48 protein-coding genes and 1 CRISPR repeat array (1 of these 49 running past the window's edge) are annotated in these 57671 nt (G+C 56.4%); of the genes, 28 read left to right on the top strand and 20 right to left on the bottom strand.

What is annotated here, in order from left to right; genetic code table 11:
* The first annotated feature begins 16 nt into the window (after positions 1–16).
* Positions 17–791: a CRISPR direct-repeat array (repeat unit 37 nt; unit sequence GTTTCAAACCCCTGTCGGGAATTCATCGCGTTGCAAC).
* 194 nt (positions 792–985) lie between these two features.
* Positions 986–2746 carry a WYL domain-containing protein gene (locus HY868_25315; GenBank protein ID MBI5305473.1) on the top strand — a complete coding sequence of 587 codons (1761 nt, stop codon included), beginning with the start codon at positions 986–988 and terminating at the stop codon, positions 2744–2746.
* 365 nt (positions 2747–3111) lie between these two features.
* Here HY868_25315 and HY868_25320 read toward each other — a convergent pair whose 3' ends face one another.
* Positions 3112–3552 (bottom strand): hypothetical protein, encoded by a 441-nt coding sequence (locus tag HY868_25320; protein ID MBI5305474.1) that lies wholly within the window; start codon positions 3550–3552, stop codon positions 3112–3114.
* Positions 3553–3831: 279 nt separating this feature from the next.
* Between HY868_25320 and HY868_25325 the strand changes: the two genes are divergently transcribed.
* A complete protein-coding gene (locus HY868_25325; protein MBI5305475.1) occupies positions 3832–6186 on the top strand; it encodes a hypothetical protein in 2355 nt (784 codons plus the stop codon).
* Positions 6187–6205: 19 nt separating this feature from the next.
* Entirely contained in the window at positions 6206–6988 is a 783-nt protein-coding gene (locus HY868_25330; GenBank protein ID MBI5305476.1) for a hypothetical protein, read from the top strand.
* 150 nt (positions 6989–7138) lie between these two features.
* On the opposite strand, the gene cas6 is transcribed toward HY868_25330, so the two are convergent.
* The 13 genes from cas6 to HY868_25395 all read right to left on the bottom strand — a co-directional run bounded on the left by cas6 (position 7139) and on the right by HY868_25395 (position 31183).
* Positions 7139–7888 (bottom strand): CRISPR-associated endoribonuclease Cas6, encoded by a 750-nt coding sequence (gene cas6 / locus HY868_25335; GenBank protein ID MBI5305477.1) that lies wholly within the window; start codon positions 7886–7888, stop codon positions 7139–7141.
* On the bottom strand, positions 7888–8700 hold the full coding sequence (cmr6, locus tag HY868_25340; protein MBI5305478.1) for a type III-B CRISPR module RAMP protein Cmr6: 813 nt from the start codon (positions 8698–8700) through the stop codon (positions 7888–7890). The genes cas6 and cmr6 overlap by 1 nt, the downstream gene beginning before the upstream one ends.
* A complete protein-coding gene (gene cmr5, locus HY868_25345) occupies positions 8697–9071 on the bottom strand; it encodes a type III-B CRISPR module-associated protein Cmr5 (protein MBI5305479.1) in 375 nt (124 codons plus the stop codon). Before cmr5 ends, cmr6 begins: the two co-directional genes overlap by 4 nt.
* Positions 9046–10023 carry a type III-B CRISPR module RAMP protein Cmr4 gene (cmr4, locus tag HY868_25350; GenBank protein ID MBI5305480.1) on the bottom strand — a complete coding sequence of 326 codons (978 nt, stop codon included), beginning with the start codon at positions 10021–10023 and terminating at the stop codon, positions 9046–9048. The genes cmr5 and cmr4 overlap by 26 nt, the downstream gene beginning before the upstream one ends.
* Positions 10016–11116, bottom strand: a complete 1101-nt coding sequence (locus HY868_25355; protein MBI5305481.1) for a hypothetical protein — start codon at positions 11114–11116, stop codon at positions 10016–10018. The genes cmr4 and HY868_25355 overlap by 8 nt, the downstream gene beginning before the upstream one ends.
* Positions 11116–14094 carry a type III-B CRISPR-associated protein Cas10/Cmr2 gene (gene cas10, locus HY868_25360; GenBank protein ID MBI5305482.1) on the bottom strand — a complete coding sequence of 993 codons (2979 nt, stop codon included), beginning with the start codon at positions 14092–14094 and terminating at the stop codon, positions 11116–11118. The genes HY868_25355 and cas10 overlap by 1 nt, the downstream gene beginning before the upstream one ends.
* On the bottom strand, positions 14091–15374 hold the full coding sequence (gene cmr1, locus HY868_25365) for a type III-B CRISPR module RAMP protein Cmr1 (GenBank protein ID MBI5305483.1): 1284 nt from the start codon (positions 15372–15374) through the stop codon (positions 14091–14093). Before cmr1 ends, cas10 begins: the two co-directional genes overlap by 4 nt.
* Positions 15352–16485, bottom strand: a complete 1134-nt coding sequence (locus tag HY868_25370; protein MBI5305484.1) for a DUF4062 domain-containing protein — start codon at positions 16483–16485, stop codon at positions 15352–15354. Before HY868_25370 ends, cmr1 begins: the two co-directional genes overlap by 23 nt.
* Positions 16486–16499: 14 nt before the next feature.
* Positions 16500–17624, bottom strand: coding sequence for a hypothetical protein (locus tag HY868_25375; GenBank protein MBI5305485.1), 1125 nt, complete (start codon positions 17622–17624; stop codon positions 16500–16502).
* Between the two features lie 188 nt (positions 17625–17812).
* Positions 17813–19360, bottom strand: coding sequence for a hypothetical protein (locus tag HY868_25380; protein ID MBI5305486.1), 1548 nt, complete (start codon positions 19358–19360; stop codon positions 17813–17815).
* Between the two features lie 421 nt (positions 19361–19781).
* Complete coding sequence (locus HY868_25385) at positions 19782–21557, bottom strand: fibronectin type III domain-containing protein (GenBank protein ID MBI5305487.1); 1776 nt, start codon at positions 21555–21557, stop codon at positions 19782–19784.
* Between the two features lie 66 nt (positions 21558–21623).
* Positions 21624–30395, bottom strand: a complete 8772-nt coding sequence (locus HY868_25390; protein ID MBI5305488.1) for a fibronectin type III domain-containing protein — start codon at positions 30393–30395, stop codon at positions 21624–21626.
* Between the two features lie 83 nt (positions 30396–30478).
* Positions 30479–31183 (bottom strand): response regulator transcription factor, encoded by a 705-nt coding sequence (locus HY868_25395; GenBank protein ID MBI5305489.1) that lies wholly within the window; start codon positions 31181–31183, stop codon positions 30479–30481.
* Positions 31184–31724: 541 nt separating this feature from the next.
* Here HY868_25395 and HY868_25400 point away from each other — a divergent pair.
* From HY868_25400 to HY868_25425, 6 genes are all read left to right on the top strand, one after another.
* Positions 31725–34526: an SUMF1/EgtB/PvdO family nonheme iron enzyme gene (locus HY868_25400; GenBank protein MBI5305490.1), complete on the top strand. Its 2802-nt coding sequence runs from the start codon at positions 31725–31727 to the stop codon at positions 34524–34526.
* A gap of 103 nt (positions 34527–34629) precedes the next feature.
* Positions 34630–35157, top strand: coding sequence for a hypothetical protein (locus HY868_25405; GenBank protein MBI5305491.1), 528 nt, complete (start codon positions 34630–34632; stop codon positions 35155–35157).
* 83 nt (positions 35158–35240) lie between these two features.
* Entirely contained in the window at positions 35241–38051 is a 2811-nt protein-coding gene (locus HY868_25410) for an SUMF1/EgtB/PvdO family nonheme iron enzyme (protein ID MBI5305492.1), read from the top strand.
* A 133-nt stretch (positions 38052–38184) separates the two neighbouring features.
* A complete protein-coding gene (locus HY868_25415; protein ID MBI5305493.1) occupies positions 38185–39255 on the top strand; it encodes a group II intron reverse transcriptase domain-containing protein in 1071 nt (356 codons plus the stop codon).
* Entirely contained in the window at positions 39252–39590 is a 339-nt protein-coding gene (gene avd, locus HY868_25420) for a diversity-generating retroelement protein Avd (GenBank protein MBI5305494.1), read from the top strand. Before HY868_25415 ends, avd begins: the two co-directional genes overlap by 4 nt.
* Positions 39591–39946: 356 nt before the next feature.
* Complete coding sequence (locus HY868_25425) at positions 39947–42583, top strand: SUMF1/EgtB/PvdO family nonheme iron enzyme (GenBank protein MBI5305495.1); 2637 nt, start codon at positions 39947–39949, stop codon at positions 42581–42583.
* Positions 42584–42786: 203 nt separating this feature from the next.
* Here the strand turns inward: HY868_25425 and HY868_25430 are convergent, their stop codons facing one another.
* Together HY868_25430 and HY868_25435 are read right to left on the bottom strand one after the other, a co-directional pair.
* The gene (locus tag HY868_25430; GenBank protein MBI5305496.1) at positions 42787–43089 is read right to left on the bottom strand and encodes a hypothetical protein; all 303 of its coding nucleotides are present in this window, start codon (positions 43087–43089) and stop codon (positions 42787–42789) included.
* Positions 43067–43366: a BrnT family toxin gene (locus tag HY868_25435; GenBank protein MBI5305497.1), complete on the bottom strand. Its 300-nt coding sequence runs from the start codon at positions 43364–43366 to the stop codon at positions 43067–43069. Before HY868_25435 ends, HY868_25430 begins: the two co-directional genes overlap by 23 nt.
* Positions 43367–43911: 545 nt before the next feature.
* On the opposite strand from HY868_25435, the gene HY868_25440 reads away from it, so the two are divergent.
* Positions 43912–44109: a hypothetical protein gene (locus HY868_25440; GenBank protein MBI5305498.1), complete on the top strand. Its 198-nt coding sequence runs from the start codon at positions 43912–43914 to the stop codon at positions 44107–44109.
* A 114-nt stretch (positions 44110–44223) separates the two neighbouring features.
* On the opposite strand, the gene HY868_25445 is transcribed toward HY868_25440, so the two are convergent.
* The 3 genes from HY868_25445 to HY868_25455 all read right to left on the bottom strand — a co-directional run bounded on the left by HY868_25445 (position 44224) and on the right by HY868_25455 (position 45707).
* A complete protein-coding gene (locus HY868_25445; protein MBI5305499.1) occupies positions 44224–44598 on the bottom strand; it encodes a hypothetical protein in 375 nt (124 codons plus the stop codon).
* A gap of 156 nt (positions 44599–44754) precedes the next feature.
* Positions 44755–45486 carry a hypothetical protein gene (locus HY868_25450; GenBank protein ID MBI5305500.1) on the bottom strand — a complete coding sequence of 244 codons (732 nt, stop codon included), beginning with the start codon at positions 45484–45486 and terminating at the stop codon, positions 44755–44757.
* On the bottom strand, positions 45483–45707 hold the full coding sequence (locus HY868_25455; GenBank protein ID MBI5305501.1) for a hypothetical protein: 225 nt from the start codon (positions 45705–45707) through the stop codon (positions 45483–45485). Before HY868_25455 ends, HY868_25450 begins: the two co-directional genes overlap by 4 nt.
* A 102-nt stretch (positions 45708–45809) precedes the next feature.
* Between HY868_25455 and HY868_25460 the strand changes: the two genes are divergently transcribed.
* The 5 genes from HY868_25460 to HY868_25480 all read left to right on the top strand — a co-directional run bounded on the left by HY868_25460 (position 45810) and on the right by HY868_25480 (position 49179).
* Positions 45810–48038 carry a hypothetical protein gene (locus HY868_25460; protein ID MBI5305502.1) on the top strand — a complete coding sequence of 743 codons (2229 nt, stop codon included), beginning with the start codon at positions 45810–45812 and terminating at the stop codon, positions 48036–48038.
* A 20-nt stretch (positions 48039–48058) separates the two neighbouring features.
* Positions 48059–48367, top strand: coding sequence for a hypothetical protein (locus tag HY868_25465; GenBank protein MBI5305503.1), 309 nt, complete (start codon positions 48059–48061; stop codon positions 48365–48367).
* Between the two features lie 7 nt (positions 48368–48374).
* Complete coding sequence (locus HY868_25470) at positions 48375–48524, top strand: hypothetical protein (GenBank protein MBI5305504.1); 150 nt, start codon at positions 48375–48377, stop codon at positions 48522–48524.
* Between the two features lie 81 nt (positions 48525–48605).
* Positions 48606–48905: a BrnT family toxin gene (locus tag HY868_25475; protein MBI5305505.1), complete on the top strand. Its 300-nt coding sequence runs from the start codon at positions 48606–48608 to the stop codon at positions 48903–48905.
* Entirely contained in the window at positions 48898–49179 is a 282-nt protein-coding gene (locus tag HY868_25480) for a hypothetical protein (GenBank protein MBI5305506.1), read from the top strand. The genes HY868_25475 and HY868_25480 overlap by 8 nt, the downstream gene beginning before the upstream one ends.
* Before the next feature lie 20 nt (positions 49180–49199).
* Here HY868_25480 and HY868_25485 read toward each other — a convergent pair whose 3' ends face one another.
* A complete protein-coding gene (locus HY868_25485) occupies positions 49200–49346 on the bottom strand; it encodes a hypothetical protein (protein MBI5305507.1) in 147 nt (48 codons plus the stop codon).
* A gap of 204 nt (positions 49347–49550) precedes the next feature.
* On the opposite strand from HY868_25485, the gene HY868_25490 reads away from it, so the two are divergent.
* The 13 genes in view from HY868_25490 to HY868_25550 are tightly spaced (at most 33 nt apart) and all read left to right on the top strand, a layout consistent with a single transcriptional unit that may run on beyond the window.
* Positions 49551–49880 carry a hypothetical protein gene (locus tag HY868_25490; GenBank protein MBI5305508.1) on the top strand — a complete coding sequence of 110 codons (330 nt, stop codon included), beginning with the start codon at positions 49551–49553 and terminating at the stop codon, positions 49878–49880.
* Between the two features lie 8 nt (positions 49881–49888).
* Complete coding sequence (locus tag HY868_25495; protein ID MBI5305509.1) at positions 49889–50974, top strand: hypothetical protein; 1086 nt, start codon at positions 49889–49891, stop codon at positions 50972–50974.
* Between the two features lie 22 nt (positions 50975–50996).
* Positions 50997–51452 (top strand): hypothetical protein, encoded by a 456-nt coding sequence (locus HY868_25500; protein ID MBI5305510.1) that lies wholly within the window; start codon positions 50997–50999, stop codon positions 51450–51452.
* Between the two features lie 11 nt (positions 51453–51463).
* The gene (locus HY868_25505) at positions 51464–52414 is read left to right on the top strand and encodes a hypothetical protein (GenBank protein ID MBI5305511.1); all 951 of its coding nucleotides are present in this window, start codon (positions 51464–51466) and stop codon (positions 52412–52414) included.
* A gap of 33 nt (positions 52415–52447) precedes the next feature.
* A complete protein-coding gene (locus tag HY868_25510; GenBank protein ID MBI5305512.1) occupies positions 52448–52993 on the top strand; it encodes a hypothetical protein in 546 nt (181 codons plus the stop codon).
* On the top strand, positions 52993–53817 hold the full coding sequence (locus HY868_25515) for a hypothetical protein (GenBank protein MBI5305513.1): 825 nt from the start codon (positions 52993–52995) through the stop codon (positions 53815–53817). The genes HY868_25510 and HY868_25515 overlap by 1 nt, the downstream gene beginning before the upstream one ends.
* Positions 53814–54557, top strand: a complete 744-nt coding sequence (locus HY868_25520; GenBank protein ID MBI5305514.1) for a site-specific DNA-methyltransferase — start codon at positions 53814–53816, stop codon at positions 54555–54557. Before HY868_25515 ends, HY868_25520 begins: the two co-directional genes overlap by 4 nt.
* Positions 54550–55014 carry a hypothetical protein gene (locus HY868_25525; protein MBI5305515.1) on the top strand — a complete coding sequence of 155 codons (465 nt, stop codon included), beginning with the start codon at positions 54550–54552 and terminating at the stop codon, positions 55012–55014. The genes HY868_25520 and HY868_25525 overlap by 8 nt, the downstream gene beginning before the upstream one ends.
* On the top strand, positions 54980–55258 hold the full coding sequence (locus HY868_25530; protein MBI5305516.1) for a hypothetical protein: 279 nt from the start codon (positions 54980–54982) through the stop codon (positions 55256–55258). The genes HY868_25525 and HY868_25530 overlap by 35 nt, the downstream gene beginning before the upstream one ends.
* Positions 55201–56367, top strand: a complete 1167-nt coding sequence (locus HY868_25535) for a hypothetical protein (protein ID MBI5305517.1) — start codon at positions 55201–55203, stop codon at positions 56365–56367. The genes HY868_25530 and HY868_25535 overlap by 58 nt, the downstream gene beginning before the upstream one ends.
* A 5-nt stretch (positions 56368–56372) precedes the next feature.
* Entirely contained in the window at positions 56373–56654 is a 282-nt protein-coding gene (locus HY868_25540) for a hypothetical protein (protein MBI5305518.1), read from the top strand.
* A gap of 4 nt (positions 56655–56658) precedes the next feature.
* Positions 56659–57168, top strand: coding sequence for a hypothetical protein (locus tag HY868_25545; protein MBI5305519.1), 510 nt, complete (start codon positions 56659–56661; stop codon positions 57166–57168).
* A 5-nt stretch (positions 57169–57173) separates the two neighbouring features.
* Positions 57174–57671, top strand: the start of a protein-coding gene (locus HY868_25550; GenBank protein MBI5305520.1) for a hypothetical protein. 507 nt of this gene lie beyond the right edge of the window; 498 of the gene's 1005 nt are visible here — the first part of the coding sequence; the start codon lies at positions 57174–57176; its stop codon lies off the right edge, out of view.

A 57671-nucleotide genomic window follows, 5' to 3' on the forward strand; every position in this document is an offset into this window, starting at 1 on the left:
CTGTTCCGGTGGGTGAGATTCAAACCCCTGTCGGGAATTCATCGCGTTGCAACTTTGATAGGCCTTATTGCCAAATAACCGACGCTGATGAGTTTCAAACCCCTGTCGGGAATTCATCGCGTTGCAACAAACCCAAAAGGAACTCACGTCGAAGACGATGCAATCGTTTCAAACCCCTGTCGGGAATTCATCGCGTTGCAACGCCATGGACACCGCTGGTAGGAAAGCCGCAATCAAGTTTCAAACCCCTGTCGGGAATTCATCGCGTTGCAACACGTCGCACACATCTCGAAGAGCAACGACTTGAAAAAGTTTCAAACCCCTGTCGGGAATTCATCGCGTTGCAACCCGGCGAAAGGTGGCTGTTTGTGCCGTGCAACTCACGTTTCAAACCCCTGTCGGGAATTCATCGCGTTGCAACGCGCCTCTGGGTGCGCTAGGAGATCAAGATGAAACGTTTCAAACCCCTGTCGGGAATTCATCGCGTTGCAACTAACCTAGGTTGCAGATCCTAGAAGCAGTAAAATAGTTTCAAACCCCTGTCGGGAATTCATCGCGTTGCAACTCGAGAAGACAGAACCGGCTGGAATCACGGTCACGGTGAGTTTCAAACCCCTGTCGGGAATTCATCGCGTTGCAACTTTCGATCGCATTGGTGCCCAACGCGTCCGCGCAGGGTCGTTTCAAACCCCTGTCGGGAATTCATCGCGTTGCAACTTGGATCACAATTCCGGTGGTACATCCAACCTCAGAAGTTTCAAACCCCTGTCGGGAATTCATCGCGTTGCAACTCCACCTCTCATAATCCACTTTTCGCTCTGTTTTTCTCGGACTTTTTTGTCGCCTTTTGCCTCTTTTCGCAAACCTCCGGCACGTATGGTGAAAAACCGACCACTTGCCATATTCGGCAAGCCGTTTTATGATGTCTGCATCTTATCACGAACCCTCTCGGAATTCAAGACCTAATTTTTCGCACGGAGGTCGAATGTCTCAACTGGCTTTTTTGATCCAAGATGTCTTTACCTTGCTCGCTTTTCTCTCTGCGAATGCCATTCACCCCATCGGCTCGCGTTATCTTCCCCCTTCTGCGCTAGCCAAGCTCAATCTGCTGCTCGTCGTTCCAGATGATCTCAACCTCAAGCGTCCTCACAATGCGGATGGACGTTGGCGCGCTGGGGTACGTGTCCACACCAGCGAGCGATACGCCGAACGAATCCGCTTTATCCACTACCTCGCCGAATCCGCACATCTCGTCGCGCGCACCAACACCTTGCTCAAGCCAACTCCACGTGTCGCGGTATGGCTCAACGCCTCACCCGCACAACGCGCCCAGGTGTTATTCCGTCCCGCCTTTCCAATCCAACCTACCCAGGAAGACGCCGAACGCTGGCGCGCCTTTGGCTTACCTGGCAAACACTTGCTCTCACCCTTGTCTGCTCTGGGGCAGTTGATCGCAATCCTGGCTCAAGTTCCCAATGGCGAACGGATCACGTGCAAAGCATTACTCAAATTGCTCGCCTTGCCCTCCGATGACGATGGTGTGCCGGAGGATCAACCTGTCCAAATCCTCGGCGCGTGGCTCGAACTCTTGCGCTGGTTCGAGATCGTCACCAGCGGACAGGGCGAAACGACTCAAGTGACCAAACCTGGCGGCGCAATCATCGGGCAAACTGACCCCAAGCGAGTGGAAACCAATCACAAGACCCAGCCCCTTGCATGGTCCAAGTCGCGCGGCACAACGCTTCCCAATCTCATCGCTCCACTCGAAGCCGACTTTGCCATCCTTTTCGAATTAGGCGATTACGCGACGCATCTTGCGACACTCCGCGAAGCGTCCGCGCACCAAACCCGTCGGCTCTATCAACTCGATGCCGCACGCGTGCGCTGCGCCATGGATCATGGCAAGACCATTACCCAGGTTCAGTCCTTCCTCGAACGTGCCACCGATGATGCGCTACCGCGCATCGTCACCGATTGGTTGGATCAAATCAGTCTCGATTACGGATGTGTCACAGTCCGTTCCGTGACTCTCCTTGAAGTACGGGACCCTAACCTGCTCGTTGAACTCACGCGCCGTAAATCTATTCGCCAATGTTTGCGCCGCACCCTGTCATCACGCGCCGTCGTCGTCCAACCGAGCCAGCTCAATGCCCTGGCGCGTCGTCTCGAACGTCACGGTTATCCTCCACGTCTGGAAATGCTCGATCACCCTGCCGCCCAAGCGCCAGGTCATCCACTCGCACAATTCGATCAGCCCACGCTCGCGCACCTTTACGTCTCAACCCGTCTCGCGCATCAATTCAGCGACCGTATCCCGACATCTTATCGCCCGCCCGCTTCGATTCTGCTCGATCTCGAACACCAACTCACCGCGCATGATCGTGCGATTGCCGAAGAACTGATCCGTGAAGGGATCCAAGCGACGACCGACCGCCGACCGCCAACCGCCGAAATCAGCCCACTCGATTTTTCTGCTCACGGTGAACTGCAGTCCACCCTCCAACTCATCGAACGCGCACTCACAGACCAGGCACTTCTCGAAATCGTCTATCATTCCCCATACAACGACGAAACGACCACGCGGCTGGTTGAACCTTTGCGGTTGGAATATCGCGACCAGATTCCGTACCTCATCGCGTATTGCCATCGTGCTGGTGACGAGCGCACCTTTCGCGTGGCGCGCATTCAGCAACTCGCACTCGCTTCGACGCACAGGGCGCGCCAACGCGCCAGCCGCCGAAATTGAAAAGGGTGACCGATATCGGTCGCCCCTCCAATTTTCTGGTGCGCCTCGCATTCCTTTGCGGCAATGATTTATCCAATCATCCCCCACTCCCGCGCCCGTCTCACTCCCGGCGCGCCAATCGCTTCAATTTTTTTCACCGCGTCCTCGTCCAAAAAGTATACTGGGCACGGTCATTAATTGCGCTTTTTGGTTGTCACCCTGAGCGAAGCGAAGGGTAACGCAATTCGCTAGTCGCGAGATGCTTTGCTTCGCTCAGCATGACAAATTGGGTGGATATAAAACCGCAGTTTGTGCCCGTTGGCAGTATAGAACCGCACACCCCTTCGGTTATGTGGGACGCACCATGTTGTGCGTCCCACAACTTTTCAACCGAACAATCCGCCCAGAAACCTACCGATGCCACGGAGAATCGAAATCCCAATTCCCCCCAACACCGTCCACACCAGCACAATTGCGCCCAGTGCCGCGTGCGTGCCATCATCGCCATCGTCCACCATCACGGTAGTTACCGCATGGGTCAGCTCGCCGACACCGGCGAGAACGCCCGTGAGACCTGTTGCGATCTTGAGGAGGGCATCCGATTTAGGTGCCGTTTGATCCAAGGGCGGTGCTGGTGCGCCGGCGCTGCGAGACCCACTGGGCGGCGTGATTGTTGGTTTGGGTGTGGCTGTGCGCGTTGGTGTACGTGCCGCAGTCGGTCCAGTGCTCGATGCCGGTGGTGTAGCGGTTGTGGTCTGCTCCGTTGACTGGTCTAATTGACTCGCTACGAAAACGACGATGAGTACGATGAGCAACAGACGAATCATGGTACACCTCCCAGTGATGGAATGGACTCCCATCACTCTCTCTGCGATCTATTCCGATTTCCAACTGCATTATAGGAAAATGAGGGAATCGAAAGTAGAGGCGCGGCAATGGCACATTAGGTGATTTTCGCATTCGATACACGGGAGTGAGGGTGGAAACAATCCCTTGAGACATGCCTCATCTATGGCTAGCGCAAGGGATAAATTTACCTTGCGTCAAGGGTTGACAGGCAGTCTGACCTGGGTTACTCTGGTAAAAGCATCGGGAAGGAATCGCTAATGAACATAGACCAAGATTTCACAGCCGCATTTTTCTCCAGCTCGAATCAACGTAAAAGCCCGCGTGCGCGCTGGCTGGCATTTACCAAAAGGTATTTTGACCCAGTTGCCATTGCGTTCAGCGCCCTGCCGATCCTGATTGTTGCCTTTCCCTCACACCCTATCGCTTCCTCGGCAAGCGCCTTAGGGATTCTCGTGTTCGCGCTGATTGGTTTTAGTATCGAACGCAGTACTCTGCCGGGTCTGGTCGAGCGCTTGCCGCGTTTGCGATGGTTATGGTCGTTCTTCGGCTTGGGCGCAGTCCTCGTGATCTATTTTCTCCTCTTACGCGGTTCACCCCTCGCCGTTGCCATGTCTCTCTGGCCGCTGTTAATCTCTGCGATGTACTTTACCTTGCGTTTGGTTAATCGGATCGCCTTTATTCCGTATATAGTCATACTTGCGGGAATCTTTCCACTCTACTCGTTAGGCGTTTCGCTGGCTGCACCCGCGCAAATTGATGTTGGACTCAGTATTGCCAATGCCTTGTGGCTGCTCATCGTATTAGCAGGCATTGTAGCGCACGTCCGTACTTGGGATCACTATGCGACGCGCTTTGAAACGTTCCGCGAGCTGGTTCGCTGGGCAGGCAGTTTAGACGCGCGGATCGAAGATGTGCAGGGTAGACTGAACATGCTAGGACAGAGTTTGCGGTTGGAGCGCCTGACTGTTTTACGGATCATGCGTCCCGCCGCACCGCCCGGTCAAGTGAAGCCAAGTGTCTATGGTCTGACACTTCCTGAAGGAGCGGATCCCCATGCGTTCCGCGTGCCCAAGCATGTTGAAATCATTGCCAAATATATTCCGGGAGACAAGCACGCGCACGCGATCAAACCTTGGCCCCTGGCGCACGGCTTGTTAGCCAAAGCGTACCGCGACCGGCAAGCCGTGACGTGCCCAGATACACATACTCCTCTGTGGCGAGAATTTTTCTACAATCCACCCGACGCGGAAGCATACCAGGACACGCGCGCTGAATTCGTTCAACCGATCTTTGAAAGTCCAGATGGTGAGATCATTGGCTTTATTGATCTCCAGAGCCGCACTCCACACAGCATTCATCGTGAAGAAGGCGATTACCTTGCCGCGCTGGCTGGTGCGATTGCGCCTTTGTTGACCGCCGAACGGTTAGGCAATCTACTGAGCGCGATTCAACACCTGCGCGATTCACTAAACAAGCGAGATAACGAACGCGAAGTGTTTGACTGCATCGCGCGATTTGCCATTGACATTTTGGATGTGGATGTTGTCACGTACTTTCGGCTTGGCTTTGGGAACGGCTGGCCTCTTACGCCGACTTGGCACATGGGCGCATGGTTTCCGGATTGGCTCACCACCGATTTATTTCGGCATCCCAACCCACCCCCCCTTTTCTATATTTCACAATGGGAATCGGTCTTTGAGCGCGAGTCCTTCAAAAACTATCATCTACTCCCGCCTGACTATCGTGCGCCTCCCAAGGAATATTTCGTTACCCGCGAACAAATCGCTTCGACCGTATTCTTGCCCATTGGCACGCGCACGCGTCGGATTGGCGCGCTCTTCCTGAATTATCGCAATCCACAATCGTTTAGCCCGGCAACGCGGCTCGCGCTAGAGATTTTTCGACAGACCATCTCGCCCCATCTGGAAAATACGCGTCAATTGGATCAGGCGCACGACGGGTTCGGACAGGTGAACCTGGTTTTACACGATTTGGTACGCGATTCGATCGCGACGCACACGGCGATCAGTCCCCATTTGAGTCGGCTGGGCGAAGCCATCGAAGGCGAAGACTGTTATGCCGCGCGCGTGCATTTCCACAAGCTAGCGGAGCCGCTGCAAATGCACACCGATTACGTTAAAACGGCATCACTCAAGTTCAACCTTGCCGCCGGTAAGCTGCTCCGCAATGGAATGGAACTGGCACTGGCGACCGCCAACGGCGTGATGGAACAACGCTACGCTGGACGTGGGATGCGCGTGCATGTTGATCCAGCGGTGGAACTATTGCCTGCCGATCTGCATCTCGCTCTGTTTAGCAATGTGACCGAGGCAGCCCACAACGCGGTGCAGTCGGGGCGTGCCAGTTTTGTGAACATTGGTATATATTGCCAACCGAAGTGGGTGGAGGCGCAGATCACCAGTGATGGCGACGCCTGGAATCCCGAGGCTCCTTCCAAGCCCTATTCGCGCCATGGCATTCACTCGCGCTTGAAACTCGCCGAAGCATTTATGCGCGCCGAATATGCGTGGACGCAAGAGGGGCGGCAGCTTACGCTACGGATTCCCATTCTGCCGCACGTCAATGGAAAGGATGTCTATGGTGGAGCATGATGGGCGCGCTAGGCGACGTGTGTTTGTAGTGGAAGATTCACCTCTGCAGAAAGTTGGCTTGGTGGATATTTTGCGTGAGCATGATTATGATGTTGTCGCTGAATGTGGCGATGCCGCCGGCGCGTTGGAATTTCTGACGCGCGATCATGCCTTTAGCTTAATTATGGTGGATAAGCAAATCCCAGAGGAAGCTGACGAGCGCCCAGCTGAAGGTGTCGGCACGAATTTACTGTTGACTATCGGCAAGACCTATCCATTCATCGGTCCACTTGTGTTGTATACCGCGCTCAATTCACCAAATCTTGGGGATATTCAACGCGTGTATCAAGCCGGCGCGTCGGCGCTGGCGATCCCACCCGGCGCGCTCATCGAAGAGTTTATCAAGGCACTCGAGTTAGTGACGACTGGGCATCAAGTGTTATCACCCTTGTTCAAACGGCTAGGCGTCGGTGCAGTGAATCCGCGCAATCAAAATCCGCTCGACCCGGTTGAGTACTATTGTGCGCGGCTCATTAGCGAACATCGGGGTAAGGAAGGCAGTGCCGACAAATGGGGTGCCGGGATGTCTGTCCACATCATTGACGAGATACTGGAGGATATTTACGAAAAATTGGGAATGTGTATCAAGGGATTTGCGGAGCTGCCCAAGGACAAGAAACAACTGATGCTCGCGCGGTGGTACCACGACCGGGCGGTAGAGTCATTCGGTACGGCTACACGCGTCGACTATGCACCGCGAAAAGCGCGCCGTCAAAAATGGCCGCTGGTGATCTTGGATGAAGATGAGATGACCACGTTATGATAGCTCGCGTACTCTGATCGCGACACAGAAAAAACCTGTCGAGTGAATAACCACTCGGCAGGTTTTGTGATGGAAGAGCCAAGCAAGCGAACGAGAACGGAATCCCCGAAAGTTGTTCTCGTTCGTGATTTGTTTGACTTGCTTCCCTTCCTAGGTAAACAAGCGTTTCGTTTGTCCCATCCCCTGCGTCGTCTTGTGTCCCGTCCCGCAAAACTCGGCATAGGACGCGAGCGCATTCAGTGGTGCAATACCTTCGCGATCCGGCTGATGCCGCATCACGCTGTACTGGACCGTACCGACAAATCCGATTTGCACAAAATCCTTAAACTGGACCGCGTGCGTCTCGCCCGCAAACCGCGTCACCGCGACCGATTGCTGCAGCCATTCCATCCAATCGTCCGCGATGTGGAGCGGCTCCGGCGCGAAGGCATTCCAGCGCGCGAGATAACTGGCAAACACCATCACCGGGTCGGGCAAGGGATAGTGCATCTCGTGTGAGCGAAAACTCGTCGGTGAATCGAAACGCAAGATGATGTTGGGCGTCTCGTCGGCATCTCGCGCAATCTGTGCGTACGATTTCTGGGTCACGCGCGGCGCACCCGCCAACGCAAGTGTTGCCCACGCGATTCGCACCTGTTGCACTTGGTCAATCCCAGTCTGCAACGCGGGCAACAACGCGTCATCTAACAGCGTGATACGAAAGTGCGCGGTCTGCGCGTCGTCGAGCATCAAGGGCGAGACCGTGTAGGGTTTAGGATCGTACTCATCGTGCACGCGCTTGGCAAGCGCCGTATCCCCGCGCTCTAGCCACTGGAAGAACGTAGCGTGGAGCGCGGGCGTGCAGTTTTCCGGGAGGGTTTGAGCGCGCGGGGCGAGGGTGAACATGATCGAGCAGGGCATTACGCTTGTACCTCGTTCACAAAACCGTACCCCGCGCTCGTCTTTGCGCCGACGCCCAGTTCACGAAGTGCGCGCCCAAGCCAATCGCGCGCCAATCCAGCGCACGCTTGATCGTCGGGATGCTCGCGTCGGCGCGGCGCGACCGCGAATAAAAAGCGGCTGTTTTTTTCAAGCGTCAAAAAATAAACCGGGACGGGACGATGCCAATCTGCGGGCGGCGTGCGCCCGGTTTTGTCGAGATAGTACTCGCCGTAATGCGGGTTCATCACATCGAGTTTGATCTGCGGCGGCGCGAGCGGAATCGCGTCGAAAAAAATCACCGCGCCCGATTCGTCTTGCTTGCCAAACACACGCGCGCGTTCGGTCGCATCTTTGTCATTGATCTCCGCCCAACTGCTCGTCAGTCCTTTGAGCGCGCTCCCGGGAATGATCGGAAAGCCGTAAAGCCGATGCAATGCCAAGCCGGTCTCGCGCACGCTCGCGCCGCCCAACCCGACCGCCATTCGCCATTCGGGTTCTGCAGTAAATTCGAGCGCGTCGTGTTCTTCTAAAATTTTTGCCCAGCGCAAGTTGAATTGTTCCAACGCGGCGCGATAATTGGGCGATTGCCAATTCACATCCGCGCGTTTTTTCGCGCTAAGATCCATTTCCCATTTTGGACCGCGCATGGTGTATGCCGCGAATTTGTCAAGCCATAAACCCGGATTCGCACAATCGTTCGCGCCTTCACGCGCCCGCGCCATTCGTTTTGTGTCGCTGGGCAGTGGCAAGATGACGGGGGCGGAATTTAATCGCCGACCTTGACGATTCATTCTTCCTCCACGCCGAACTCGGCTTCGGCAAAGCGTTTGAGCCAGGTCAAGTACGCCAGCGTCTCGACCATCGCGCGGCGATACATTGCGCTGTCCGTTCTGCCGATCCATTCGCGCGCGTCGAATTGCGCGTCCGCGATTTTCAAACGCGTCTTGAGCCACGACTCGAGATGCCGATACAACGTTTTTTCCGCGTCGCTCTTGGCGCTTAGAAACGCGAGCGTCTGCCCCAATCCATTCGTGAGAATGTATGACGGTGCTGTGCGCGCGATCGCAGAATATTTCTTCTGCTCGTTCGTCCTCACCTCTTTGATCGCCTGCCAAGCCGCGTGCGCGCGTTGTTGCTCAAGCGTTTGTTGATGGGTTGGCATCATTTCCTCCATTATAGCGCAAGCGCACCAAGCCGCGCCCGACCGTTTCATCGCCACCCAACTGCACGCGCGGCACGGCGTTGCACAGTGTCTTGACAAAACCGAGCACGTCCAAATTCTCACATCCAGCGCGCCGCGCCCGGCTCGCGAACAACGGCGCGTACAACACCGTATCGCTTGGCAAATGCTCTTCACTCCACAGCGCGCCCGATTCGACGGTTTTCGTTTCGCGCTTGAGTTTGATTCGATTGATCACTTCGGTTGCGTACTCGGTGAAATCGCGGAACGCATTGTCCGGCAAAACGACCAAACTCGTGGCGGCTTTGCCGCGCCAGAATTTGTATTCGTCGTTTTCATCCACAAACGGAAACGCATTGCCCGCGAACCACTTGCCCAATTCTTTTACCGCGTCGAGTAGACGCGCGGTAAAGGTAAACTCCTCGAGCGTAACCTGGTTGTCCGCGCTGACATCGTTGCCGGTCGCGACGAACGCTTCGTCCTCCTTTAAATCGCCGGGCAACAACGCGAACTGCGTTTTGAATTTTTCAAACCCGCCCGCAAGTTTGGGATTGAGCGACGCGGCAGTTTGCAGATCGCGCTGAAAACGCGCGAGCGCAGTGCGCGAGGTCGTCCACGCAAACACGCCGAGAAGCGAACGCACCGGGAAAAGTAAAATCCGCGCGTCGCCCGGCGAAAACGCGCCGGCGTGCTCCGCCGCGCCGTTCGTTTCGGGACCGAACACGGCGAGCACTTGTTCTTTTTCCGCGTCGGTGGTCGCACGCGCCATTGCTTCGGCGCGCAGTTTGCCTTTCAAGCCGCTTGCCTGCATCATCGGATAACCGGTGATGCGTTCGCGTTGCACCGGCAAATCTACCACGCCCAACCCGCTTCCACTGCCGGGGTGAAACGGCGTCTCCACATACAGATACAACAACGCCGATGATTTAAACATAGTCCCATCCTCCGAGAAATGTGATTCCGAATCCGAGCGCGCCGAGTGCGTCGTCCGTGATCGGCGCACGTTGTTTGATTTGGTCGCGCGTGCCGCGCGCGAGTTTGCAGTACAGCACACTGCCGGCGGGAATGAAATTGCGAAGCGGCTTTTGCGTATTGTGTGCGACATCCCAGCCGCCGAGCGGTTGGGCGCGCGCAATCGCCGCGGCGATCAGTTCGATCTGCGCGCCGTGGAAAAAATTGTACGTTTTCCACGCGTTCAAATCCACCAACGCCGGCGTCGCGCAGTACACTTTGAAGCGCGGATCGAACGGCGCGTCGAGAGGCGCGAACGCGGGCGCGAGCGTTTCGTACCGCGCGCTTTTCAATTCGCCGCCGAGCGCGAGCGCGCCGGGCGCAGACACATCCGCCCCCGCGATTTCGACCGCGAGTCCCACATTTTCGCGCGCGCGCACCCACTCGATTTGAAACAAATGCCCGCCGCCGTCGCCCTCACGCGGACATTTGCGGTCGCTGTCAATCCCGACGTGAAACCGGCTTTCGCGTTCGAACAGAAATTCGTCCGGCGTCGCGCGAAACGTTTCGCCGCGCAAGTAACGTCGCAATTCCGCTTCCGCCAACCAACCGGTCGCGGGTTTGCTCGCGCGCATCTCTTTTATCCAGAGTAACGGGTGATCATTATCGGACGTGAATTGCACTTGCGTTTTGAGCGGTGCGGCGACGCGCAGAGCATCGCCCACTTGCATCACATCGGCAGGTATTGGAAAATAGCGCGTGATGTTTCCATCGCGCGCGTCGCGGCGCGCGACGGACAACGCGGTGAGCGCGAACGCGCCCAGGTCGCCGCCGTCGCCGTTCGCATCCGGCGGCTTGCCGATTTTCGCTTGCAACTCTTTCGCCTGGTCGGTCTGTCCCGCGAGGTACTCGGCGCGCGAAATGCCGGCGGCGGCAAAGTGAACTGCGCGCAACGCGCCGGCGACCGTGTGCGGACTCGGCGGAAAAAGCGTGCGCGCGCGATGATCCGCGCCAGCGGTGAACGGTCGTCCATCGCGAAACAACCACACGTCGGTCGGCTCGATAAACAGTCGCATTATTCTTCGCCTCCTCCCTGCGCGAGGAATCGCGCAAGCAGTAGCCATTTGGCGAGTTCGACGATGCCGGACGCTGGCTCATTCGCCGCGTCCGGCGCGCGCGCGCGCCATTGTTCGAATAGCCAGCTCTGCCGCGGTGCATCGAGCGCGACCGCGAGCCGCGCGAGTTGCGGAGCGAGTGTGTTCGCTTGTTTGACGGCTTGCTCCGGTTCGAGCTGATCACCTTTGTGTCGTTTGAGCGCGCGCCGCAAGATCGCCTCCACCGCGTCCACCGGTTGATCGGTCAGCCCGCGCGCGAGATCGTAAACATCGTGCGCGATCTTGGCAGATAAATGATCGTCCGCGATGCGCGCGCGCAGACCGTCTATCCATTGCAAGGTGTCGAGCGGCGGTTGCTGTGGCTCATCGCCGCGTCCGTAGAAAAACTTCGCGCCGATGCGGAGTTCTTCGCCGGAACGTCGCAGAAAACGCACCGCGATCGCGTTGCGCCCGTACTCTTCTTTTGCCGATGCGAGCGCGTGGCGCGCGGCATCGAGCGCGGCATCGAGCGGTTGTAAATGGTGCGCGATCGCGATGCCGATGCTCGCGCTCGCCGTGGGTCCCATCGTCATCAACCAGGAATTTTTCCAGCGCACAAAGCCGGTGCGGTCCGGATCGGCAAACGTAACGGTCAGTTTGTCGTCCGCGCGCAATGCTTCGCCGCTAAAGAGTGCGCGCAGTTCGCGCGCCGTCGCGAGCGCGTGATCCACCGGCACGAACGCGAGCAGATCATCGCCGCCCGCGTACACGACGCGACCAGGATGAATCTCTTCGATCACCCACCGCACACATTCGAGCGCGAAATCCGCGAGCGCGTGACTGATTGAAGTGTGCAATGCCGGGCTGAGGACGCGTTGCTGGGTCAACCACTGCGCCCACGCCGCGTCATTTTTCACGAACGGTGCGAGGCGTTCGACCGCGAGGGGATGCAAGGTTTGCGCGAATCGCGGTGCGAGTTGTCCGCTGATCCATTTGCCCATCGCGTCGCCGTCGAGCGCGAGGATCGCGTAATACTTGGCGGGGCGCGCGATGCGCGCGTCATCGGCGGCGGCGGCGGCGGCGAGCAACGCGTTCAATTTCTCGCGCAGAGAATTGATCGTCGCGTCGGGTAATTGGATCGCGTAATCTTCCTCGACACGTTTTTGGGTGTACGATTCGCCAAACAACCAATCGCCGTCGTACTTGATCAGTTTTTCGGCGACGGCTTTTGAGCGCCCGAGTTCGCGCGCGCGTTTGGAGTTGAGCGGAATTGCGTTCGGCGCGGCAGTGCGCGGTATGTTTGCGCCGTCCAGCGCGGCGACAAAATTTTGCAACGCGTGATCAAGCGTGTCGTTCGTATCGAGTTGTGCGAACAGTTGATCGCGGAACGACGCGGTCGCGACCATGCTCGTCGAAGGAAAACCGGTGCGTTGCAAATCGTACTGATCGCGGAAGATGATCGAGTAAGCGAAACGTTTCGTCGCGCAGACGCCGCACAAGCGTTCGTGTCCATCCGGTTTGATCGTCGCGTAATTGCTTCGCAGAGGATGCTGTTGGTTGTCGTCCAATGCGCGCAACTTATCCGCGACGGTTTTCCAAAATTCTTTTTCGCCGAGCGCGTCCGAACGAATCGCCGCGCGAATCCCGCACACGGTGCACTTGGGTCCTTTTTCTTCGATAGGCGCAACCGCGCGGCGCAGTTTGCGCGCGTCCAAGCCGCGTTGCGCGAGCAGATGCAGATGTCCGTACACCGTGCCGAGATTGATCATATTCGGCGCGGTCGCGCGATACGTTTCGAGAATCGCGTTGAATGCCCAGCCCGGCGGCGGATCGAGCAGATCGCGCACTTGCGCCTTTGATTTTTCAACCGTGTCGTGCCACGCGTGCGCGCTCCAATACACTTGCGGAAATTGCGCGGCGTGATTGTCCCACAAGTTGATCCATTCCTGGTTCACATTCGCGCCAACGAGTTGCGCGAGCGCGTCGCGCACGCGGTCAACCAAACTGGTCCACGCGGCGACGATTTCTTTTTGCACCTGCTCGCCGATGGCTTGAGCGTCGCCGGCAGGCACGAGCGCGACGAATTTGTTCGGCAGGGTCGCCATTGTCAGATTGCCGGGCGTAATGCCGGGAATCTGCTTGTCGTTGGCAAGCCAGTGATCTACGAGCGGTTGCCCGCGCAATGCCGGGTAAAGGATTGCGTCGGGACCGTACGTTTCCGCGAGCACGCGCATCCCGCGCCACGCGAGGTACGCGAGAATGTAACTGCCCATCCACAAATCCTGGGTGCGTCGCGCGGTCGCGATAAATTCCTGCGCGCCGGCGAGGTTGAAGACGAGGAGCGCGGGATGCGGCAACGCGCTCGCGACCGCCGCCGTCGCATCGAGGTGTTGCGCGAGCGGATGATCGCAGATGCGTGTGTCCGCCGGCAGAAGTAGCCATTCGCGTTTCAATTCGTCCGGCAACTGATTGGCGATGGTCTGGTGCAAATTGCGCCACGTCCAGAGATAGCGCGTGTGTTCATCGGGAGATGGCGGCGCGGCGTTCACTGCGTTTTGCATCGCGGTTGGAATGATGTGATGCGCGTCCGTCGCGCGCAGTTCGTTCAAAAACAGCAATCGCCCGGAGAGGGGATGACGCACGAATGGCGCGGCGTGATATTCTGTCGGCTCGACGCGCACCTCGCGCGCAAACGCGGCGCGATCCATTGCGGTTGCAATCTGATCGGCTGATTTAACCAGTTGCCATTCGTTGATCTGGTCAAGTGCGCGTCTAAATTGGTTGCTTGATAGCCCTGCCAATGTCGCCGCGTCGTTTTGGAAAATTTCGCGAAAGCGCGCATCTCCCAACAGAACGTTGAGGAATTGCATCGTGCGTTGTTCGTGGTGTTGCAAACCCAAGACTTTATCCGGCGGATCGTGCAACAGCGCGATGATTTTGGTTGCCCAAGCGGTGTTCATCGAAAATCCACCTCCGTGGTATTGCCGAGCGACGCGATGAAATCATCAATCAAGTTGAGTGATGGCGTGTTGGCAAAAACCGCATTGCCCTCGCGACGCAATTTTAATTTTTCGGGGCGGCTTCTGCCTTCACGTTCAAGCATACCCAGCAAACGCGCTTTGAAATAAACCAGGACAATGACGAACTGTCCATTCGCCAAACGCGTCAATCGAAAACTCAATGGCGAAGCGCGGCGTTCGTGTGTTTCGCCTTCGAGCGTGCCGGTCGCTTCTTTGCGCGCTTGACGATTGGCTTTGCGGGACGCCTCTTGCTCACTCATTCCTTCTTTCAAAAATTGTTGGTACAAATGCGCTTGGTATTCCTGTTGGAGTGACCGATAATAAAATACGATCGGCAGACCGAACGCGGCGCGTTGAACTGGGTCAAGCGAATCGCTCTGCATGTCCACTGCGGCTTTGACCGTTGCATAATCAGATTCAGGTTTGCGACTGCGAAAATTTTTAAACGCTTGCCCGATCGCTTCGAGCGCGGTTTGCCAATTTGGAAACGGCGCGCGATTCCACACGCGAATCGAACAGGTTTGCGGATGCAAAATATCGAACGCGGGCAGAGCGGCGATTTCGTTTTGATCGCACCACGCATTGCAGCGCAGTGCGGCGCGACACTGGTGGATGCCATCGGCGAGTTCGCGTTGCAATTCCGCCGCGGTGTGTGCGCGCGTTTCCCACGCCGGCAAGCCGCTTGGTATTTGCGTGGGATCGGTGGGATGAAGCGCGAGGTTGCCGCCGCCGCGACGCGCGCGCGCGCCCAGTCCGCCCAGGTGCGTCAACAACCACAGTGCCGCGAGCGATGCGCGCATCATCGTTTCATCATCGGTTTGATTTTGCCTTGGCACGCGACGCGTTTGTAGTTCAAGTGAAAAGGTTTTTCCGTTCGGCAAAAACGCCTGACGCTTTTGCCGCAAGACCGACCAGAACATGTACGCCGCGCCGCCGGGATCGCCTTCACGCGCGGGTGGTGTGACCGGCGGCGATTCGGCGGTCAAATTACCGGCGAGTTTGACGAGGATGCGCGACGCGGCGGTTGTGTCGCCAAACAGATCGCCTTCGGCGTGTTGCAGAGCGCGCACGTCGTCGCCATGAATGCCGGCGTAGAGCGCGCGATACCAAAAGCGCAGTGCGCCGCGCACCGACGCCGGGCGCAGTTCAACATCTTGATCTTGATCCGCGCCGCCGAGAAAAAGCGGGGTCAAAGTTTCAAGTGTGAAGTTCAGATGCATGTTGCCTCCGTCTAACTTGTACCAATTTGAGTATTTTTACAATTTGTTCCGCTTGGTCGCTCAATCCAATTTCTTCTGAGTATTCTTTGGCACGATTCAAATTTTCTCTTTCGATTTCGTATCCTTCTATCACTATTTCTTCCACATCCTCATCGGCAATTGTCTCTGAACCCCCATCTGTTGCCAAAGGTTTATCCTTTTCTGATGTCTCGTTGGAATCCGGATCAGATTCTTCAGTGACATACTTTTCGCGTGTAACTATTTTGGAGGAAAGGTAGTCGAAATAATAACGAACGAAGCGCTCCAGTTTTTCACGGCGAGTTTTCCCACGCAGGGTTTCTTGCACTAGAGATACTAAAGAATCTCTTACACACACCCGGGTATCATCGGTATCATCGTATTGGATCCAATCTGATGTCACAAGAGTCGTCAACGGCCTGTAAATTTCATTTTTGTTTGTACACCCAGATACAACAACAAGCGCATCAAAAGATGCGTTTGGTTCAAACAGCACGATGGACTGAAGCAAATTCTTCGCGCGCAATTCCAACGTCTGTAGATCTTGATAGGATTTGGTGGGGGTTTGGGTTCGCGGATATCGCTTTTCGACGAACTTCGCCAAGTCTTGAACAACAAGTTGTTCAAGTTGCTCTGGCGTAGTGAACCGGGCATTGGTGTGGTTAGCATCCAATAGCCGCTTGAAATCTGATAACTTTTTATATTTGTCCGGATCTCGGTCAACAATAATATCCAGTGCCATGTCTTTCATATACACATGGATTTCGTCGACTTGATTGAACGCGGATCGATACTCCAACTCAGTCATTCCATAACCGGTGATTGTATCAATACTTCCATAGCGTTCCGCGATAATTCCGATGTAATAGTTACAACGACGCAACTCAGCGAGCATTACTTCTCTGGGAGGTGGGGTTTGACTACCAAAAAATTCCATCCCGGTAAAATCAAAAGGTATTCCCAAAGCCAGAAACATTGGCTTTTCAATATGCAAAGCATGAATCACGGTTGCACGTTCTTTTCTTAGATCTTCCCAGGTTGAACTAAGAAAAATCCGCAATGGCTGGGGAGACACGATTAGGTGAATTGTCATAGTACCCCTGTTTATCAAGCGCGTTTCAGCATCGGGTCGCCGAAATACAGGCGCACCTGATCAATCGCATCCAACGCATCGGCATCCGTCATCTGCCGGCGCGCGCTCCACGATTGATATGCCGCATCCGTTTTGCCGTACAATCGTCCGGCGAGTCCCGCGCCTTTTTTCGCGAGTTGATCCATCGCCACGGGCATCACTTGATTCGCTTCAATTATGGCGGCGGCGTGACGCATCAAGCCCATCACCATTTCAGTTTGCAGAGACAGGAGCGCAAGATTGCGATGATAGCACGACAGTTTGTGCGTGCGCTTTTTCGCGAGGCCGAACAAACCCGGAAACCACAATGCGCGTCCGCGCGCCAAGCCGTAGAGCAGATGTCCGTCCGCCGTGTAGCGCGTCTTGAGTTTGGCTTCATCTAAATTGTGCAGAGCATCGGTTTGCCAGGTCGCGTGCCAACTGCACAACCCTTCGAGCGCGCGATGCACCGCGCCATTGGGTGAATTCGCGATGGAAGCGTCTCCACCATCGCCTTTGATGATCGTTACCAGTGTAAATGGTTTGCCGGGACGCGTGCCTTGCACCGCGCCTGCGCCTAACGCCATCTCGCGCAAACGATCCAGCGCGTGCGCGGCGATCACATCGAGCGGCGCGCTCATCGCCGAACCGTCGCGCCAGGTCACATTATAAATTCCGGTCGCGCGCGCATCTTGCGCCGTATCCACCGCGAGATCCAGGGTTGCATCCTCCTGGGTGAGCGAGACGGTAACCAGGAACGCGATGCCGTGCGCGAAGAAAAATCCTTCTGCGCTCGCGCGTCCGTTCAGCCAATCGGCGCGGATTTTTGCAATGTTGGTGTGGAACGGCGCGAGATAATCCCACGCGAGATTGCCTTTGACGTTTGCCGGTTCGACATTGCCGAAATAGTGGTACCAAAAGTGATGGCGTCCCTTGCCTTTTTGCAAAGGCCATGGCGGTTCCCACGCACTCGCACCTTCAATCGCCTTTTCAAACTCAGCCGCGTATTTTGTTTTCTGTCCCAGAAAAGCCATCGGCGCGGTTGCACCGGCAGGAGTCAAGAGAGTCGGATATGTTTCCGTCCAAATCAACGCGACGCGAATTTCGTTCAAAGTGACCATTGACGCCAACCTTCCTTTTGGTTATACTATGGGCGACTTTGTAAGAAGCATCTGCCCATCGGCGGAGTGTACCGACAGGTACGCGCGCAAGTGCCTTGTGCATCTTCCGCTCTTACTTGCAAGTGCCGTCCCCAGGGGACAGCACACAAACATCGAGTTGGCGGTTCGGTCACGAGCCGCCAATTTTTTCATTCCTGCTCGACCAGAATTCTGCGCTTGCCCATGCGTTGGATGATCGCGCTTTTTTCGATTTCCGTTGGGCTATGTAAAATCCCCGATGTCTCCCACTCGAATTTCAGCATGCCTGCATTGATGCCCTCGCGCATGATGAACGCCATATCCCCGGCATTGTCAGTTTGATCAAGCAAGTTGGAGAAGGCATTCGTAATTTGTTGGAGTTTAGTCGAAACGACTGTATATCGAATCGCGGGCGCAACCCACACTTTGGAACGACTTGCGCGTTCGCGTTCGAGGATGAATACGCGTTGCTCTTCTGCGCCGATCCGGATTGTGGCTTGCTCCAACGCAAATCCCATTTTATTGCCCGCGAGTTTTTGCATGGTTTGGATTTCACTGTCATTCTCGGTCGGCACGTTGCGTAACAATGTCCACCGAATCAATTTGCCCCCGCCATACCACACCGACCACGCTAACACACCCAGCAGGACTGATCCGCTCCACACGATCATAATATCGCGCAAGCCATACCCAGTGAGATAGTCGCGCGGGGGACCCAGCCATCTGATCCAGGTTGTAAGGTACGGATACGCGAACGCGGCGAATCCCGAAAAAAGCACAGCGAGCATCCAAAACTCCGGGCTTTTGAGTTCGAGGGTGCTGGCTTCTTTGGGGAACACGCGTGTTTTGAAGAATCGAAACGCGGCAACCATCAAAAAACCCGGTAAAAGTAAGAATGAAGGCACGCCGATCGCGATGAGAATTTCCGATTCACCGAGAACGCCAACATTGAATTTGTGCGATGTGGTCAAGGTGCCTTTCCAGGTCTGGTTGCCGCTTTGCCAGGTCACCTCGGTCTCCAAGACCAACGCATGTTTGCCCGATTGCACTTGTTCAGCGCCCTCAACCTGGTATTCCAATACCACCGCTTCTTGCGGCGCAAGGAGGATTTGTTGATTGGCCTTTTCTGGCAGAATGATGTTGACAAACGCCGGCTTGTGGACGAGAACCCGTGTGATCGTAATGGGAACAGTCGCGATATTGTTGACAATGAGGTAAACAAAACCGGTACGCCGTTCCTGCACGGTTTCGAGCGTGGTTTCGATGCGCGCCTGTGCGATTTTTTCAAGCGGTTCGGATGAACGATCTTGAATATCGAGCACGCCTCTGGCAATGTTTGCGATGGATTGATTCGCCAGGGTGGTAGTGTAATCAACACGCAGATGGAGTGTGCCGGTGGCATTGCCATTCGGTTTTTTCGCGACAGTGACTGTCCAAGCTGCCGTCGCCTGGGGTACGAGCGCATTACTTACCGGGGATTTGATCACAACATCCACACCCGCATCGCCAAACCAGGTCAAGTTCAAGCCCTGAAGCGTAGTGGTCAATGGATTCGTGAACGTGATTAACACTTCAGTTTGTTCACCCGGCGCAAGTTTGAGTGTGGCGGGTGTGACAGTAAGCGTGATCGTAGGCGTCTGCGCATGGGCATCTAGTTGACTGCCCAGAACTGTGCCAAGTGCAATTAGAGCGGCAAGCCAAATCTGTTTTAGCCACATCGTTCCTCCGCGAGTCCAACCAAAAGCGCAGGCATTGTGTGCAGAATTATTTCGAGCACCGCGACAAAGCGATATTTTTCCTTGCCCTTTGTGTTTTCAAGTGATTCTGCAAACAACACAATGCGCCACAACTCCGAAACGCGCGCAACGCACGCGCGGCTCAGAATTGTGGCGCTTTTCTTTCAGCGTCTCGATTCGTCAACGAGTGAACCCAACCCAAATGGCTGGGTTCGCCATCAAGCATCACCGATCCGACTCCTCGACTGTCAGGTCTACGGTAGTTCTGTTCGGCTTGCAAGTCCATTATACTTTGAACTGGTACGTATCGCAAATTAAATTTGGACGACGGATTTCAGTTTTTGGACTGGGAAATCCGGAGAGACTGACTGGCTCCGCCGACACTCTCTCCAAACCTCGACATTTATCTGTCGAATATCCTTATCGTTGACGGTGTGCGACTGGGAGTTGGGCTAGCGGCGGACGTGCGGTCCAGCGCGAGCACATATCCACTCGATTGATCGTCGCGGCTCACAAAAGGTAAGAATATGATCCAGGGAATCTGTCCTGAATTGGTCACGGTTGGATAGGTCCCGCCGATTGCATTGCCACAACTGTTCCCACTCCAACGTAATTGATAGTAGTAGGTTTGCCCACTTGCGATGTCGGTGTCCGAAAAAGAATAGTTGGTTGGCGTAGACCAAATCGCGCAATTCGATTGGCTGGGTTGCGTGTGGATGAGCGCCCACGCGGTTGGATTCTGTGTGCCGATCTGATCTAGGGCGGTTGTGCGCCAGATTTGAAACGCGTCGGTCTTGTATTCCTGCGTCGTAGTCCATGTAATCCAGTTGCCGTCGCTGGTCCACTGCGCGCGGAAGGCAGAAAACGTCGTTTGAGGTACGCTGGTTGGCGTGCTCGTCGGCGTACTGGTTCGTGTCGCGGTCGGTGTGCTCGTTGCCGTGCTAGTCCGCGTCGCGGTCGGTGTGCTCGTTGCCGTGCTAGTCCGCGTCGCGGTCGGTGTGCTCGTTACCGTGTTCGTCGGCGTGCTAGTCCGCGTCGCGGTCGGTGTGCTCGTTGCTGTGTTCGTCGGTGTGGTGGTGCGCGTCGTGGTTGGTGTACTCGTTGCCGTGCTCGTCGGCGTGTTGGTTCGCGTCGCGGTTGGTGTGCTCATCGCCGTGTTCGTCGGCGTGTTGGTTCGCGTCGTGGTTGGTGTACTCGTTGCCGTGCTCGTCGGCGTGTTGGTTCGCGTCGCGGTCGGAGTACTCGTTGGCGTACTGATCGGCGTACTGGTTCGCGTTGCCGTCGGGGTGGTTGTGGACGTGTTGGTTGGTGTGCTGGTTCGCGTTGCTGTCGGTGTGTTCGTTGGCGTGCTGGTTCGCGTCGGCGTGCTGGTCGCGGTGGGCGTGTTCGTCGGCGTGTTGGTGCGCGTCGCGGTTGGTGTGGTCGTGGGTGTACTCGTTGGGGTTGGCGTGAAAATCAACACAAGATTGATATTGGAAACCGGCTGATCGTTTGCTGTGTCTACGAGCATCAGCGAAGCACTGCCATCCGCGCCGCCCTGAACCGATAGCCGAATCGTATCGCCGCCGGACGCGGAATAGGCAAAGTAGGTGCTCAGGTCCGGCACACGAATATTCCCCAGGTTGATAAACCAATAACCCGACGTATCTACCAGTGCCGATGCGGTCGCCGACAATCCTGAACTCCCGGCACTGTCAATATCCGCCAGATTGAGGTACACCATCGCGCCAGCGGCGGGCGTGATGCCATCGTTTTTGAAAACGAGACCATAGATCGTATCCGACCCAGGTAGTCCCAGTGTTGGACCTGTTGAAATCGTATAATGTGCGCCGCCATTGTCATCCACCGTACTCCCAGCAACTATGTCGAAATAATACATGGTGTTGGGGTCGAGACCCGCCAGCGTCACATAGTGCGTCGTGCCGGCGAAGGTTGCGCCGCGATCATCGTTCGCGGTCGTACCCAGCGCGCTCGTGGTTCCATAGTTGACCGTACCCGTACTCGGTTGATCGGAGACCCAGGATACGGTGAAGGACACGTCACGCACATTGGTGAGCATCACTGACGAGATTATCGGAGCGGCGGATGTGGTATGCACGCGCAGAGCCATGACGAATACCGTCGCCAGAAGGATGCCTTTGACAAAAGGAGAAAGGGACACGCGCGACAAGATGGACATGAGGATACAATCCACGCGCTCAACCTCGCCAAGATCATGCGATCTTGGCGAGGTTGAGCAAGCATTCTATTTCGTCACAAAGGGGAAATAGAATGGCAGGTTCATCCACCGCAACGTGATTGGTGGCGCAGGCGCGCGCGCGCTGGTATCCCCACTGCGAGCACCCCAGCCGTTCCCCGCGCCGTCAACCTGAATCGTCAGCGTATCGCCGTTCGATGAGTACGCGTAATACCCGCTCGACGAACTCTGACGCAAGTTGCCGAGGTTCGCTTGCCAGTAGCCAAACCGATCCACGACTGCCGAAAGCGACGCGGAAGTTCCCGTTGTGCCGGTCTTGTTTTGATCGGTGATGGTGATGTAGACCAACGCGCCTTCCGCCGGCGTCGTGCTATTCGGCTTGAACACCTGCCCATAGATCACATCCGAACTGGGCAAACCCAAGATCGCGCCGGTCTTGAATGTATAGTGTGCTCCTTTGTTGTTGTCAACTGTGCTATCGGACACCAGGTCAAAGTAGTACGTGGTATTCGGTGACAGGTTGAACAGTGTAACGTGATGTGAGGTGGCGACCGTCAACGCGTTGCGATCATCGTACGCAGTGTTGCCTAACGCGCTCGCCGTTCCAAAGTTGACCCAGCCCTGCGCCGCGCGATCAGTCACCCACGAGATCGTCGCGCTCGTGTCGCGCAGATTCGTCACTTGAACTTGAGTGATGCTGGGTACGTTTTTGAGATTGCGTTGCGCTTTGGGCGCGAGTGGCGCGCGCGGCGCGGCTTGCGCCGACCCACCTGGCACGTACGCGCTGGGTTGCGTGCACTTGACGAAATATCCCTTGTTCGCTTCAATCGCAAAATCATTGAACGACACATTGTTCAAGTGCGAATCCCAGCCGCCATTCAACCACCGGTCCGCTTCGGGGCAGTTGCCGCCTTGCGTGTTCATGCCGTCTGTCAAACTCTCGGCGGTCTGTGCGCTCGGCGCGTACGGCACGCCGACCAGATTCCAACCGGTGAACAGACTCAGCGGAATACCTTGCGTGAGTCCCGTGCCCTGGTACGACCAGGTATTCGCCTTGTTGCACTTGAGGAAATAGCCCATCCCTTGCTGGATCGGGAAATCGTTGAACGGCAAGCCGATCACATGCGAATCCCAGCCACTGCTGTACCATCGGTCCACTTCGGTACAACCGCCGCCTTGATTATTGATCGCGTTCGCCAAACTCGACGCAGTGTGTGTGATCGTTGGGCTGATCGGGAGACTGACCAAATTCCAGCCACTCGAAAACAGCAAACTCGTATTCACGTACGCGTACGCCGTCGCATTGTTCGGAAACGCGCCGGCTTGTCCGCCGCACGTATCGCCTGCCCAGGTTAGCTTGTAATAGTAAGTCTGCCCAGCGACGACCGTCGTATCGGTAAAGTTGTAGGCGTACGGCGTCGTCGTACTCGCGCAATTCGATTGACTGGGCTGGGTGCGGACCGCCGTCCACGCCGCCGGGTTGATCGTCGGCGAACGCCACACCTGGAACTTGTCCGTCTTGGATTCAGAGATTGTGGACCAGTTGACCTGCACTGTATTCGCCGACCATTGCGCGGAGAACGCCGAAACGTTCGTGCCGGCGGACGGCGTGGGCGTTGGCGTCGGCGATGGCGTTGCCGAGCCAACCTGCTCGCGTGTTTTTTCTTCGAGCGCGATCTCGTTGAGGCGCGGCGCAGTGCAAGATGAGCAGACGATGCCGACCGTGATCACACCATCGGTGTACTGCGCCGGATCAATCGGGCATTGCACGCGTTGAAGTGTATTGACTGGCAGATTCCAACACGCCGTGATCGGACTGCCATCCACGCTCACTCCTTGCACGCGCGTACTCGACGCGCCATCGTAGAGCGTGAGGTTGAGCAGATAGTTTTTGGCTGGGTTGAGCCGACTGAATTGATAGTTCAGAGTGTTGCCGAACACGGTGCGGAATGTGTTCACTGCCTCACTCCCGCCCAAACTACTGGCAAACGGTGTGTTAGTCGCCAGATAGCCATACCCACGCGCGGCGTCGTACGCGACATCACTCGCGCCGCCGGCATCAATGTAGATGTACTCGATCGGTGTGAGCGTGACCTGACTGACGAACGCCGGACCGATGCTCGAACCGGCTTTGCGAAAACGCGTCGGTGCGGCAGCACTACCACTTTGCCGTTGGAAACTGACGACGACGGAACCATCGCTGTACGCGGTGGCTGGTACGAGCAACGAAAGCGTATTCGGCTGTGCGTCCACCATCGGCACGACACGCCCACTATCCGCGCCGTCAAAGAGCACGAGTTGGTTGAACGTATCACCCTCTTGATAGAATGTCGCGTCGAGGTGATAGAACCGACCGGGTTGCAAACCGTCAAAGCGATATTGCACCACGCCCGATCCGTCGTACCGCACCGTCTTGGTAATCGTCGCGCCGCCAAAGTCGAACGTCGAACCATTGAGATAGCCCGCGCCGTTCGCATTCGTGTACGCGGCGTCACTTGCGCCGCCGGCGTCCAGGTTCTGCGCGTTGATGCCGACGAACACGGTTCGCGTCGTCACATTGTTCGACTCGACCGATTCGGTGATCGTACTCAAACTGTCCGCGGTGATCGTGATCGTGTGCGTGCCAAACACGGTCGGCGCAAAACTGCGCGTCAGCGTGAGCGTGTTCGTGGCTGGGATCGTAGCGGTTGCCAGGTCTTGGTTATCAGAATAGCCGCCGCCCCGCGCGTTAAAGTTGGTATAGTGACTCGCCGCGTTCGTTTCACCAGTGTTCGAAATGGTGATCGTCGCGGTGATCGGCTCACCGACGACACGGTCGGTCGCCGAGAGCGCGATGGACGCGACGCGCAGATCGGGTTTCGTTTTGATGTAGAGCGTTTGCGAAACGACATTGTTGTTTTCGAGTGTCTCACTAATCGCGTTCGGCGGGTCCACCACCGCGTAGAGTGTTTGCGTGCGCGTGAATCCTTCCGTGTTCCAGTTGAAGGTCGCGGTGGTTGAACCACCGCCTGGGATCGTCGCGACGTAGGAACTGTCAATCAGGCGACCACCGGCGCTGGGATTCCCAGCATAGTAACTGACGACGGCGGACGACGCGGCTTGCGCGCCAGTGTTGCGTACTGTGACGGTGATCGGAATCGTGTTGCCTTCTGAGGCGAGACAACTGGGACCACCCGGACAACCCAGGACGAGGTCGCTGGGTGTGACAACGAGGTCGAGTCCTGCTCCGGGTGTGAGACCCAGGTTGGTGAGCAAAACATCCGCCTGGCGATCAATCGTCACGCGCAGTGGCACATCAACCGATGTGCTGATCGGACGCGAGATGACGTACTCATTGACCGCGCTCGCAAAGTTGGGAATGTTGATCGTCGTCGGTTGTGTGATCGTTTGCGTGGCAGAGTAGATCGTTTGATTGTTAATGTCCACGCGCAAATTCGTTGCGCCGCCCGCGCCGACGTTTGTAACGAGCGCATCCATTGTGGAGGACGCGTATGTTTGCGAGACGACGCGTGTGTACGACGTTTGGTTGCCCCCGCCGGCAAACGCGAGACGCCGCGCGAATTGCATTACGTAGTTTTGTCCCGGCGAAGTGACGGTGTCGGGCACGGTGTAGCGGATGGTGTTCGCGTCGGGTTTCTCGGCGAGGTAGAATGCAACTTGTTGAGCACTCGCAGATGGATTTGTTGACCAACCGGGTGTAATGTTTTGGTATTCGATACGGATGCGACCAGCACCGCCCGCGCCACCAGTTGTTGGATCACCGCTACTGCTACCAGTGCCACCGGCTCCACCAAAGGCTGTTATCAAATTCGTTCCGAGCGTCATTTGTTGCGCTTTGATTAGAATCGAACCACCGGCACCACCACCACCACCAGCACCGCTACTGTATCCGCCGACGTTTGTTCGGCTTCCACCATTTCCACCATTGGCAATGATATTTCCAGAAACTGTCATCATGCGGCTGGAGATGTAGATTATTCCACCGCCACCGCCACCGCCCATTCCGTTCCAGTCATTAGGATTGCTATCTGAACAAGCCGCACCGCCACCACCACCTCCCAAAACCATGTTTGTCAAATCTGAAGTGCCTGCCGCTAACCCTCCATTCCCACTCGTGCCTCCATAGGTACCGCCAACGGCGTTATTCCCTGATGTTCCATTGCCTCCACCAGCACCTGGACGACAGGCACTACCTCCTGATCCAGTGAAATTACCTGCTCCTCCGCCGTTTCCATTGGACGCGCCAGATTGTATCCCTGTGCCATTTGTTCCGCTCCCTTGATAACCTGTTGCCGGTCCCTGATTTCCATGAACACCCGTTCCACCAGAAAAGCCTGTACCAGTACCCGGAGAGAAACTATTATTAGACGCACTGGTACCGTTGGCAACAATGGTTCCATTGATTGTTGTGGTTCCATTTGCAAGGAATACGACAATCCCGCCCGTCCAACCATCCCAAGGCGTTGCGGTAATTAACCCGCCACTTTCCACTGTAACATTGCGGTATTGGCGTACTTTGATTGCTTGAGCGCGCCCGTTTGTATTGTCATACGCATAACTGAGTGGTTTAGCCAGTGTCCAGTTTGTTGTTGAATTTATCGCGGTGATTGTGTTGAATTCCCAACGCCCAACATTGGCTGTCTCACGTGATTGGTGGAAAAGAATAAGATCACCAACTGCAAACCCTGTTGAACCCCCAGTGTTTGCTGTAGTACCGCTTGCAGTAACATTGGTTCGCACCAAATCGGCGTAGACCGTCATTCCTGATGTAACTACCAAATCGCCATCGCGTCCGTCGCCAAACACTTGCGCCGACGCTGTCCCCGCATTGAAATCCGCGCAGTACTTGCCCACACCCTTCAGCGTCGTTCCATCCGCCGCGTAAACCTTGCACGGCTCAATCGTTACCGTGTCGGGTTGGAAGTTGTGTGTGAAATCAACCGTGCTGAATTGCGCCACGTTGCCGTACACACGCACCGTCTTGTCGAGCGGACGATTCGTAATATCAAACGCGAACGCGGACGCGGCGGAAGTTGACACCGTGCCATTCACCGGCACCGTTACCGTTTGATGCGCGGGATCGTTCGAGCGAATCGTGAGCGACATCGAAACTGCGCCGGCAAGCGTTGTCGTGTCGAGCGATGCCACAACCGGCGTTGTGCCTGCCGGCGGAACGGTGATGATGCCATTCGCACCGGACAGTGTAAGTTTCGGATCGGACGAATTGACGACGACGTTCAGCGGCATAATGCCGGTGTTGACGATAGAAATCGTCTGTTGTGGTTGCGCGCCTTGTGTTACCGTGCCAATGTTCCAGGTCGCGGGCGAGGTGTTCAAGACCGGTGCAGGATCAACATCAAACGTCGAGAGCGGACGCGCGCGCGTGTCAATCACATTGCCTTCACTGTCCGTCCACGACGCGAGCATCAAATAATCAATCGTCGCGTTGTACGTTGGCGAGAACGTCGCGGTTGACCAGGTTACCGGCACAATCGTCGGACCCGCTTGAAGCGTCAGTGTGTACGGCAAATGCGCGACGACCGCGCCGCCGCCAACAATATCCACGTAGAGATTCGCGTTTTGAATTGTTTGCGTGTGTGGATTGTTGACAACCAGGTGCGTGGTGTTGTTGCCGGACGACGCGAACCTGGTTTGCGATACAATATCCACACTGAGGTTTCGCAACATTGATGATGAGTACGGCGTCAAGTTCTCGCTGAGCGCAGACATTTCCCGCGTCGTGATGAAACGATGACTGCCTTGCATATCGCTGTAACTGACGACGATGACCGGCATTGTGTACGGATCGTTGTTGACCGTGAACTTGAACGTATCGCGCGGCGTGTACGCGGCGACGGTAAAACTTTCGCCGGTGAGAATCGTTCCCGTGTCGAATCCAACTTGCAAACCTTCACTGCCGACGGCAATCGGCAGAGGCGCGTGATAACTCGAACCCAGGGCGAGCGAGCCGCTCGCGCTACCATCGCTCCAATTCATCGCGGTTGTGCCAGAGCCAACGACGCCGGGGATAGACACGGTAAAGGTGTACACCTTGTCTGCGCCGCCGGTGAAATCGCCGGTCGAGTACACTTTGGCGGTGCTGTTCGTCCAATTTGTCAGCGTCGGTTTTTTGACAAGACTACCAACCGCGACGTGCGCGCCCGGTCGAACGCGCCCATTGCCGCCAATGGTGTTGTCGTTGATCGTTGTCGTCGCGTCGGGCGAGTACATCACCGCTTGCATTCCGAACGCATCGAACGTGCCGTTGTTTTGCAGAGCGAGTTTGACCGTGACCGTGTTGCCCACGCGCGCGATGGTATAGCCCGCGAGAATTTCCGGGTTCGGATGGGACGCGGGATCGTTCTTGTTCGTGCCGTACTGCAACTCGATGCGGTCAGGGTACCCATCGCGATCGGAATCGCGATTGAAGCGAAAGAGCAAAGCGGAACTCGCTTGCGCGTTCAGATCGCGCAATTGCGTGTTGCCCGCGTCCGCTTGCGTCAAGTACACATTCCACCACGCAATTTCGGACAAGAAATGTTCATTCCATTGCGGCGTCGTTCCGTTGAATTCAGGCGTGTACATCGCGTTCATCAAGCCATCGCTATCCATCCCGATTGGGAAATAGCGCGCGATCACCTCTTGCACATTCTCGGTGCCCCAGGTTGGCAAAACGTATTGGTCAACGAGTTCGTCGTTATCGTTCACGCCGTCGTCAACGTAAATCGTTACACCGCTGTTGATCGCGTCCTGGTAAAAGAGTTGGTCAACACCGTACGAAAAATCCGCGAGCGTAACGACCAACTTTTCGCCCAGGTCAATGCGTTTCATCTGGTCAAGCGTGAGATGAACGGCGGGTGTCGAAGCGAATGTTTTGACATCGCCGGGAAAAACATTTTCAAGTTTGCCGTTCGGAAATTGTTGCCACGCCGGATACGAAATGATCGGGTTCGGGTCATCGCCCAAATAAATGTTAAAGATCAAGCCGGTGATTTCGCGCGCGTACTCCGACCCGGCATTTTTGATCGTGTAGTTGAACGTCAGATTCGCGGCATAACTCGAATCGGTTGCCCAAGCGGTGCTCCAATTTTCGCCGGTCGCAAAAGCGTTGGACTCTGAGAGCGTATGCTCCTCGTAATCTTCCTGGGTTGTTGTCTGTGCACCACCCCAAGACTGTCCGCTTGCATGTGTTTCCGTGAAGCGTTGTTGTGAGATGGCATAACTGATGCCGCGCAGCTCACGAGCGAGCAAATCATTATTGGAGTTGGTAGTGTACCAAGTACCACTTGGAGATTGAGAAGGTGTCTGGAATTCACCGCGTTGAGCAGACATTGATGTAGCAAGGATTTCTGGCGATTGGGTGAACGCGCACTCATTAGTGGTGTTTGGGGTCGAGGGGCGGTTGCCCTGGTTTTGAAAACAGGCAGGATACTTTTGCTGGCGTTTGTACTCATCCAGTTTCTGTTTGATTTCCTTGGCCCATTCATCACCACCTTCCTTTATCATGTAGATCCCACCGCCAACTTCTCCAACGCAAGCCAGAAGCCCAACTCCACTCAAGCCTTCAATGCATACTCCGGCGCCTTTGATGACTAATGCTCCTCCCAGGAAGATCTTTCCTGTACTCCAAGCAAAGTCTTGCAGAAAGCCCTTGGGTGCAGAAGGCTTCTGCACTAGCTGCTTGGGAGTAACTGGTGTTTCAATAGATTGCGATACCTCCTCCCAGTTGTTCCATGTCACTGTGTTCGCTACGCTTGTGCTGTGTCCACGCGTTGTTGCGCTACCGTACGTCTTTTCCGTCTGCGTCATCTGTCCTTGTTGCGTCGTGATCGTCGTCACGCGTTCAACTTTCCACGAACTGGGAATGACGGACACTTCGGGTATTGGAAACGCGGCGACAAACGGACTATCGTACGGCGGCTTGACCCAGGTTGGCATCTCGGCAAAAATCACGCCCCAGTCCACTGCGCGCGGCAACGCGCCGTAACCACAACCGCCGCCACTTCCGGGGCAGTTTGTCAAGCCGAACAACTTTTGCCCATCGTCAAACTTGTCGCGCGCGGTGGATTCGCGGTTCGGGTTCAAGCCAAAAACGTAGACCTCCACCGCGTCGGGCACGGAATCGTAATCGGAATCGTAGCAACCGGTTTGGTTGGGGGGCCACCCGGCAAACGGTTTGCCGGACGCGGGGCGCGTCGCGCGCGTGTGCAAAATCCAATCGCGGAGTGCGTTCACTTCGTCGCCATCGTTCACGCGGTCGTTGTCGCTATCGGCAAGGTTTGCGTTCGTGCACCACCAACCTTCTTCCGTGTCGTTCAAGCCGTCGTTGTCGGAATCGGTCGCGGTGGCGGCAAGGATTTGCGCGGAGGTTGCGGTGGCAGCCAGCGGCGCGCGGCTCGCGGTCTGCAAGCGCGCAGTCAGTTCCGTCTTGCGCGGCTGGAATTGCAGTTTCGCCAGGTTCTCCAACTGCGCGCGGTCGGCAATCACTGTCGCATCTGTTTTCGTGGATGCGAGAATTGTCACGCCCAGTTTCTTGAGCCGCGCAAGATCGGCGTTGCCGCGAATGCGAACCGTCGTGCGGTACGGACCAACCGGCTGTTGCAGTGTCGCTTCGATCTCGTACATCGGCGCGAGGTCCATCGGAATTTCGCGCAACAATGGTTGTGAATCGAGTGGCGCGATATAGAGCGTAAGGTCATCGCTCTGCGAACCGAGTTCGCTACTCGGCGATCGGAGCGGCGCGGCAAATGAACGCGGCGCGGGCAGAGAGGCGACAATCAACGACACGATCACGATTGCATAAAGTGTTTTGCGAAACATGATGCCTCCAGCAAAAATTATTTCAATGAATGTGGGGGGACACAGACGACGCGGTGAAAACGGGCGACACTTTTGCCCGCCATCTATTCTGATGCAATTTCGCACCAATTCCTTGCGGCTGACGTTGTGGTGAGTGACTCGTTCTCGCGCACTCGGAAATCTATTTGACTGACTCGCCACGCGTGCACAGCGGCTTGCGTGCGATTGGCGACGCCTAGTTTCGTCAGAATCGAAGTCATGTGATTCTTGATCGTCTTTTCGCGCAGGTTGAGCGCATAGGCGATTTGCTTGTTGCTCTTGCCCTGGGTCAGATGCTCAAGCACCTGATTCTCGCGGCGCGAGAGCGGACGGCGCGAACGACTCGCGGAACCGGTGGTTGCTCGGCGAAAGCGATGTCGCCGGTTGAGTTCACAATTCTGCTCTACCACTGTGCGAATTTCGCGGGACAATTCTTCGAGAGGAATGGTTTTGACAACAAACGCGCAATGCTGAACGTTCAACTTGCCGAGTTGTGCTTGGTCGCGGTCGTCTTCCGATAAGACGATCACGGTGGATTGTGGGAACCGGGCAATAAGCCGGCTCAAGGTGTTGCGATTACTTTGATCAGACCAATCGAGTCCAATCAGGATCGCGTTGGGATGGCCGTCGTCATCCGATGCCATTAGGCGCGCGGCATCGGCGTATGCGATTTGAGGCTGCGTCTTGAACGCGTGCTCAAGGAGTGATTGCAGACCTACCCGATAAATTGCGGATTGATCTATGACGATGACCGCAATGTTTAGAGTCATGCTCCGTTGCTCCCAGTTTGGTATTTGTTCGTTGCCAGTGGATCGGCGCAAGAAAACAAAAAGCACCTGTCGTCGAACGCGTAAAATTTACGCGCCCGACGACAGGTGCTTTCTAGTTCTACGCGCGCGCCATCACGCGCGCAGATGCCAACTGACCAATTCGGTCAGCGGTATGGCATACCACGAAACCAGAATCCGCAACCTAAGGGGCAAAGATAGACTTACAATCGTGATTATAGCAGGGTGCGCTGGGATTGGCAAATCCCCGAATCACCGCATCCAAAATGATACGGAAGACCGCACGGCAAAAACGTTGTGACGCCCCCCGCGCTTTTTGTGGTTCTGCGCCAATGTGATATACTGAAATTGTAAGCTGGTCTTTGTCCCCGGTAAGTGCTTGATTAGTTTGTGCTAGTCTCTTTTTGACGACGGAAGGCACACGATGGCGCATTGTTTCAACGGGCAAGGGCGAAGGTAGCAAACCGACAGTTGCTGTTTGCTCGATTCGTCCTTGCCCGTTGTCTATTACCCGGAGCATCCCTTGTCCAAGAAACCCACTTTCCCCAAGAAACGTACCCCAACCAAGCGCGGTTCTTCAACGCCGACGATCGGCACGATGAAAGGCGGCACCGCCGCGCGTGATATTTATTGCGCCGATTTTGTCGGCGGCAATCAAAGAATCACCTACGGCTATTCCGCGCGCGAGGTCGAACGCTTGATCGAAAAGGTGCTTGCGTTTCTCCAAGCCGGCGCGACGTTTCTGCCGAGTGGCGACACGGTGCGCGCAGAATTGGATGGCGAGTCGCTGACGTTCCAACCCGACGCGATCACAAAACTTGCTCGGCAGCGCAGCGAGCGTTCGTACTTGCTCGCGCTTATCGTGCATCGCGAGTACCGCGATTGGGCGACCAAATTCATTCCGCTTGCCGCGCAAATGGACAAGATCACCGAGATGCCCATTGCGTTTTCCGAATTTCGGATCCCGTCACCCGGCGCGGGACCCGAAGCGCGCCTAGAGACGGTACCACTCGCTGACATCACTGAGGCATTGGCAAAACATTCCGCGTTCGTGATCCTGGGTGAACCGGGCGCGGGTAAAACGACAACACTCCAAAAGATCGCGTTCGAAGCGGCACGCAAATTGCTGAGTGGCGAGCCAGGACCCGTGCCGCTCTTTGTGCGGCTGAGCATGCAAGCCGAACGCACTCCGTTTGACTTTCTAGAAACCGAGTGGCGCCAACGCACCGGGAGCGATTTGGCAGATGCACTCTCTGCCGGGCGCGTGTTGTTGCTCGCGGACGGCATCAACGAATTGCCCCTCGGACCCGAACGGGACAAGCGATTGAAAGCGTGGCGCTTGTTCCTAAATGAATACTGCGAATCGAGTCAGGTCGTTTTTACGAGCCGCGAAAAGGATTACGATCAGCAATTGAATTTGCCGCGTGTGCGTGTCGAACCGCTCGACGACGCACGCATCACGGATTATCTGCAACGCAACGACGCGCAAGGTCTCGCCGCGTATTTGGATGATCCCCGGTCGCGGTTGCGCGAGATGGCGGGCAACCCCTTCAACCTCTGGCTGCTCACGCTCAAATACAAAGACAACCAAACTGGAATGGAGAATCGCGGACAGTTGTTGGATTGGTTTGTCCAGAGTCTGCTCAAACGCGAAAAAGATCAAGCTCACAGCGATTGGATCCATCGCCGCGTGCAGATGACCGCGCTCGCGCAATTGGCGTATCAGATGCAAAAGCAGGGGCAAGGACTGACGTTTCCGTTCAAAATTGCGGAAGCTGCCCTGCCCACGACCGTAGACCTTGCTGGCGAAGACATTCCAATCAGACCGTTGACGTTGTTCCGCCTCGCGCGCGCGGCGACGATTCTCGACCCAGGGATTGATCCGGACATTCGCTTTTATCACCACCTCCTCCAAGAATATTTTGCCGCGCTCGAATTGCGCCGCCGTTTTGATGCGAGCGAAGACTTGGGCGCACTGTGGAAATGCAAACGACTCGCGAGCGAAATGCCGGCGGCACAAGTAGGCGATTGGGACCCACTGCCCGAACCACCCGCGACCGGCTGGGAAGTGACGACGATTCTGGCATGCGGTTTGGCGCACGCCCCAGCCCGCTTGATTGAAGCGGTGCGCCCGCACAACCCTGTGCTTGCTGGGCGAATGTTGGACGAGGCGGGAATGGCGAAACCGGATGCGGTGACAAAACTGGTGCGTGCAGATTTGCTCGCCGACCTATACGATCCCGCTGTGCATTTACGCGCGCGCTTGCAAGCGGGGTTTGCGCTCGGACGCATTGGCGATCCGCGCTTTGAACCGCAAATGCTGAACGGCGTCAAGGTGATTGTGCCGACGATGGTGCGTGTGCCCGCAGGCAAGTACGTTATTGGCGATGATGCCAGTCAGTACGACGACGAAAAACCGCAACATGAAATTGAACTGCCCGCGTTTGAGATTGGCAAGTGGTCGGTGACGAACGCGGAGTACGCGTGTTTCATTGACGCCAGTGGCTACAAAGACGAACGGTACTGGAAAACGGATTTGGCGAAACGCTGGTTGCGCGGTGAAGATGTAACGGGTGGTCAATTCGCCAGTTGGCTTCGACTTTGGAAGGCACTTCAGGAGACGCCCAACTGGAAGGAACAACTTGAACGCACCGGGAGTTATTCGCCCGAGCAATTGAAAACGTACGAACAGGTTGCCGGCTTGAGCGAAGAAGAATTGAAAACAGAACTGGGCAAGAGTCTGTCGAACAAATCGCGCGAGCAACCGCAATGGTGGAATGACGCGCAGTACAACAATCCAGCGCAGCCCGTTGTTGGCATCACCTGGTTTGAAGCGAACGCGTACTGCGCGTGGCTTTCCGAAATGACCGCGCGCGAATATCGTTTGCCCAGCGAAGTCGAATGGGAAGCCGCCGCGTGCGGTCTCCCTTCGCCCTCTCAGGGAGAAGGGTTGGGGATGAGGGTCAGAACGTATCCCTGGGGCGACGACTGGGACGCGGCGTGTGCAAACACGATTGAAGGACGCGTGATGCGACCCTCACCGGTCGGCGCGTACCGCGCCGCGGGTGGCGTGGGAGAATGCGGCGCGGAAGATCAATCTGGAAATACCTGGGATTGGATGAGCACCCAGTATCGTGATTATCCATACCAAGCCGAAGACCGGGAGAATCCAGAAGCAGAAGGCGAGCGCGTTGTCCGTGGCGGCTCGTGGCTCAATGTTGCGTTCGCTGCGCGCTGGGCGATTCGCGACAGGCTCGTACCTGATAACTTCACCAACAATCTCGGTTTTCGGTTGTGTTCTCCTGGCTCTATTCCTGCATCCTGATTTCTGGGTTCTGATTTCTGGTAACTGAATTTCTGAGGAAAGGGGCGTGGGGAAAACGACGTTTTCCCCACTGGGTACGAAAATTTTTGTGTGGAGGAAAACAATGCCAAAGAAACTCGTAACGAAAAAGAAGACGCCGGCTAAAGCCAAGCCGCGCGCAACAAGAGGCATCAACATCAACAAGATGACTGGCGGTGTGGTGGGCAACATCAGAGCCAAGCGCGTGATTGTCGGCAACCAAACCAATTACTACGACAATCGCAAAATCGCCATCGCGACGCCCCAGCAATTCATCGCCGAGGCGGAAAAACTCCAAGCGCAAATCGCGCAGGTCAAGCAACTGCCCGCGTTGCCGACCGCGCAAGCGCCACTCGTGCTCGCCGCTGAACAAAATGTGCAGATGGCTACGGCGGAAGCGAAAAAGGACAAGCCGAATCCGAACGTCATCAATGAAAATCTCAAGACGGCTGCCGCCACCATGGATTTGATCGGCAAGACAGTTGCCGCGGCGCAGGGTGTGGGGCAAAAAATCACGCAAGCTGTGGATGGGATCGATTTCCCTCGGTTTGCCATGGGCGCGGCGACACTCGGTGACCTCGCGCTCAAGGTGTTTAACGCGATTCCGAAATGACGAAGGACAGAGGACGGAAGACGGATAGCCGAAGAATTCATCTTCCGTCCGTCGTCCCCGGTCATCCATCGAATTGAGGTCCTATGCCACGTAAACCCAGTTCGCCCAAACAGACGGGCAACATCAAGTCTGACCGCGACGTGATTCTCGGCAATCAGATCAACCAGTACTCATCCGCCGATCTCACGCGCGTCGAAGCGCAGCTTGGGCAGATTATTGCATTGTTGCGGGTGCGAGACACAACGCTACATGTCGAAGGCGATGTGCGCGATTCGGTTATCGTTGTTGGCGGATCGAGCAATACCGTGAGTTTCCGGGCGCGCGATTTGCCATTGTTGCGTGCGCTCTCCGCTGGGGATTCGCATCGCCGCGAAGAAATCTATCTCACCGAAATGATTCTCGACAAAACACACGCGCGTTGGGATCGGCTCTACCTACCGCTTGCCGGTCGGCTAGGTCCTGCCCAAATGCCGAGTGATGTGTTCGAGACCAAGATGCGCTTCGCCGACAGCGCAGACCCAGGTATCAGCGCCGCTGGCATTCCACTTACCGATGTGCGCGACGCGCTTACCGAATTGAACAAGCCGCGTCTCGTCATCCTCGGTGAGCCAGGGGCAGGCAAGACGACGACGCTCGAACGACTCATGCTTGACCTTGCCCTCGCGCGTCTGCGCGAGCCGCACAAGAACAAACTTCCCTTCCATACCGAACTTGCCGATTTCATCGGCGAGCGCCAACAGCCAGAAGAATTTCTTGAAGCAAAATGGGGCAAGAGCGGTCTCGCCCAAACCTATGCGGACGCCATTCTCACCGGACAGGTTTGCTTTTTGCTCGACGGCATCAATCAAATGCCGTGGGCTGACCGCAACGAGCGCATCATGCGCTGGGCGCGTTGGGCGCGCGCATTGGCATCAAGCAATTGGGCTGTGTTCACTTGCCGGACAGCCGATTTCGTTCCTCTGCTCGGCTTGCCCGAAGTCCGTGTGCAGACACTCGACAATGACCAGATTCGCCGGTACTTTGGACTCCGCTTCGGAGAGCCGCGCGCGACCGACCTCTGGCTCGTATTCGAGCATCGTCTGCGCGGGAGCGAGGACCGCTTTCAGCGTGTCGCGCGTAATCCCTTCATGCTCGCGCAATTGGTAGCGCGTTGCGACGAAGGCAAACCACTCACCGACAGCCGTGCCCTGTTGATGCAAGATTTGGCAAAACGACTGCTCGACCGTGAATTGGCGAATCAACCGGAAGGAAGCCCACTCACTGCTGACCCGATTGAGACGTTCGGTGTGGCAATGGATGAGTTGAGCCGGATTGCGTATGACGCGCAAGCGCGTGGGGAGAGCACCAATTTCACGCGCGCTCAACTTGAGCACGTGTTGCTGGGTGAGCCGGAGCGCGCGCGTCTTTCGCTGGATAGAGTAATTCATCTTGCAACGCGTGCGACGATTATTGAGGACAAGCGCGACCAAGGGTACGCATTTTATCACCAACTCTTGCTCGAGTATTTTGCCGCGCGCGAACTCTTACGCCGATTCCGCGCCGGCGAAACCCTGGCGCAACATTGGCGCGTCGGTTGGCGGGTATGGCACTTTATGCCGAAACGCTTGCAGCGGGGACAACGAATGGACCCGCCGCCTACTACGGGCTGGGAAGAACCCGTGGTAATGGCAGCGGGAATGGCGGTCAAAGATGCGCCGCGTTTCATTGACACGGTGCAAAAAGACAACCTGCCGCTTGCCGGGCGCTGTCTGGCGGAAATTGATACTTCGAGCAAAGAAATGAAATCGCTCGTGAGTGAAGTACGCATGTTGCTTCTTCAGCGTCAACGCGATTCATTCGCACATCTTCGCGGGCGCATCAGTGCGGGTTTGGCGCTTGGCGAACTAGGACACCCCGAACTCGTTCCGCAGAAATTCGAGTGTGAAGGACGCGTGGTGTGGGCAATCGTTCCTCCAATGCAACCCGTTCCCGCTGGCGAATTTATTCGCGGAAGTGAGCGCGGCAAATCCAAGTATGCAGATGAGTTCACGAATGAACGGCGCATTGCACTTCCCGAATTCAACATTGCGCGTTACCCGGTGACGAATGCCGAGTATGAATTGTTCATTGACGACGGCGGCTACAGAACCGACCGGTGGTGGAGTGATGCCGGATGCGTGTGGAAGCAAGGTGGACCCGACGCGCATAAGAACGCGATGGAAGACTTGCTGGCATACCGAAAACGCATTCAAACAGAGAAAGAAAGTCTGGAGGCGCGTGCCAAGCGATTGAACTGGGTACCACAAACGTACCGATACTGGAATGAAGTTATTGCGCTTTCAGACGAACAAGCCGAAGAACGTATACGTCAGCAATTCGACCGTCCCTTTGACCGTCCTGGATACTGGGAGGATCGAGATGGGTTAGCGAGTCCGGGGAAACCCGTGGTTGGCGTGAATTGGTACGAAGCCGAAGCGTACTGCAATTGGTTGTCTGCGATCACTAAACGTGAATTCCGGTTGCCCCAGGAAATGGAATGGGAAAAAGCCGCGCGCGGCGTGGATGGACGCGAATATCCGTGGGGCGAAAAATTTGATTCCGCGTTGTGCAACACGAACGAGAGTCACATTTACACGACGACGCCAGTCGGTTTGTATCCCGGTGGCGTTTCGCCGTTCGGTCTGTTCGATGCGAGCGGGAATGTTTGGGAATGGACGGGAGACTGGTACCAAATGTATCCCGGCGGTAACGAGTTAGACGATTTCGGAGAGAAATTTCGCGTTGTTCGTGGCGGCTCGTGGCTCATTGTTGCGGGCAATGCGCGCTGTGCGTATCGCGGCAGGTTCGTACCTGTTGACTTCAACGGCAGTGTCGGTTTTCGGTTGTGTTCTCCTGGCTCTATTCCTGCATCCTGACTTCTGGGTTCTGGATTCTGGGAACTGGTTTCTAAGGAAAGGGGTGTGGGGAAAACGTCGTTTTCCCCACTGGGTACAAAAATTTTTCGCGTGTAGGGCAATTTTCAAAATTGCCTTACGCCGAGAGGAGCAGATGAAAACCTTCAAACACCTGTATCCACAAATCACCGCGTTTGAGAATTTGTGGCTTGCGTTCAAAGGCGCGGCGCGTAGCAAGCGGCGTAATCCGCACATCGCCGAGTTCGAGTTCCACCTTGAACGCAACCTGGTCGAAGTGCAAACGGAACTCGCCGCGCAAACGTATCGCCCCGGCGCGTATCGCAACTTTATGATCTACGATCCCAAGCCGCGGCTCATCTCCGCCGCGCCGTTTCGAGATCGCGTCGTGCATCACGCGCTCTGCCAGGTTATCGAGCCGATCTTTGAACGGCGTTTCATTCACGATTCGTATGCCTGTCGCAAGGACAAGGGCACGCACGCCGCGCTCGACCGCGCGCAGGAATTCGCGCGCGAATTTCCATACGTCTTGCAGTGCGACCTGGAGCATTTCTTTCCAACTGTGGATCACGCCATTCTGCGTGCGACGCTCGCGCACGTCGTCGCCGATCCGCAAACGCTCTGGCTCGCGGACCAGATTCTTAACGGCGGCGCGAGCGTTCATGCCGATGAACCGCCGCGCTATTTTGCGGGCGACGATTTGTTCGCCGCCAATCGCGCGCATGGACTGCCGATTGGAAATCTTACCTCCCAGTTTTGGGCAAACGTCTATCTCAGTCCGCTCGATCAATTTATCAAACGTGAATTGAAATGCACGGGTTACGTTCGCTACGTGGACGATTTTCTGCTCTTTGCGCCAGACAAACCGACGCTACACGCTTGGCGCGCTCGCGTGATCGAGTTCGCCGCCACGTTGCGCCAAACCTTGCACGAGGAACGCGCGGCGGTGTTTCCAACTAATACCGGCATTCCATTCCTGGGTTGGCGCATCTATCCCGATCATCGCCGGCTCAAACGACGCAACGGACTCGCGTTTCAACGACGCTTTGCGCGTTTGCGCGCGCAGTACGCCGCCGGAAAAGTCGGACGGGACAAACTGGATGCGGCGATCAACGGTTGGGTCGCGCACGTTATGCACGGCGACACGTGGGGCTTGCGCCGCGCGCTCTTGTCGCGCGTCGTCGTGCCGAGGGCGTGCGCAGTATGAAAGATTCACCCATCTTTAGCAAAACCTACGACCTGGTCGCGTGGGTGATTCCACAGACGATCAAGTTTCCGCGCCACCAACGCTTTGTGATGGCGGCGACGATTCAACAAGAAGCGATCCGGTTCCAAGCGTTGCTGATCGAAGCGGCGCACCAGCGTCCCGCGCACGAAACGTTGAAACGCGCGGATGCCGAACTGGACAAACTGCGAACGCATATTCGGCTCTGCCTTGATTTGGAATTGCTGACGCCGGGACAGTACGAACACGTCGCGCGAATGTTGACGGAGATTGGACGACTGTTGGGCGGTTGGTTGAGATCGGTCGCGTCCGCGTAGGGGCGGGGTGATCCCGCTCGTACACGATGGGGGACAAACCACGAATAAGGCGGCTCGTGGAACAATGATGCGAACAATGCGCGCTGTGCGTATCGCAACAGGAACGTACCTGATAACTTCAACAACAATATCGGTTTTCGGTTGTGTTCTCATGACTCTCAAGGCGGGGACGGCAACTCTCGTCGTTATCGGACGCGAGACGGATCCCAAATTAGAGCCAGCGCGGTTTGTTCCCGGCTGAAAACTTGTCCGCTCGGCACTTTCGATACGGAGTGAGGTCAGCCAAATATCGAAACTATCCCTTCCCTCTGGTAGCCCTGTGGGGCGAACGTTGGAATGGGATTTCAGGTGAAACTATGGCAAAACGTAAAGTGTCAAAAACTCAAATCGGCAAAATGACTGGCGGCACCATCGCCCAGGGCGACATTCGCACCGAACGCGATTTCATCGGACGCGACAAGATCAACAACATCACCGTCATCATCGGGATGAACGGCTATATGCCTGCGCCCGATCTCGCGCTACTCCGCGATGACTATCGCGCGCATCTCCGCCGCAATTATCGCGCACTCGACTTCAAAGGCATCCCGCAATTGGATAACCTCTCGCGCGAACTGTTGCTCGAAGAAGTCTACGTCCCGCTCGTCGCGCGCGGCGAACTGCCGTCCGGCGAAACCTGGGAACGGCGACTCGCCGGACGCAAACTGGACGATCTGCCCGAACATGCCGAGGTAATGCTGGCAAAAGGCGAAGCCGCGCCGGTGCGCGTCGAGCAGGCGCTCGCGCAGAAATCGCGCGTCGTCGTCATTGGCGATCCAGGGTCGGGCAAGTCCACACTACTCAAACATCTCGCGCTCCGTTTGGCGTCCGAGCCAAACGCCCCACTGCCGATTCTCGTCCCGCTCAACGCGTATGCGGACGCGCTCTCACGCGGCGACCGCAATTTACAAACGTACCTCGCCGAGTATTTCGCCGGACTGGGGCATGGCATCGCGAACCTCGCGCCCTTGTTCGACGATTCGCTGGCGAAAGGGCAAGCCGTGATTCTGCTTGACGGCTTGGACGAAGTGCAACGCGACCGCGCCCATCTCGTCGCCCGCGTCGAAGCGTTCGCGCACGAGGCGATTGCGCGCGGCAACAAACTTGTCGTCACAAGCCGCGTCGTCGGGTACCGCGAATCACCGCTCGACGCGCAAGCGTGGTCGCTCTTTACGCTGTTGGATTTTGACCGCGCCGCGATCGAAGAGTTTGCGACTAAATGGTGCTGGTCGTTTGAAAAGAGCGTGCGCGGCGACACACCCGAAGCCCACGCCTCGGCAGAGGAAGAACGCAAGTCGCTGCTCGAATCCATTGACGCGAATCCTGGCGTCGCGCGGCTGGCGAGCAATCCGCTCCTGCTCACGATTCTCGCGCTCATCAAACGGCAAGGCGTCTCGCTCCCGAATCGCCGTGTCGAGTTGTACGAATTGTATTTGCGGACGCTGATTACCGCGTGGAGCAAAGCGCGCGCACTCGACAAACGCCCAGTCGGTCCGCCGCTCGACTATCTCGAAACGATTGGCGTGCTCGGTCCGCTCGCGCTCTGGTTACGCGAGGAAAATCCGACGGCTGGGATTGTGTCGGAGGAACGTTTGCGCGGTTGGCTGTCCAAGCATTTTCAAGGCGATGAGTGGGGGATGAAACCCGGTCCCGCCGCCGTCCACGCGCGCGAATTTTTGGCAAGCGTCCGCACCTATTCAAACCTTCTGCTCGAACGCGGGCAAGGACGGTACGGGTTCATTCACCTCACCTTTGAAGAGGCGCTTGCGGCGCGCGGACTCGTGCGGCTGGGCGAAATGAGTGTCAACGATAGTTTGGCGATCATTCGCGCGCATCTCACTGATCCCGGCTGGCGCGAGACGATTCTGCTTTCCGTCGGCGTGTGGGGCTTGGTACGCGAAGAGTGGCGCAAAGCCGGTGAGGTTGCGCGTGCGATTCTTCAAGTGGAATGCGACACCGAACACGCGGGCAAGAACATTCTGCTTGCGGGTGCGTGCCTCGAAGATGTAGGCGAACGGGGACTGGGGCGCGTCGCCGCGCAAGAAATCACCGATGCGCTCCTTGCCGCGTACCGGAACCGCGCACTCCCGCCCACCGTCCAACGCGATGCCGGGTTTATCCTGGGTCGAATCGGCTGGACGCCGCCCGACTTGGACGCGTTCATTCCAATCCCGGCTGGCGAATTTCTGTACGGCGATGACAAACGCCGAATCAAGTTCGAGAAACCGTTTGCGATTGCCAAGTATCCAGTGACGAACCGGCAGTTTCGCAAGTTTGTCGAAGCGAAGGGGTACGACCGCCGCGAGTTATGGAGCGACGAAGGTTGGTCGTGGCGCACGGGAACCTGGGATAGCCAAGCGCCGGATTATCTGAAGGATTGGCTTGCTAAGCGTCCGGCGGAACAACGGTGCGAACCATTTTGGTGGCACGATATAAAATGGAATAATCCGCTTGCGCCGGTGGTTGGCGTGTCTTGGTTTGAGGCAGAGGCATATTGCAATTGGTTGTCGAAAGAACTGGGCAAGCCGGTTCGTTTGCCGACCGAAGAGGAATGGGAACGCGCCGCGCGGCACGTGGATGGACGCGCGTATCCGTGGGGGGATCGCTTTGATCACAATCGTTTGAGCGCGGCTGAATTTTGGGCGGGCAAAGACAATTTAGATTGGAACAAGTGGTACGAAGCAAAGGGTTATGAAGTTGCCACTACAACCGTAGTTGGACAATTCCCGGAAGGAAATAGCCAACCTGGGATCAGTGATCTCAGTGGAAATGTGTGGGAGTGGACTGGTTCGTGGTACGAAGACAAAAAAGAAAACCGCGTTGTCCGTGGCGGCTCGTGGAACAATGGTGCGAGCGATGCGCGCTGTGCGTTTCGCCTCAGGGGTGTACCTGTTCTCTTCTACGGCAGTTTCGGTTTTCGGTTGTGTTCTCCTGGCTCTATTCCTGCATTCTGATTCCTGGGTTCTGATTGCTGGGGACTGGTTTCTAGGAAAGGGGCTTGGGGAAAACTACGTTTTCCCCAACTTTTTTGAAATCGGCTTATTCTTGTGGATATGGCATTTGATTAAGTGCACGTGTCGTGCTCGGTGCATGCGGAAGAGGAAAAGCAAACGGCGTCTCGTTTGAATGAGGCGCCGTTTCATTTGCTGAGAACGATCTACCGTGTGGACTCAATCAGTTTGCGAATGGCTTTGGACAGGTTTTGATCGAGCGCGCGAAGCAGTTTGACGTGGGGTTTGGAGAATGAGATCATGTGTCGTTCGACTGGCTCGGTCGCGGGCTTGCGCCCCGCGCCGGGACGCGCCCCACCGTGAGTGAACTTGACCCGTCCGGCAAAACGATTCGGTTTGGCTTTGCTATAGTCCAGATCGTAATGCGGTTTGAGTTCGTAATCGTCCAGTTCGGCAATGTGTTCGCCTGGACCGCTGGGGACGTGTTTAGAAACGCGATTTTTCTTCATACAGTTCATGCTCCTTTCCGTCAGCCAAGCGTGCGCTAATAATGCGGATGCGGTCGTGCGCGCGTTGGATGAACGAAATGAATAGCAAGCGCTTTCTATTAGAGTAACCGATAAGGATTTCGCGTGGCTCGTCATCCGAGTGCCATTCGTCGTCGAAGATATAGGCAAAGTTGTCGTCAAAAGCGGTTTGTGCTTCTTCAAAGCCAACTTTGTGATCCTTGAGGTTGCGCGCCGCTTTCGGGGCACTCCACTCGAATTCGATGTAAGCAGGTGGCATCGGTGCTCCTTTACATTTTGAATTATATTACAGTTTTTCAAGTGCGTCAAGCGAGGGTTGGAACCTGGAACCGATAGTCCATTCCATTCAATCCATACAGTCGAAAGTTGATCCGCGTCGTCTGCACGCGTGTCGTGTCATGACTGGGCCGCGTGAATTTTCGCGCGCGCAGAATCGCGACGCCAATGCCGTACACTTTCATGGCGTTGTGCGATTTGCCAGTCACCATCTATTTGAGTAATTTGCTTACGGCGTGATTGGTAGTCAATGTGATTCTCAGGGCAGGGGAGTGTGGCGAACCGCGTTTTTGCAAATCGTCATATCGCATAATCGCTATTATATCGAGAACAGCCGTAGATGGCGAGTGGATATCCACAGCCGCTGAACCCATAACCACGAAAAATTTGCATGGGCTGAATAGTAACAATCGCGACGGATGATCGTTTGTTGCGTCAAGCGAAACGGCTTGGCGCACAATTGCGTGTCCGGGTCGCCAATCCTTTGGCATGGATTGAGGAGATGACAGAAAAATGAGCACACCCATAATGACTCAAGAACAAATCCGTGCGACTTGGCTAGCCGCACTCATGGAACGTCTCGGTCCTGATGGGATGATTCGCTTCCTGCTACAGTTCGAAACTGGCTCAGGTGATTATTCCACGGAGCGGCATCGTTGGCTCGATCACCTAACCATTGACCAAGCGATTGAGCGAGTCCAACAGAACCAAGAGCCGGCGCAATAGTGGTGTCCACAGACACGTTTGCCCAAGCGCAATTTTTGCGCTCGCTTCGGAAGATCGCCAACTTGCGCGCGCAAACGAAAAAGCACCGGCTCACTGCCAGTGCTTTTTTTCTTTCTACGCGTTTTTATGCTCCACCTCATCGCGCAGACCCAGTTCGTAGAACCGACCCGGTTCGAGTCCCTCTGGATTGTCGGTCAGGTAGAGGACGACAAAGCACCCAGCGTTCTCGCCCAAGTTGAAATTGTGCGGCACTTTGCCCTTGATTCCCGCAAACTCGGCGACTATTTCAAGGTTCTTGGCTTGTGGCGCGACAAGCAACAGCATCACGTTCGTGCGTTCCAGCAACGCCCTAAGATTGGCGAGTTTTCTTGGGGGTCGTGCGGTCAACGGATCGGGCGTCGGGGCGCTTGCCGATGTAGCGACTGGGTCGGTGTCGCCTTCCATTCTTGGTTTCTTCCCAGCGGAATCGGTAGTAGATGCTTGTGACACGTTTGCCTCGATAGATTTTTGCTTCGATCCGTCCCCCCATTTCCAGCGGAGTTGCGAGTCGTCGTTCTTGGGGAGTCTCGTCAATATCGCTCAGATCGTCCCTCAAGTCTGCGCCCCCCAAAGCAAAACTTTGGGGAGCTTGACTTGCGGGACTGATTAGTTTGGGGCTTCGCCAGCTTTAGCGTCACTACCGAACGCTCTTTGGGGACCACCGATCGGTGGAGTCGCGGGACGATTGCCTTGTCCGTTGCCGGGTGGAGTTATTGGCGCGCGATTGCTTTGTCCGTTGCCGCCCGGCTTGGCGTTGAGCATCCGTTCGGTCTGTCCGAGCACTTCGCCGCGCAGTTGACCGGCGTACTGCTTCGCCTTTTCGTCCGCAATCGCGGTCATTTCATCCTTGAGTTGCTGATACGCCATATCGCGGATCGTGTCGGAGTGTCCGCCGATCTTGATCGAGTGCAGCACTTCCGGCGACGTGATATAGTCGGCGATCTTGGCGATGAGATTGACCGCCGTCGCAATGCCGACCAACGCGACCGGAGCCGCTTTGTCCATCATGCCCGCGCCCGTGGCGTTCGTCACGTCCGACAGGAACGCGATCAGCACGAAGAACGTATCGAGCACCGCGGCGACGATGGACACGGCTTTTTGCGGCGTGCCTTCCGCCTTTTTGACAAAGTTGAAGAACCAGTAGAGCATCCCGCCTTCAAAGATCACCAATCCCAGCACTGGGATGACGAACTTGAGTACCGAATTGTCTTCGGCGACCGTGGTGTAGAGAATGTGCCACGACCGATAACCAGTCCAACCGAGCACGACCAAGCCGAACAGCCAACCGATCCCGTTGATCACCAACGCCGAGATCGAACCCGCCGTACCCTTTTTCATGTTGACCCTCCCAGTTTGGCGAGAACTTGACGCAAAAGTTCTGCCAACATTTTAACTTGCCCTTCAACTCGCGCGAGCCGAGCTGAAACCGTTGGAATCCCGATACGCTCGCGGATCGCATCCTTGACGAATTCGCTCGCTTCGCCGTCGCTCAGGTCGTCAAGCACCTTGGCGATGTCCTGGTCATCCTCGCCCAGGCGAAATTTGAAAAACCTGCGCATCCTGGCTCCCCGTTGCAACAGTGTGCCCACAGTGTACCATATTACACAAAACGTGTCAATACATATTGACACAACTCGTGGAAAGTGATATACATAGAATCAATGGCGCGCGTGAAGACCTCCCTCAAAACCAAACCGGCTAGCCCATCTCCCGCGACGGTTCCAGTGACCAAGGACGAACTGTACGCGCGAGTGGGCGCTTCGCCATTTTTCAAGGGCGAAGCAGAGTCGGCGTCGCGGATCATCGCGTCGCTCGGCGGCGTGCGCGATGCGCTCGACGGGAAAGCAAGTCCGCAAAATGCGATTGAGGCGCTGGCGACAGCGATGGACGAAACGTATGCGGCGATGACTTCGGCATCCCAGGAAGCGCAGCCGCCGCCGTCGGAGTGGTTGGCGGGTTTTCGCTTCGTGGACTATCTCTACAAAACGAACGGGGACATCGCGCAGACCATCGATATTCCCACTGACATGCTTTGCAAACAAGTGCATTACTCGTGCGATGACGATGGCGCGCAACATGCCTGGCAAGAGTTGTGGGGTGGGGTAGATGCGCCGGGGTTGCTGGGTATTGATATTACCGCGCTGTTCGAAGAATTCTTCTACGAGAACGAAACCTACTTCAACACGTTTCCCCTCGAAATCTGGAACGGGGACACCCCAGTTGGGATCGCCATGCTTGAGCCGCATTCGATGTGGGTCGGGCGAAGCGTGACCAACAACTTTGGCTACTCGTTGATGATGCCCGGCAAGTTCGAAGAAGCCAAGTTCAAGGATATGGTTCATCCGTTGGCGTACAGTTCGTTTGTCGTGGATCAAAATGTGCAAACTGGGCGGTACACGCGTGTACCAATTGCCCCTGAAAGTATGCGTCCGATCTACGGACGCAAGTTTGCGTTCCAGCGTTACGCGACGCCGCTCTTGATGAAGTGCGGTCGCAATGCGCTCAATCGTTTGATGAACGAGGAACTGCGACGTGGAACGACCGAAGGTTTTCTGAATCAGATCTTGTTGATCACCGTCGGCGCGAAAGAGGACTCGCCGCAAGTTATCAAGTCCAAGATCAATCAGATGAATAGCAAGATGGCGGCGCAAAAGAACGAGCGCACTGGTTTGCTCGTGTCGGACTATACGACCAAAGGCGAGATTCTTGCGCCCAAGAGCGTTGAAGAACTGATGGGCACGGCGACGTGGGCGGAAATTACGCAGGCGATTTTCCGCGACCTGGGTTTCAGTGTTTTCTTTTTGACAGGCGAGTTACCCGGCACGAATCCACGCGGCGGCGCGCAAATGGAGATCAACGTTCAATTTGCGATCGAACGTTGGAAACACAAGCAGCGCAAAATCCTAGAGTGGTTCGCCTACTTTTCGCGCAAGTTCGCGTTGCGTCAAAAGAGCCATGCGCTATTGAAATACCTACCCAAGTTTTCGATGGACCAGATCGGCATTGAGCAGACCCAGGCAATCAAAGAGCGGATCGTTCCAATGTACATGGCGGGACTGCTCGATCCCCAGCAAGCCCTAGCGGGAGCCGGGTATAACTATAGTCTGGTCGTGAAGAACAAGCGCGAAGCGGCGGCAAACGCAGAACTCTTTGAGCCGCCTACCATCTACAAACAAGAAGCGATCAACTCGAATGGCGATTCGAAAGAGACGGCGTTTTCCCCGCGTGGACGCCAACCCGACGCACAAAACCTGGACCGCATCAATGCGGCGCGTAACCCAGTGAAAGACTCGGCGCGCGATTGGACTGACGAGATCAATACGCAATTCGACGCGATGGTTGTCAGCGGCGACCGCGTTGCGTTTGCCAACTGGATGAAGGCGCAACTGCGTGAACGACTCGATCAGGCGTATGCCGACGGCGTGCAGCGTGGCGGCGGGAGTGAGATTGACGCCCAGTGGCGCGACGCGACTCCTTACGGCGCAAACTTTCACCTTGGTCGGATGGATGGATTCGCACCGGCATTGATTGCCGCCGCGTCCGAAGACTTGGAGTACTTGCGTTATCGTGCGCTGCTGTATTCGAGTGCGTCGCGCACGCTGTATTTGCTGGGCTATCAGCAAGCGATGAAAGGGCAGGGCGCAAAGAGTTGGCAACGCGTGACGCACTCGGAATTATCCGAGTCGGGACCGTGCCCCAAGTGCATCGCAGACTCGGCGCAAATCCATCCGATTGACGAGCCATACTTTGAGTTACACGCGCATTCGATTTGTTCGGCGCAAACGGTTGACTTTCACTTTGGCGCGCGCCCGCGCGCGTCGGCGCCATTGCCAGATTACGGCGCGATGACCGTTCATCGGTTGCGGAGGTTTCCAACAGCACAAGGGTAAGCGATCAAGGGAGGGGGCAAGTGATTACAGGGTGCAATGTGCATTTCGTCGGCAAGACGGGCAAGCATTATCTCGCCACGATCGAGCAAGAACATTACGATTGGAAAAGCAAAACGGTCTCAGTGGATTTAATCGTCTTCGTGCGCGAGTTACAATCGGTCAAATTCTTGAGCGGCGTTCGGATGGACCAGGACGACAAAGCGCCGGGGACATTTCACTGGATTGAAGACTGGGGCGCACCGCCAACCTTTGAAGAATTGAGTAAACCAAATGACGAGCACAGCGGCGACGCTGGTTCAGCAAATCTACAACCATCTCAAGCGCAATGAGCACGACTTGAACACGACCTTGCACGGCGAACTCATGGTGACGTTCGCGCACGGAGCCGTCACTAAGGTGGAATTGCTCAAGCGCGCGAACGTATCTGCCGATCCGAATGCAACGCTATCGGCGGCGATGCCGACCAAACCCACGTCAACCACGTAGACCTCCAAAATTCATGCTTGACGACCTCGATTATATATGATACAATCAAGATATCGAAACCGCTGGAGCAAACCGCGAAGCATGTCGCATCCGTTTTACGATTTTGAGTGGAACGCCGCCAAAGCCGCAGCAAATCTGAAAAAGCACGGCGTCAGTTTTGAAGAAGGCGCGACGGCGTTTGAGGACGACCATGCGTACATCCAAGCCGATGAACTACATTCCGATGAGGAGGCGCGACAAACCCTACTGGGGTACTCGGAGCGCAATCGTTTGTTGGCCGTCTCATTTGCACCACGCGCGCCCAACCTGATTCGGATTATTAGTGTTCGCAAGGCGACCCCCAGAGAGCGAGAGTGCTATGAAGAAACAAGTGATGTCTAAAATCAATCCCAATGCGCCGTACATTCCCGAATTGGATGATTACGAACTGCCGGCAGAGTTCAAATTTGATCGGCGCAAAATGAAACGCAATCCGTACGCTGGGCACGTCAAATTGACACACGGCGGCGCGCGTCCCGGCGCGGGGCGCAAACCGCTCGCCGAGCCGGTCGAGCGGCACACGATTACGCTCTTCAAATCACACGCGAAATTTCTGCGCGGATTGGATAGCAATCTGTCAGCGGCGATTCGCAAGTTGATTGCGAAAGCCAAGTAGCCCGGAACCGCGTCCGTGTCCTACTTGCGCGGTCTGCTCTTGGGATAGCCGACGCGCCGTGGCGGTTTGGCGAACCGTTTGACATCAGCGGTGCGGATCACGCCGAAGGCGAGGCGCGTCCGACCTTGTTCGCGGGTATGCGTTCTGCCGGTTCGACTATCCGGCATATCTTTCGACGGCATCTCGCAGGTGGCTGATCGTCGGGCGCGCTGCGATTGACGAACGATCGGTTTGTCAGTTAGAACCACCAGTGGTTGATTAACACAGATAACTGTGGTATAATTTTTACACCAATCAAATACTCTGTATGAAGTGCTCACGGCTAACGCCGACGGACTTGTCCGTCGGCGTTTTTCATTTTCGGAGGTTGCATGAAAAAGAAAACCATGGCGGCGACGCCCGCCGCGACCCAGCACGCGTTTGCGTCCGCCGCACAGACGGACAGCGTGCAGTTGATTTACGCCTCGGCGTTCGCCGATGCGGTCAAGCAGCTCAACGCGTCGCTGACCGAAGGCAACTCGTTGAGCGCGCAACTCCGCGCGCGCGCGACCGAGTTGAATCAGTTGGGAGACCTGGTGGATACCACGCTGGCGGCATCGCAAGCCGAACCCGGCGAGGACGACGAAGCAAAAGAAGACCCTGAGAAGCCAACGACCGAGGCGGCGAAAGATGAAGACAAGTCCGCCGCAGAAGCGAAGTAGAGGTTGCGATGCCTCAAGTCAAGTTTGAACAAATCAATGTGAGCGATCTCACCGAAGCGCAACTCACGGTCGTCGGCTCGGATCGCGGACGGCTGCTGCGTTTTCAAGGCGCGATTCTCGCGCGCGCTGAGGTGAACAAGAACCGCGATGAGATTGATGCCGCGGGGATCGGCGAAGTCGCCGCCACTTTGCCTTTGCTCGCGATAGACGACGAGCACAAGGAAAAAATCGTCGTCGGTTATTTCACCGATGCGCGCAATGTTGGCGGCGCATTGGAAACGGACGGCATCATTTTCGCCGACCGTTTCCCGGAAGTTGCCGACGATGTGATGCGCGGCAAAGCGTTTTTGTCCATCGAGGCGGACGCCCGGATTGCGACGTGCTCGGTGTGCGGCAGCAGTTTTGCGAACGACGCGCAGTACTGCGATCACTTGGCGAATCGCCTGAGCGGCAAGGCGGTCCGCAAGTTAAGCGGGATGTCGGCGGTGGGTGGTGGAGTGACGCGCAATCCCGCTGGCACGAACACCAAGTTTGACCAGAACCGCATTGTCTTCATGGCGTCGTTGGCGAGTGAGTCGAGTGAGTCAGACAAGCCCAGTGCGCCGAGTGCGCCAAGCGCACGCGAAGCGATTGCGCTTGGTCCCGCCAAGGCGGACGAACAAAAGCAAGCGAACGCGGCGCTCGCCGCGCAACGACTGCTCGCCGCATTCACGAGCGACCTGGGTGCGCCACCGTCGTTGACGATGTATCGCCCAGTCCTTTCACCGCTGACCTACGTCGAAAACCCGGCGTGGATTGACGAGCTGGTCGCGCGTGTGACTAAGCAAGTTACCGAGTCCATGCAGGCGGCATTGCAACAAGCGCAAGCCGCGGTGACTCCACCGCCAACTCCACCGGCGACTCCACCGCCAACTCCACCGGTGCAAGACCAGAAACGCGAAGACGTAAAGCGCGTGCTCGCCGATAAACTCGGCGAGAGCGATAAAGGCACGGAAAAAGTTACGGCGTCCGCCAAGCCAGTCGGTGTCGGGCTGATGGGTGTTGCGTTGGACGCGCAAACTACCACGCCAACTGTCATCAAAGCCAGTTGGTAATTCAAAAGGAGCCCACAGCAAAATGGCTGATCAAGATTTTTTCCAGATTGCTGACGCTTCCCGCGCGTTCATGCTCGGCGGAACCGCCAAGAATGCCGCTGAACTGTGCGAGGGGAAGCTGGTCGTCCGCAACACGGACGGCACGATTCAGCAAGCGATTGCGACGGATAAACCTCACGGCTTTGCGTTTTTCCGCCGTGTGTTTACCTACCGCCCAACGTCCAAGTATGCCGACGCCGGCGAGCAGGTCTCGTATGCGGCGGGCGAAGTACTGGCGCTGGCAGACAAGGGTTTCTTCGTCGGCGCGACGTTGCCCGCCGTCGGCGACGAACTGTACTCGGCTGCCGGCGGATTGATGGCGACGGCGGGCACCAACAAGATCGGCAAAGTGATCGGTACTGGCGACCGTCCATCCGCCCCGAGCACGACGGAAAATTTCGTCGTGATTCTGTGTCACTTTAGTGGCAAGGACATTTAAGGAGTAGCCACATGGAAGCAAAATTTTTCGAACTGTTGACGATCAATAAACGTGGTCAGCTCGACGTGCGCGGCAGCGCCGAACTCACAGCCGTGCAACAACTCATGCGCGAAACCGGCATGAGTAATTCGAAGCCAGTCCACGAAATGATGGGCGCGGGTGTGCGCGAACCGATCCGCTTGCTCTCGCGCTACAAAGAGTGGGCGTTCTACTTTTTCCAGGACTGGAACGTGACGCCGGGCGAAGACAACCGCATTCCGGTGGATCACCCTATTGGCACGTCGTTCATCACCTCGCCCGAGGCGCGTCCCTACGCCATCACGCCGGGCACTCAACTGTGGGTGGTCCCTTCCTTCTTTGAAGTCAAAGGCATGTTGCGGATGCCCTGGCGTTTGCTCAAGACAGCGGCGTGGCCGATCTTGCAACGCCGCCTCGAAGAAGTCTCTGACGATATGTCGCGCAAGCGCGACAACGGCGCGAAAGCCGCGATGGACTTGGCGATTGCGACCACGACGGGGCACACGTTTTCGTCAACGGGCGGCAAACTGAACAAATCTGCGGTTGACGCGGCGGTGACCGCCGCCATGGCAGTCAATTTTCCGATCACACAAATGGCTCTCAATCCAGCGCGCTTGACGGACATGGCTGGGTGGACGAACGGTTCGATGACGGCGATCCCGTTCTTCTGGGGACCGGACTCGAAGAAAGAGGAAGTGTACTCCAAGCTCTACGCGGATGGCTACGCGGGTTTGCGCTACGTGTTGTCGCACAACATCCCGGTGGACGAAGTGTTCCTTTCCGGCGAGCCGTCGGAAGTTGGCTACCACCAGATGTACGGCCAGGCGGAAAGTGCGTCGGATGTCAACATTGAAGATGGGGTTGACTTGCACGTCGTCCGCGAGGATCACAGCTACTACGTGGGCAACCCGTACAATCTGTGGAAAATCAACATCACGGCGTAAGCCGCACTTTGGGAGACCGACTAGGAGGAAACCATGGGAACCAGAAAAACCACAAAGACCGCGGGGGCCGTGAAGCTGACGCCGGCCCCTGATCCCAGCAATGCGCTCTTGCTGAAAAACTTGTCTAACACCGTGATCGTCATCAAGTCGTCCAAGCCAGACCTGGAAGACGTGTCCGTGCAAATCCACGGCGAAATCGTGCTGGATCAAATTTGGCTGGACAATCGTTCCGTGCAGGCGCTCATCTTGCGCGGGATGCTCGCCTACGAATGGGTGGACAAGTATTACCAGACGGCGGTGCTGCCCGATGCTGGGAGCGCGCCGACCGAGATCATCCCGGACGACAGCTACGAGCGCGAGTTTGCGCGCCAAATCGCATTTGGTCCTAAAGAGCCGGGGCTGCAATACATTGCCGTGACGCGGACGGTCGAAAGCACAGGGGAAATTGACGTGCGCTACATGAAGGAACACTTTTTGAAAGTGCTGCGCCTGGCGTTGTGGTATGAAGAACGACTCAAGCAACGCAAGCCGATCATCGACGCGCTCAAGGAGCGCATTGACGTGATTCGGAGCATGTGATGTACGACTTGGCGCGGGATGGGGTGGATGACTTTTATGCGCGGCGGCCGGGCGCACAACGCCTGGTCCGCCGCGAACCCTTGTCGGGGATCGTCGACGGCGCAAATAAGACGTTCATCGCGCAGCATCCGACCTGGCTGTTGAGTTCGCTCAAGGTCTACGTTGGCGACACGGTGTACACCAGCGCCGACTTGACATGCGACCCCGACGGCGGCGTGATTCAATTTCCCACCGCGCCGACCGTGCAGCCACTCGCCGATTACACCGTCGTGCCGTTGACCAAGCAGCAAATCGTGTACTTCGTGTGGGCTGGGTTTGACTTGATGGAAGTGTTGTGGACACGCGGTTTTTCGTTGAGCAAGAACAACCTGCTCTACGAACCAGCTACCTACACCGACGCGAGTATTTACATCTGTCAACGCGCCCAGGATGGGACTGTCGTTGATCCGACGATTGGCGCGGTCAAGTTCTCGGAAAGCCACCCGCAAAAAATGGTGATCGCGCAATGCACCGAGTTAGCGTACATGGACTCGCTGTTCTCCGAAGCCGCCGCGTCGGACATCAGTTACCGCGAACGCATTACCGGCATCGCGCTCGATTCGAGCTTGCGTCCGCGCAATCTCAAACTCGCACGCGAAGTGTTGTTCGCCAGCGTGCGAAATGCGATCTACGCCGCGATGGAAGAAGCCGGCGACATTGGACAGTTCTCCGCGCAAACACTACCGCCGCACAGCGCGGATTACGAAGCGTTCTGGCACTGGCAAAAGGATTCGCCGTATGGCGGACTGACTGTGCCTGGGACGCTCAGGTGGAACTTGGCATGAACACGAGCGAACTGAGACGCGGCGACTGTCTGCAACTGCTTGCCGATATGCCAGATGATAGCGTGGACATTGTGGTTACGTCGCCGCCCTACAACCAATTGGGCAAACGCATTCCCAGGCAAGGCACTGGGATGCACAAGACCAGCAAGTTCATCGCCAAGGTCGGCGCGATCGGCTACTCCGACGACATGCCCGAGCCAGAGTATCAGGAGTGGATTCGGTGTGTGGTGCGCGAGTGTCTGCGTGTCGCGCGCGGCTTGGTATGGGTAAATCACAAGACGCGCTACCGCGACGGGGTCGGCATCCACCCGCTTTCTTTTCTGGGCGAGTTTCCGCTGTACTCCGAAGTGATCTGGAATCGCAAGATCAGCATGGCGATGAACGCGAAACGCTTCTCGCCCGCGCACGAGTACGTCTTTGGTTTTGGCGAGCCGCATTACTGGGATGATGCGTCGAATCGGCTTATGTCAGTGTGGAGCATTATGCCTGAGACTGGCAAGACCGAACATCCGTGCCCATTCCCCGAACAACTGGTCGCGCGCTTGATTCATGCGTCGTGCCCGGTCAATGGCGCTGTGCTTGATCCGTTCGCCGGCAGCGGCACGGTTGCGGCGGTCGCCGTGAAACTGGGACGCAATGCCATCGGCTTCGACGTGAATGAAGCGTACTTGCGCGGAGCAGAGCGGCGCGTCGAACGCGCCAAGATTCAGGCGCACTTTGCGGAGCTGGTCCATGCTTAACTATTGGAATGGACGCAATAACTCGCAACTCACCCTGACGCGCCAACTCGGTCCGCGTTTGCTCGCGCGTTATCCATCTCAGCAGAACTGCACCGCGCCCGATTGTGGCTGGGATGAATTCACGCAGAGCGCCAAGAAGACGGGCTGCCCAGTTTGTCACGGCAAGGGGCGCATTGCCGGTTGGACCGATTACTATTTTCGCGCGCGCGTCAAGTGGAACGCCGCCGTGCAACTTGCTTTCGCGCAACCCACATCGGGAATCGAGATGGGCGATTTGACGTTGACCGTCTCGCCCTACGACAAGGAATTGATGGAGCGCGTGTTGAATTTGGACGACGCGTACATCGAAGTGGACGGTAAGCAGATTCGTCCCAGCGCGATTCAACGCTTGGACGTGCCAACCGTCGGGGAGGAATATCAAGTTGTCTGCCATCTGTACAACCCAGGCGAAGACTGACGATAGTTTGTCGGCGAAGGTCGAGCAGTACGCCAAAGAGTACGCCGTGTTGAACCATCTGCGGCGCGCCGCCGCGTGCATGATTCTCGCCGAACTGGATGTGAAGTTTCCGCCGAGCGACGAACGCATTGCGGTTCGCAAAGCTGTGATGGACTCGCTTGGATGGTATTCGAGAGAGGTCCAGCGTTGGGTATCACAAGGACTGGCGGACTCCGCAACGCCATCGCCAAACTCACGCGACTAGCGAACAAGCTTGAACACCCAGAGGATTTGACGCGCCAACTTGCCGCCGCGATGGTCGCGCAACTGGGGAACGTGGTGCCGACGGGTGACGCGCTCGACGCCGAGCCGACCTTGATGTGGTCGGCGTTTCAGCACGCGACTATTCACGGTACACACGCCTCGATTGGCGATACGAGCATCTTAACAAACGAATGGAAGCGCGGCGCGCCAAAGAACACCATCGGCGACTTTTTGCGCTGGATGATTCAGACCGAGCAAGGGTATCTCGGTCGGCGACGCGGCGACAATATGGGCACGCGCAAACACATGGTCAAGATGGTGACGTGGCGCAAGCGCAAGCCCTATCGCTTTGGCAGAAACGTCAAGCGCAAACGCGCGCGGGCAAAGGCGAACAAAGAACGTTTCGAGCGCGAGTATCCCAAGTTCAAGGCGCAATTTACCGAAGCGTTCATGTATCGCCGCGCGACCAACCTGTACGATCCGTGGGACAAACTCGGAGCGGGAGTGAATCTATCGCGGAAGGAATTGCGCCAAGCGGCGGCAAGGGCAACGCGCGAGATGAAACGCGGCACAGCACCATCGAAGCGCAGGCAACTTTCGTTGTTCCTCACTCACTTCAAGCGACACATCGTTCCGAAAAACCGCAATCCTTACCCGATGGATTTTCGAAGTTTCGAGGAACTTTACAAATCCAAGTCGCCCAAAGTTAGGGCGGACAGAGCGGCGAAGAAAAAATACCGCAAAGAACAATTGCGCCGCCGAAAAATCAGCAAGGGCGTGCGCGCATATTACGACCAACATCCGCCCAAGTGGAAAGCGGTCGAGCGGAAACGCGCGCTCGTGGTCATCAAGCAAACACGCAAAGGTAATCAGCTGTCCACGAAGCGGCGCGCGACATTCAGAAAAGCCATCGTCAAAGTTCTTAAAACACCAGGACTGATCCACACTCAAGCCAGGGAGAAGATTGATTTCATTCTCGGTCCCAGGTTGAAGGGCGCGATGCAGAATCAAAAGCGCGAGACCGTCGAGACCAATACCGAAAAGGCATCGCTCATTGAATCGCTCAGAAAGAGGATCAGAGAGCGCCACGCCGCGCATCAAGCGAAGTAGTCGAAATGAGTAAGAAGCAAAACAACACCAACAAAATCTATCTCGGCAATCACAAGCCCGATCGCGCCGGAGCGTGGTTCGAGTTGCCGCGCAAAGCCAAGATCAAACTGGCGCAGGAGCGACGCGCCGGCAACTTTGGCGGCACGCCGGGTCGTGCGCCGTACTGGTGGGCGATCAACTATGGTTTGGCGTCGGCGCGCATCGAGAAGCGTTTGTTTCTCCAACGCGCCGTCTCACAATTTCGATTGCAGGCGCGCGCGATCACGCGCGTGTGGCTGAGGTCATAAGCCCATGTTGGACTTGAGGAATGTCGAACGCAGTTTGTACGAGCACGTCAAGGGCTTGCTCACCGCCCCGACCGGTGGACTGCCGGTGCCGTACAACGTGTACGGCGAAGACGCCTACACCAATTCCAGCTTTGCGCCGGTGTTTCCCTATGTCTGGATGCTGGGGTTTCGCGTTCGTCCCCGCAAGTCGCGCTTGCCGCTCATCATCGTGGATGTGGGAAACACTCGCCACTCGCCGTTCGAAATGGGCAATCGCAATGGCGCGATGGCATTCGCACAACTCAACATCTTTGCCAACACGCGCGGCGAACGCGATGACCTCGCGGCGTATCTGCTCAAGCAAGTCGAGAACGTTCCGGTGTATGACTATACCCCGGCGACGCCGACGTTTCTGTGGAACGCCGAACTGCTCGACAAACTATCTCAACGTAACAGCATCGGCGAAGATGCTGGCAAAGAAGGCAGTCTTACCAACTGGATGACCGTCGCCTACGGTTTCCAACTCAAGGAGTAGACAGAATGGCATTTACCAATCCCGCCGATGTTGCGCTGCTCGCGCATCGGTTTCAACCCATCATCTTGAACACGGCGACCGCCGAAGAATTGCTGGTCAGCCGCTTGCAGAGTTACGAACCCAGCATCCGCGCGAACATGGAAACGCACGAGGAACTGGGCAACGTGGATCCCGTCGGATACACGAGTGATGCGCCCGAGTTCAGCGTCACGCTGGAAGAAAACGTTCACTCGTCCAACCTGGACTTGCTGCTCGCGGGCAAGGACGTGCAGACGATTACGGCGTGGAATTTGGCGGACTACATCAACAACGGCGTCATCACGACCTACTTGCTCGAACGCACGAATGCGCCGGTGACGACCATCGCCGGCGAGTTGGAGTTTACCAACTGCGTCGTGTCCGATATCGTATGGTCGTGGCGTGTGCAGCAAGCCATCACCGCGCAGTACACCTTGCTCGGTCGCTTTGGCAACCGCTACAAAGCTGCCAACGTGATCCACACC

Source organism: Chloroflexota bacterium (assembly GCA_016219275.1).
GTDB lineage: Bacteria > Chloroflexota > Anaerolineae > UBA4142 > UBA4142 > JACRBM01.

Excerpts from the sequence above, each read along its gene's own strand:
- HY868_25315 (MBI5305473.1), top strand. The coding sequence starts at position 986 with ATGTCTCAACTGGCTTTTTTGATCCAAGATGTCTTTACCTTGCTCGCT.
- HY868_25320 (MBI5305474.1), bottom strand. The coding sequence starts at position 3,552 with ATGATTCGTCTGTTGCTCATCGTACTCATCGTCGTTTTCGTAGCGAGT.
- HY868_25325 (MBI5305475.1), top strand. The coding sequence starts at position 3,832 with ATGAACATAGACCAAGATTTCACAGCCGCATTTTTCTCCAGCTCGAAT.
- cas6 (MBI5305477.1), bottom strand. The coding sequence starts at position 7,888 with ATGCCCTGCTCGATCATGTTCACCCTCGCCCCGCGCGCTCAAACCCTC.
- cmr6 (MBI5305478.1), bottom strand. The coding sequence starts at position 8,700 with ATGAATCGTCAAGGTCGGCGATTAAATTCCGCCCCCGTCATCTTGCCA.
- cmr5 (MBI5305479.1), bottom strand. The coding sequence starts at position 9,071 with ATGCCAACCCATCAACAAACGCTTGAGCAACAACGCGCGCACGCGGCT.
- cmr4 (MBI5305480.1), bottom strand. The coding sequence starts at position 10,023 with ATGTTTAAATCATCGGCGTTGTTGTATCTGTATGTGGAGACGCCGTTT.
- HY868_25355 (MBI5305481.1), bottom strand. The coding sequence starts at position 11,116 with ATGCGACTGTTTATCGAGCCGACCGACGTGTGGTTGTTTCGCGATGGA.
- cas10 (MBI5305482.1), bottom strand. The coding sequence starts at position 14,094 with ATGAACACCGCTTGGGCAACCAAAATCATCGCGCTGTTGCACGATCCG.
- cmr1 (MBI5305483.1), bottom strand. The coding sequence starts at position 15,374 with ATGCATCTGAACTTCACACTTGAAACTTTGACCCCGCTTTTTCTCGGC.
- HY868_25370 (MBI5305484.1), bottom strand. The coding sequence starts at position 16,485 with ATGACAATTCACCTAATCGTGTCTCCCCAGCCATTGCGGATTTTTCTT.
- HY868_25375 (MBI5305485.1), bottom strand. The coding sequence starts at position 17,624 with ATGGTCACTTTGAACGAAATTCGCGTCGCGTTGATTTGGACGGAAACA.
- HY868_25380 (MBI5305486.1), bottom strand. The coding sequence starts at position 19,360 with ATGTGGCTAAAACAGATTTGGCTTGCCGCTCTAATTGCACTTGGCACA.
- HY868_25385 (MBI5305487.1), bottom strand. The coding sequence starts at position 21,557 with ATGTCCATCTTGTCGCGCGTGTCCCTTTCTCCTTTTGTCAAAGGCATC.
- HY868_25390 (MBI5305488.1), bottom strand. The coding sequence starts at position 30,395 with ATGTTTCGCAAAACACTTTATGCAATCGTGATCGTGTCGTTGATTGTC.
- HY868_25395 (MBI5305489.1), bottom strand. The coding sequence starts at position 31,183 with ATGACTCTAAACATTGCGGTCATCGTCATAGATCAATCCGCAATTTAT.
- HY868_25405 (MBI5305491.1), top strand. The coding sequence starts at position 34,630 with ATGCCAAAGAAACTCGTAACGAAAAAGAAGACGCCGGCTAAAGCCAAG.
- HY868_25410 (MBI5305492.1), top strand. The coding sequence starts at position 35,241 with ATGCCACGTAAACCCAGTTCGCCCAAACAGACGGGCAACATCAAGTCT.
- HY868_25415 (MBI5305493.1), top strand. The coding sequence starts at position 38,185 with ATGAAAACCTTCAAACACCTGTATCCACAAATCACCGCGTTTGAGAAT.
- avd (MBI5305494.1), top strand. The coding sequence starts at position 39,252 with ATGAAAGATTCACCCATCTTTAGCAAAACCTACGACCTGGTCGCGTGG.
- HY868_25425 (MBI5305495.1), top strand. The coding sequence starts at position 39,947 with ATGGCAAAACGTAAAGTGTCAAAAACTCAAATCGGCAAAATGACTGGC.
- HY868_25430 (MBI5305496.1), bottom strand. The coding sequence starts at position 43,089 with ATGAAGAAAAATCGCGTTTCTAAACACGTCCCCAGCGGTCCAGGCGAA.
- HY868_25435 (MBI5305497.1), bottom strand. The coding sequence starts at position 43,366 with ATGCCACCTGCTTACATCGAATTCGAGTGGAGTGCCCCGAAAGCGGCG.
- HY868_25440 (MBI5305498.1), top strand. The coding sequence starts at position 43,912 with ATGACTCAAGAACAAATCCGTGCGACTTGGCTAGCCGCACTCATGGAA.
- HY868_25450 (MBI5305500.1), bottom strand. The coding sequence starts at position 45,486 with ATGAAAAAGGGTACGGCGGGTTCGATCTCGGCGTTGGTGATCAACGGG.
- HY868_25455 (MBI5305501.1), bottom strand. The coding sequence starts at position 45,707 with ATGCGCAGGTTTTTCAAATTTCGCCTGGGCGAGGATGACCAGGACATC.
- HY868_25460 (MBI5305502.1), top strand. The coding sequence starts at position 45,810 with ATGGCGCGCGTGAAGACCTCCCTCAAAACCAAACCGGCTAGCCCATCT.
- HY868_25475 (MBI5305505.1), top strand. The coding sequence starts at position 48,606 with ATGTCGCATCCGTTTTACGATTTTGAGTGGAACGCCGCCAAAGCCGCA.
- HY868_25480 (MBI5305506.1), top strand. The coding sequence starts at position 48,898 with ATGTCTAAAATCAATCCCAATGCGCCGTACATTCCCGAATTGGATGAT.
- HY868_25485 (MBI5305507.1), bottom strand. The coding sequence starts at position 49,346 with ATGCCGGATAGTCGAACCGGCAGAACGCATACCCGCGAACAAGGTCGG.
- HY868_25490 (MBI5305508.1), top strand. The coding sequence starts at position 49,551 with ATGAAAAAGAAAACCATGGCGGCGACGCCCGCCGCGACCCAGCACGCG.
- HY868_25495 (MBI5305509.1), top strand. The coding sequence starts at position 49,889 with ATGCCTCAAGTCAAGTTTGAACAAATCAATGTGAGCGATCTCACCGAA.
- HY868_25500 (MBI5305510.1), top strand. The coding sequence starts at position 50,997 with ATGGCTGATCAAGATTTTTTCCAGATTGCTGACGCTTCCCGCGCGTTC.
- HY868_25505 (MBI5305511.1), top strand. The coding sequence starts at position 51,464 with ATGGAAGCAAAATTTTTCGAACTGTTGACGATCAATAAACGTGGTCAG.
- HY868_25510 (MBI5305512.1), top strand. The coding sequence starts at position 52,448 with ATGGGAACCAGAAAAACCACAAAGACCGCGGGGGCCGTGAAGCTGACG.
- HY868_25515 (MBI5305513.1), top strand. The coding sequence starts at position 52,993 with ATGTACGACTTGGCGCGGGATGGGGTGGATGACTTTTATGCGCGGCGG.
- HY868_25520 (MBI5305514.1), top strand. The coding sequence starts at position 53,814 with ATGAACACGAGCGAACTGAGACGCGGCGACTGTCTGCAACTGCTTGCC.
- HY868_25525 (MBI5305515.1), top strand. The coding sequence starts at position 54,550 with ATGCTTAACTATTGGAATGGACGCAATAACTCGCAACTCACCCTGACG.
- HY868_25540 (MBI5305518.1), top strand. The coding sequence starts at position 56,373 with ATGAGTAAGAAGCAAAACAACACCAACAAAATCTATCTCGGCAATCAC.
- HY868_25545 (MBI5305519.1), top strand. The coding sequence starts at position 56,659 with ATGTTGGACTTGAGGAATGTCGAACGCAGTTTGTACGAGCACGTCAAG.